This is a genomic window from Pseudomonas pergaminensis, assembly GCF_024112395.2.
GTDB lineage: Bacteria > Pseudomonadota > Gammaproteobacteria > Pseudomonadales > Pseudomonadaceae > Aquipseudomonas > Aquipseudomonas pergaminensis.
The window spans coordinates 4,005,626-4,063,296 of sequence record NZ_CP078013.2 but is presented as its reverse complement, the minus strand read 5'-3'; the positions used below and the strand labels follow the sequence as shown (position 1 = coordinate 4,063,296).

General features: G+C 63.4%; 45 protein-coding genes and 1 pseudogene (2 of these 46 running past the window's edge). 22 read left to right on the top strand and 24 right to left on the bottom strand.

The features are described from left to right. Window positions 1-402: the 3' end of a sugar phosphate isomerase/epimerase family protein gene (locus KUA23_RS18320; protein ID WP_100490375.1), read on the top strand. 423 nt of this gene lie to the left of the window's left edge; only the last 402 of its 825 coding nucleotides appear in the window; its start codon lies beyond the left edge, outside the window; it ends in the stop codon at window positions 400-402. A 39-nt stretch (window positions 403-441) separates the two neighbouring features. Here the strand turns inward: KUA23_RS18320 and KUA23_RS18315 are convergent, their stop codons facing one another. Continuing rightward, complete coding sequence (locus KUA23_RS18315) at window positions 442-1,314, bottom strand: undecaprenyl-diphosphate phosphatase (protein WP_252992578.1); 873 nt, start codon at window positions 1,312-1,314, stop codon at window positions 442-444. A 179-nt stretch (window positions 1,315-1,493) separates the two neighbouring features. On the opposite strand from KUA23_RS18315, the gene KUA23_RS18310 reads away from it, so the two are divergent. Further along, on the top strand, window positions 1,494-2,000 hold the full coding sequence (locus tag KUA23_RS18310; RefSeq protein ID WP_252992577.1) for a GNAT family N-acetyltransferase: 507 nt from the start codon (window positions 1,494-1,496) through the stop codon (window positions 1,998-2,000). On the opposite strand, the gene KUA23_RS18305 is transcribed toward KUA23_RS18310, so the two are convergent. Continuing rightward, the gene (locus KUA23_RS18305; protein WP_078049068.1) at window positions 1,978-2,922 is read right to left on the bottom strand and encodes a GlxA family transcriptional regulator; all 945 of its coding nucleotides are present in this window, start codon (window positions 2,920-2,922) and stop codon (window positions 1,978-1,980) included. The two genes, KUA23_RS18310 and KUA23_RS18305, sit on opposite strands and share 23 nt — an antisense overlap. A gap of 173 nt (window positions 2,923-3,095) precedes the next feature. On the opposite strand from KUA23_RS18305, the gene KUA23_RS18300 reads away from it, so the two are divergent. The 3 genes from KUA23_RS18300 to KUA23_RS18290 all read left to right on the top strand — a co-directional run bounded on the left by KUA23_RS18300 (window position 3,096) and on the right by KUA23_RS18290 (window position 5,602). Further along, window positions 3,096-3,725, top strand: coding sequence for a TetR/AcrR family transcriptional regulator (locus KUA23_RS18300; protein ID WP_252992576.1), 630 nt, complete (start codon window positions 3,096-3,098; stop codon window positions 3,723-3,725). Continuing rightward, complete coding sequence (locus KUA23_RS18295) at window positions 3,722-4,399, top strand: type 1 glutamine amidotransferase domain-containing protein (RefSeq protein ID WP_099491853.1); 678 nt, start codon at window positions 3,722-3,724, stop codon at window positions 4,397-4,399. Before KUA23_RS18300 ends, KUA23_RS18295 begins: the two co-directional genes overlap by 4 nt. A 78-nt stretch (window positions 4,400-4,477) precedes the next feature. Next, window positions 4,478-5,602, top strand: coding sequence for an alkene reductase (locus KUA23_RS18290; RefSeq protein WP_252992575.1), 1,125 nt, complete (start codon window positions 4,478-4,480; stop codon window positions 5,600-5,602). A 121-nt stretch (window positions 5,603-5,723) separates the two neighbouring features. Here KUA23_RS18290 and KUA23_RS18285 read toward each other — a convergent pair whose 3' ends face one another. Beyond that, on the bottom strand, window positions 5,724-6,722 hold the full coding sequence (locus KUA23_RS18285) for an NAD(P)H-quinone oxidoreductase (protein ID WP_078049064.1): 999 nt from the start codon (window positions 6,720-6,722) through the stop codon (window positions 5,724-5,726). Continuing rightward, window positions 6,719-7,951 (bottom strand): YbfB/YjiJ family MFS transporter, encoded by a 1,233-nt coding sequence (locus KUA23_RS18280; RefSeq protein WP_252992574.1) that lies wholly within the window; start codon window positions 7,949-7,951, stop codon window positions 6,719-6,721. Before KUA23_RS18280 ends, KUA23_RS18285 begins: the two co-directional genes overlap by 4 nt. Before the next feature lie 112 nt (window positions 7,952-8,063). On the opposite strand from KUA23_RS18280, the gene KUA23_RS18275 reads away from it, so the two are divergent. Beyond that, entirely contained in the window at window positions 8,064-8,939 is an 876-nt protein-coding gene (locus KUA23_RS18275; protein ID WP_078049062.1) for a LysR family transcriptional regulator, read from the top strand. A 77-nt stretch (window positions 8,940-9,016) separates the two neighbouring features. Then, on the top strand, window positions 9,017-9,403 hold the full coding sequence (locus KUA23_RS18270; RefSeq protein ID WP_078049061.1) for a DoxX family protein: 387 nt from the start codon (window positions 9,017-9,019) through the stop codon (window positions 9,401-9,403). Window positions 9,404-9,457: 54 nt separating this feature from the next. Here KUA23_RS18270 and KUA23_RS18265 read toward each other — a convergent pair whose 3' ends face one another. The 3 genes from KUA23_RS18265 to KUA23_RS18255 form a co-directional block, all read right to left on the bottom strand. Further along, window positions 9,458-10,276, bottom strand: a complete 819-nt coding sequence (locus KUA23_RS18265) for an alpha/beta fold hydrolase (protein ID WP_099491848.1) — start codon at window positions 10,274-10,276, stop codon at window positions 9,458-9,460. Window positions 10,277-10,364: 88 nt separating this feature from the next. Then, window positions 10,365-11,756, bottom strand: coding sequence for an alginate export family protein (locus KUA23_RS18260; RefSeq protein WP_248487805.1), 1,392 nt, complete (start codon window positions 11,754-11,756; stop codon window positions 10,365-10,367). Next, on the bottom strand, window positions 11,753-12,649 hold the full coding sequence (locus KUA23_RS18255; RefSeq protein WP_252992573.1) for a VOC family protein: 897 nt from the start codon (window positions 12,647-12,649) through the stop codon (window positions 11,753-11,755). The genes KUA23_RS18260 and KUA23_RS18255 overlap by 4 nt, the downstream gene beginning before the upstream one ends. A 104-nt stretch (window positions 12,650-12,753) precedes the next feature. Between KUA23_RS18255 and KUA23_RS18250 the strand changes: the two are divergent. Next, window positions 12,754-12,945 (top strand): annotated as a pseudogene (locus tag KUA23_RS18250) (NAD(P)-dependent alcohol dehydrogenase); the annotation flags it as partial. A 757-nt stretch (window positions 12,946-13,702) separates the two neighbouring features. Here the strand turns inward: KUA23_RS18250 and KUA23_RS18245 are convergent. Beyond that, window positions 13,703-14,014, bottom strand: a complete 312-nt coding sequence (locus tag KUA23_RS18245) for a hypothetical protein (RefSeq protein ID WP_252992572.1) — start codon at window positions 14,012-14,014, stop codon at window positions 13,703-13,705. A gap of 217 nt (window positions 14,015-14,231) precedes the next feature. Between KUA23_RS18245 and KUA23_RS18240 the strand changes: the two genes are divergently transcribed. From KUA23_RS18240 to KUA23_RS18230, 3 genes are read left to right on the top strand one after another with little or no spacing between them, the layout of a single operon-like run. Continuing rightward, window positions 14,232-14,876 carry a TonB family protein gene (locus tag KUA23_RS18240; protein ID WP_252992571.1) on the top strand — a complete coding sequence of 215 codons (645 nt, stop codon included), beginning with the start codon at window positions 14,232-14,234 and terminating at the stop codon, window positions 14,874-14,876. Then, window positions 14,873-15,418, top strand: a complete 546-nt coding sequence (locus KUA23_RS18235; protein WP_078049055.1) for an RNA polymerase sigma factor — start codon at window positions 14,873-14,875, stop codon at window positions 15,416-15,418. Before KUA23_RS18240 ends, KUA23_RS18235 begins: the two co-directional genes overlap by 4 nt. Window positions 15,419-15,455: 37 nt before the next feature. Then, a complete protein-coding gene (locus tag KUA23_RS18230; protein ID WP_252992570.1) occupies window positions 15,456-16,382 on the top strand; it encodes a FecR family protein in 927 nt (308 codons plus the stop codon). 160 nt (window positions 16,383-16,542) lie between these two features. Here KUA23_RS18230 and KUA23_RS18225 read toward each other — a convergent pair whose 3' ends face one another. Together KUA23_RS18225 and gspH are read right to left on the bottom strand one after the other, a co-directional pair. Continuing rightward, on the bottom strand, window positions 16,543-17,139 hold the full coding sequence (locus KUA23_RS18225; RefSeq protein ID WP_252992569.1) for a type II secretion system protein GspJ: 597 nt from the start codon (window positions 17,137-17,139) through the stop codon (window positions 16,543-16,545). Then, window positions 17,136-17,588 (bottom strand): type II secretion system minor pseudopilin GspH, encoded by a 453-nt coding sequence (gene gspH / locus KUA23_RS18220; RefSeq protein ID WP_252992568.1) that lies wholly within the window; start codon window positions 17,586-17,588, stop codon window positions 17,136-17,138. The genes KUA23_RS18225 and gspH overlap by 4 nt, the downstream gene beginning before the upstream one ends. 93 nt (window positions 17,589-17,681) lie before the next feature. Here gspH and KUA23_RS18215 point away from each other — a divergent pair, with 93 nt between their 5' ends. Then, on the top strand, window positions 17,682-18,113 hold the full coding sequence (locus tag KUA23_RS18215; protein WP_252992567.1) for a type II secretion system protein N: 432 nt from the start codon (window positions 17,682-17,684) through the stop codon (window positions 18,111-18,113). On the opposite strand, the gene gspI is transcribed toward KUA23_RS18215, so the two are convergent. Continuing rightward, window positions 18,100-18,465: a type II secretion system minor pseudopilin GspI gene (gene gspI / locus KUA23_RS18210; RefSeq protein WP_078049050.1), complete on the bottom strand. Its 366-nt coding sequence runs from the start codon at window positions 18,463-18,465 to the stop codon at window positions 18,100-18,102. The two genes, KUA23_RS18215 and gspI, sit on opposite strands and share 14 nt — an antisense overlap. Window positions 18,466-18,613: 148 nt before the next feature. Between gspI and gspG the strand changes: the two genes are divergently transcribed. The 9 genes from gspG (at window position 18,614) to KUA23_RS18165 (ending at window position 41,112) form a co-directional block, all read left to right on the top strand. After that, window positions 18,614-19,063, top strand: a complete 450-nt coding sequence (gene gspG / locus KUA23_RS18205) for a type II secretion system major pseudopilin GspG (RefSeq protein WP_078049049.1) — start codon at window positions 18,614-18,616, stop codon at window positions 19,061-19,063. Between the two features lie 8 nt (window positions 19,064-19,071). Beyond that, the gene (gspK, locus tag KUA23_RS18200) at window positions 19,072-19,941 is read left to right on the top strand and encodes a type II secretion system minor pseudopilin GspK (RefSeq protein WP_252992566.1); all 870 of its coding nucleotides are present in this window, start codon (window positions 19,072-19,074) and stop codon (window positions 19,939-19,941) included. Next, window positions 19,938-20,996 carry a type II secretion system protein GspL gene (gspL, locus tag KUA23_RS18195; RefSeq protein WP_252992565.1) on the top strand — a complete coding sequence of 353 codons (1,059 nt, stop codon included), beginning with the start codon at window positions 19,938-19,940 and terminating at the stop codon, window positions 20,994-20,996. The genes gspK and gspL overlap by 4 nt, the downstream gene beginning before the upstream one ends. Further along, window positions 20,989-21,501 (top strand): type II secretion system protein M, encoded by a 513-nt coding sequence (locus KUA23_RS18190; RefSeq protein ID WP_078049046.1) that lies wholly within the window; start codon window positions 20,989-20,991, stop codon window positions 21,499-21,501. The genes gspL and KUA23_RS18190 overlap by 8 nt, the downstream gene beginning before the upstream one ends. Next, on the top strand, window positions 21,498-23,774 hold the full coding sequence (gspD, locus tag KUA23_RS18185; protein ID WP_252992564.1) for a type II secretion system secretin GspD: 2,277 nt from the start codon (window positions 21,498-21,500) through the stop codon (window positions 23,772-23,774). Before KUA23_RS18190 ends, gspD begins: the two co-directional genes overlap by 4 nt. An 829-nt stretch (window positions 23,775-24,603) precedes the next feature. After that, entirely contained in the window at window positions 24,604-26,022 is a 1,419-nt protein-coding gene (gene gspE / locus KUA23_RS18180) for a type II secretion system ATPase GspE (protein ID WP_078049044.1), read from the top strand. Next, window positions 26,022-27,233: a type II secretion system inner membrane protein GspF gene (gene gspF / locus KUA23_RS18175; protein WP_078049043.1), complete on the top strand. Its 1,212-nt coding sequence runs from the start codon at window positions 26,022-26,024 to the stop codon at window positions 27,231-27,233. The genes gspE and gspF overlap by 1 nt, the downstream gene beginning before the upstream one ends. A gap of 446 nt (window positions 27,234-27,679) precedes the next feature. Beyond that, window positions 27,680-28,882 carry a substrate-binding domain-containing protein gene (locus KUA23_RS18170; protein WP_252992563.1) on the top strand — a complete coding sequence of 401 codons (1,203 nt, stop codon included), beginning with the start codon at window positions 27,680-27,682 and terminating at the stop codon, window positions 28,880-28,882. 185 nt (window positions 28,883-29,067) lie between these two features. Beyond that, window positions 29,068-41,112 (top strand): filamentous haemagglutinin family protein, encoded by a 12,045-nt coding sequence (locus tag KUA23_RS18165; RefSeq protein ID WP_346356346.1) that lies wholly within the window; start codon window positions 29,068-29,070, stop codon window positions 41,110-41,112. 196 nt (window positions 41,113-41,308) lie between these two features. Here the strand turns inward: KUA23_RS18165 and KUA23_RS18160 are convergent, their stop codons facing one another. Then, window positions 41,309-42,250: a SphA family protein gene (locus KUA23_RS18160; RefSeq protein WP_252992562.1), complete on the bottom strand. Its 942-nt coding sequence runs from the start codon at window positions 42,248-42,250 to the stop codon at window positions 41,309-41,311. 203 nt (window positions 42,251-42,453) lie between these two features. Here KUA23_RS18160 and KUA23_RS18155 point away from each other — a divergent pair, with 203 nt between their 5' ends. Beyond that, window positions 42,454-43,482, top strand: a complete 1,029-nt coding sequence (locus KUA23_RS18155; protein ID WP_252992561.1) for an AraC family transcriptional regulator — start codon at window positions 42,454-42,456, stop codon at window positions 43,480-43,482. 248 nt (window positions 43,483-43,730) lie between these two features. On the opposite strand, the gene nuoN is transcribed toward KUA23_RS18155, so the two are convergent. The 12 genes from nuoN to KUA23_RS18095 all read right to left on the bottom strand — a co-directional run. Beyond that, entirely contained in the window at window positions 43,731-45,194 is a 1,464-nt protein-coding gene (gene nuoN, locus KUA23_RS18150; protein ID WP_028616809.1) for an NADH-quinone oxidoreductase subunit NuoN, read from the bottom strand. A 7-nt stretch (window positions 45,195-45,201) separates the two neighbouring features. Beyond that, on the bottom strand, window positions 45,202-46,734 hold the full coding sequence (gene nuoM, locus KUA23_RS18145; protein WP_252992560.1) for an NADH-quinone oxidoreductase subunit M: 1,533 nt from the start codon (window positions 46,732-46,734) through the stop codon (window positions 45,202-45,204). Between the two features lie 39 nt (window positions 46,735-46,773). Next, window positions 46,774-48,627, bottom strand: coding sequence for an NADH-quinone oxidoreductase subunit L (gene nuoL / locus KUA23_RS18140; RefSeq protein WP_078049038.1), 1,854 nt, complete (start codon window positions 48,625-48,627; stop codon window positions 46,774-46,776). Further along, entirely contained in the window at window positions 48,624-48,932 is a 309-nt protein-coding gene (gene nuoK, locus KUA23_RS18135) for an NADH-quinone oxidoreductase subunit NuoK (RefSeq protein ID WP_003174727.1), read from the bottom strand. The genes nuoL and nuoK overlap by 4 nt, the downstream gene beginning before the upstream one ends. A 2-nt stretch (window positions 48,933-48,934) precedes the next feature. Beyond that, on the bottom strand, window positions 48,935-49,438 hold the full coding sequence (gene nuoJ / locus KUA23_RS18130) for an NADH-quinone oxidoreductase subunit J (RefSeq protein ID WP_017476146.1): 504 nt from the start codon (window positions 49,436-49,438) through the stop codon (window positions 48,935-48,937). A 9-nt stretch (window positions 49,439-49,447) separates the two neighbouring features. Beyond that, window positions 49,448-49,996, bottom strand: coding sequence for an NADH-quinone oxidoreductase subunit NuoI (nuoI, locus tag KUA23_RS18125; RefSeq protein ID WP_003174725.1), 549 nt, complete (start codon window positions 49,994-49,996; stop codon window positions 49,448-49,450). An 11-nt stretch (window positions 49,997-50,007) separates the two neighbouring features. Continuing rightward, the gene (gene nuoH, locus KUA23_RS18120) at window positions 50,008-51,015 is read right to left on the bottom strand and encodes an NADH-quinone oxidoreductase subunit NuoH (RefSeq protein WP_017137518.1); all 1,008 of its coding nucleotides are present in this window, start codon (window positions 51,013-51,015) and stop codon (window positions 50,008-50,010) included. Next, window positions 51,012-53,726, bottom strand: coding sequence for an NADH-quinone oxidoreductase subunit NuoG (gene nuoG / locus KUA23_RS18115; RefSeq protein WP_078049037.1), 2,715 nt, complete (start codon window positions 53,724-53,726; stop codon window positions 51,012-51,014). Before nuoG ends, nuoH begins: the two co-directional genes overlap by 4 nt. Window positions 53,727-53,861: 135 nt before the next feature. Beyond that, on the bottom strand, window positions 53,862-55,217 hold the full coding sequence (gene nuoF / locus KUA23_RS18110; protein ID WP_025858970.1) for an NADH-quinone oxidoreductase subunit NuoF: 1,356 nt from the start codon (window positions 55,215-55,217) through the stop codon (window positions 53,862-53,864). Then, on the bottom strand, window positions 55,214-55,711 hold the full coding sequence (gene nuoE / locus KUA23_RS18105; RefSeq protein ID WP_003174721.1) for an NADH-quinone oxidoreductase subunit NuoE: 498 nt from the start codon (window positions 55,709-55,711) through the stop codon (window positions 55,214-55,216). Before nuoE ends, nuoF begins: the two co-directional genes overlap by 4 nt. Before the next feature lie 2 nt (window positions 55,712-55,713). After that, window positions 55,714-57,498 carry an NADH-quinone oxidoreductase subunit C/D gene (gene nuoC, locus KUA23_RS18100; protein WP_025858969.1) on the bottom strand — a complete coding sequence of 595 codons (1,785 nt, stop codon included), beginning with the start codon at window positions 57,496-57,498 and terminating at the stop codon, window positions 55,714-55,716. A gap of 72 nt (window positions 57,499-57,570) precedes the next feature. Beyond that, window positions 57,571-57,671, bottom strand: partial view of a NuoB/complex I 20 kDa subunit family protein gene (locus KUA23_RS18095; RefSeq protein ID WP_012724951.1) — the 3' portion only. It continues 574 nt past the right edge of the window; only the last 101 of its 675 coding nucleotides appear in the window; its start codon lies off the right edge, out of view; it ends in the stop codon at window positions 57,571-57,573.

The following is a 57,671-nucleotide window of genomic DNA, read 5'->3' as shown; positions in this document are numbered from 1 at the left end:
CCCGACCTGAAACTGCTGGCCGACCTGTCCCACTACGTGGTCGGGCGTGAGCTGCCGGAGCCGGGCGCCGCTGAAGACGATCAACAGATCCAGACGATTTTGCGCCACAGCTGGGGTTTCCACGGTCGTGTCGCCAGCAGCGAGCAGGTGCAGGTCTCCCTGGACTTCCCCCAACACCAAGCCTGGGTACAGCGTTTTACCCAATGGTGGCGCTACGGGATCGAGGACTGGCTGGCCCGGCCCGACACACCGCAAAGCCTGTCCTTCACCTGTGAACTCGGCCCTCCGCCTTATGCGATCACCGGTGCCGACGGCCGCGAGATCAGCGATCGCTGGAGCGAAGCGCTCAAGCTCCAGACGCTGATTCGCCAAGTGTGGCAAGACTGCCAGGCCACCCGTTGACCCTGTAGGAGCCGGCTTGCCAATACCTACAGGACGGGGTCAGTTCAGCAGGCCGGTACTCACCGCCACGATCAGGAAAATCCCCAGCAGCGCGCGGTAGATCACGAACGGCCAGGTGGAGAACCGCTCCAGGAACTTCATCAGCCCCCAGATCGCAAAAAATGCCGAGACGCTCGCCACCACCAAACCGAACAGCAAATGCGGCCAGGCGTGCACCGGCAGGTCGGCATGCAGCAGCACCCACAGCTCCTTCAGGCCGGCGAGGGCGATGGCCGGCAGGCCCAGCAGGAAGGAGAACCGCGCGGCTTCCTCACGCTTGAAGTTCAGGAACAGCGCGGCGGTGAGGGTTGAACCGGAACGCGAGACGCCAGGAATCAGCGCGCCAATCTGCGCAACCCCCACAATCAACGCATCCCGCAGGCGCATTTCACCCATCTCCCGGGTGTGGCGTGCGCGCACTTCGGCCACGGCCAACAGCACCGCCATCACCACGCAGGAAATGCCGATCACCATCAGCCCCCGCAACGGCGAGTTGCAGGCATTCAAGGTCGACGACAGCGCCAGGCCGGCGATCCCGATCGGCACGGTCGCCAGCACAATCGCCACGGCCAGCTTGAACCACGGGTCGTTGTAGTCACTTCGACACACTGCGCCGATGCTGCCGGTGGTCACTTGGCGCACGTCGCGCCAGAAATAACTGACCACCGCCGCCAGCGCCGCCAACTGCATGGCCGCCGAAAACGCCGAGCCCGGATCTTGCCAGCCGAGCAGGGCGGGTACTACGCGCATATGGGCGGTGGACGACACCGGCAACAGTTCGGTAATGCCCTGGATCACGCCCAGGATGAAGATCTGCAGATAATCCAGGGAGGCAAAACCGACATCCAGGCCGGCGGAACAGACGTTGCTCACAATACGTGTCCTTGAAAAAGGGGAGGCAATTTCGCGGAGTTTATTCGAAATGTTTCAGGGTTTCGGGGGAGGCAACACCTATTTGCAATCGGTTCAGCAAGTAGAAAGGTTGGCGACGCTATTGGACTGTCCCCGCGTTTTGTGAACAATGTCGCCCTGCATTCCTGACCGAGAGCCCCATGCCTGAAACCACCGTCGAACTGATCCAGACCGGCCCGGAGCACGCCGAGCTGATCCGCAATCTCTACCAGTATTACGCTTATGAGTCGTCGGACTGGGAGCAGGAAGATGTCGAGGCGGACGGCCGCTTCTACATCCATGACGAACACCTGGCCCGTTACTGGCAGGACCCGCAATGGAGCGCCAACCTGCTGCTGGTCGATGGTTATATCGCCGGCTTCCTGCTGATCGAAGGCAGCGAACTGCCGGGCATCGACGCCTTGGAGCTGGCCGACCTGTTCATCCTCAAGCGCTACCGCCGCAAAGGCATCGGCCGCGCCATCGCCAGCCAGGTGCTGTGCAGTGGCGACGCCAATTGGCTGGTGCGCTTCTATGACCAGGACGAAGTGTCCCAAGCGTTCTGGCGCTCGGTGCTGGATAACCTGCCACGCCCGGTGCAGACAATTGAGCTGGACGATGAACCGCAGTTGGTGAGTTACCTGATTACGCGGGCAGCGTTGCATTAAAGGCTTGCTGCATCACCTGCGGCGGCTGCCCGAACGCCCTTAAAAACGCCTGGCGCATGCGCTCGCGATCACCAAACCCGGTTTCGCGGGCCACCACTTCAACCGGGTGACGACTGGTTTCCATCATCGCCCGGGCGGCTTCCACCCGCAGGGATTCGATGGCCTTGGCCGGCGTTTGCCCGGTCTCTTCACGGAACACCCGGCTGAACTGGCGCGGGCTGAGCCGGGCGACATCGGCCAGGGCTTCCACCGAAAGGTCGTGGGTCAGGTTCTCGCGGGCGTAGGCCAGGGCCAGTTGTACGCGGTCCGATTTTGGGTCCAGTTCCAACAACGCCGACAACTGCGATTGCTCACTGCCGCGCCGTTGGGCGATCACCAGTTTGCGCGCTATGCGCCGGGCCAGGTCGCTGCCCAGGTCGTTCTCCACCATGGCCAGGGCCAGGTCCACGCCGGCACTCATGCCGGCGCCTGTCCATACCTGGCCGTCGACGATAAACAGCTTGTCTTCCTCCAGGCGAATGTCTGGGTAGCGCTTGCGAAAGGCCGGGGCGTGAATCCAGTGGGTGGTGGTGCGCTTGCCTGCCAGCAGGCCGGCTTCGGCCAACACGAAGATGCCCATGCACAAGGAGGCCACGCGCCGCGACTGGGCGGAGGCGGCCTTGACCAGTTCGAGCAGGTTGGCTTCCGGCAGGCGGAATTCCAGGTAGCCACTGACGATGAGGGTGTCGTAGCCCTCCGGCCGGATCGGCGTGGTGTTCACCGAGAAGCCCTGTGACGTCATCACCGCGCCGCCACTCTCCGACACCAAGTGAAACTCATAGGCCGGCTCGCCGCGCAGCAGGTTCGCGCACTCGAACACCGACCCCAGGCTGAGGCTCAGGGACTGGAAGTTCGGGTAAACCATCAGCGCAACGCTGTGCATCGTCATTCTCCAAGGGGCGCGGGAGAGGGGATTGTCGGCGTGTGCCGGGTAAACGGCAACTGCCTTCGCGGCATGTCCGGAATCCTTGCGGATCTGACATTGTGCGCGATTGCCCCGACTCCTAACATTCCCTCAACGAACTAGACGACTGGTCTAATCGGACGGGATGAAGCATGAGCAACGAAACCAAAAGTGCAAGGCAGACCATTCTCGATACCGCGCAACGTATTGTCGGTCGCAAAGGATTTTCTGCGGTGGGCCTGAACGAAATACTGCAAGCCGCCGAAGTACCCAAAGGTTCGTTTTATCACTACTTCACCTCCAAAGATGCGTTCGGCGTTGTATTGCTCGACCACTATTTCGACAACTACGTGCACGGCATGCAACAACTGTTCGACCAGCCGGGCTTAACCCAGCACGCCAAGTTGATGCGTTATTGGGACTGCTGGATCGACAACCAGACCGGCTGCACCGACGCGGGCAAATGCCTTGCCGTCAAACTCGGCGCTGAGGTGTCAGACCTTTCAGAGCCGATGCGCCTGGCCCTGCAACGCGGCACCGCACGCACCATCGGCTTGCTCGCCGAGGCTTTGCAACAGGGCGTCGACGACGGTTCGGTCGTCATTGCGCAACACCCCGAAAGCCTGGCCCGGCGCCTGTATGCGTTGTGGCTGGGGACCAGCGTCATGAGCAAGATCACCCGTACTACGGCGCCTTTTGACGAGGCGCTGGGGTTGACCCGGCAGTTGTTGGGTTGGCCTGAACAGACTGACAACTCCACTTATCGAGGCACTGGAAAATGAAAGTATTAATGGTACTGACCTCTCACGACCAGCTCGGCGATACCGGGCGCAAGACCGGCTTTTGGCTCGAAGAGTTTGCCGCCCCCTATTACGCGTTCAAGGACGCCGGTGCCGAGGTGGTGCTGGCTTCTCCTGCCGGCGGCCAGCCGCCCCTGGACCCGGTGAGCGACCAGCCGGACTTCCAGACCGAACAGACCCACCGCTTCGCCGCCGACCCGGCTGCGCAGCAGGCCCTGGCGACCACGCTGAAGCTCGATTCGGTCAACGCCGATGACTTCGACACCGTGTTCTACCCAGGCGGCCACGGCCCGCTGTGGGACCTGGCGGAGTCGCCGGTGTCGATCGCCCTGATCGAGTCCTTCGAGCGCGCTGGCAAGCCGATCGGTTTCGTCTGCCACGCACCGGGCGCCTTGCGTCATGTCAAGGCGGTCAACGGCGACCCGTTGGTCAAGGGCCGTCGCGTCACCGGGTTCTCCAACTCGGAAGAAGCGGCAGTGGAACTGACCAATGTGGTGCCGTTCCTGGTGGAAGATGAGTTCAAGAAGTTGGGTGGCCTTTATGAGAAAGGCGCTGATTGGCAATCCTTTGTCATCACCGATGGCTTGCTGGTCACCGGGCAAAACCCTGGCAGTTCCAGTGATGTCGCCAAAGCCCTGCTGACACTCACCGCTTAATTAACTGACCGCTTGATGCATTGGTGACTTTTATAAGTCGCCAATGCTTTAGCGCGCCCGCTATTTGGAAATGATTCAATGAATGAGCCTATTTTAAGTACTCCGGTAAAACTGGGGCACCACACGCTGAACAACCGTATTGTGCTGCCGCCGTTGACACGCCAGCGCAGTGCGCAACCGGGCGATATCGCCACCGACTTGATGGCCGAGTACTACCGCCAGCGCGCGAGTGCCGGTTTCATGGTCAGCGAGGGCACACAGATTGAACCGCGTGGCCAGGGCTATGCCTGGACGCCAGGTATCTACTCCCCGGCGCAGATCGACGGCTGGCGCAAGGTCACCGAGGCGGTGCATGCCGAAGGCGGGGTGATCTTCGCCCAACTGTGGCACGTTGGCCGGGTGTCCCATAACGCCTTGCAGCCAGACGGCGCGGCACCTGTCGCACCCTCGGCACTCCAGGCGCTACAGGCCAAGGCCTTCATCGAAACCGCGCCGGGCGAGGGGGAGCTGAAGCAACCGCCAGTGCCGCGTGCCTTGACCATCCTGGAGATCGAGGAACTGGTCGGGCACTACGCCCAGGCCGCACGCAATGCACTGGATGCCGGGTTCGACGGGGTGGAGATCCATTCGGCGAATGGTTACCTGGTCAACCAGTTCATCTCGGCCCACGCCAACCAGCGTGATGACGAATACGGTGGCTCGCTGCACAACCGCCTGCGCTTTCTGCGCGAGATCGTCGAAGCCGTGAGCGCGGTGGTCGGGCCTGAGCGGCTGGGGGTGCGTTTCTCACCGCTGTTCAGCGGCACTGATCAGGACCGGGTGTATATCGGCCTGGTGGAAGACGATCCGCATCACACCTACGTCGAAGCGATCAAGGTGCTGGAAGAGTCGGGCATCGCCTATGTGTCCATTGCCGAAGCAGACTGGGACAACGCCCCAGTGTTGCCCGAATCGTTCCGCCGCGCGGTGCGCGACACGTTCAGCGGGCGCATCATCTACGCCGGTCGCTACACCGCTGAGCGCGGTGCCGGTCTGGTCGAAGCCGGGCTGGCGGACTTGATCGCGTTCGGGCGGCCGTTCATAGCCAACCCGGACTTGCCACAGCGGTTGTTCAACGGGTGGCCGTTGAATCCGCTGCGGGTGGAAGGGATGTACGGCGGTGGTGCAGAGGGCTATATCGACTACCCGGTGTACGCCCAATAGCCAGGCAACGCTGATCAAGGTGGGAGCTGGCTTGCCTGCGATGCTGGCACCTCGGTGTAGGAGTCAGACCGCGGCGATGCTATCGCAGGCAAGCCAGCTCCCACGCAAGCCAGCCCCTGTGTTACTCCACGCGCAGCACGATCTTGCCAATGTGATCACCGCCCTCCATCCGCGCATGGGCCTGGGCGGCGTCGGTGTATTCGTACACCTTGTCAATGATCGGCAGGCAACGCCCGGCGGCCAGCACCGGCCACACGTATTCGCGCAGTTGTTCGGCAATCGCGGCCTTTTCTTCCCGGGTGCGTGCACGCAACAGCGAGCCGGTAATCACCGCCCGTTTGCCAAGGATGCTCAGCAGGTCGACGTCGTTGGCCTTGCCGCCACCGAGGAAGCCCAGCATCACCAGGTGACCGTCCATGGCCAGGGACTTGATGTTGTTGTTCAAGTAGGAGGCGCCCATGATGTCGAGGATCACGTTCACGCCCTTGTCGCCGGTCCGCTTGGCGATGACCTCGGCAAAGTCCTGCTCGCGATAATTGATCGGCTCGGCGCCCAGCTTGGCAATCGCGGCACACTTGTCGGCACTGCCGGCGGTGGCGAAGGCCTGGATGCCAAATTCGCGGCACAGCATCAGGGCGGTGGTGCCGATGCCGCTCGTACCGCCGTGGATCAGCACGCGCTGGCCTTTGTGCGCACCGCCGAGGCCGAACAGGTTGGCCCACACGGTAAAGAAGGTCTCCGGCACGGCGGCGGCTTGAATCCAGTCCATGCCCTCCGGGATCGGCAGGGCCTGGCTGGCCGGTACGCTGCAGAACTGCGCGTAGCCGCCGCCATTGGTCAGGGCGCAGACCTTGTCGCCGACGACGTACTCGCTCACGCCATCGCCCAGGGCGACCACTTCGCCGGCCACTTCCAGGCCTGGGATCGGGCTCATGCCGGGTTTCATCGGGTACTTGCCGGCGCGCTGCAGGGCGTCTGGGCGGTTGACCCCGGCGGCATGCACGCGGATCAGGATTTCGCCAGGGCCTGCGACCGGCACATCGGCGCGGCGCGGTTGCAGCACTTCAGGTGCGCCGGGGGTGGTGATTTCAATCAGGGTCATTTCTTTAGGAAGCGTCATTTCAAAGTACCTGCAGCGATGAGCGTATGGGTTGGGACCGTGTCGAGCGGTCGACGGTTCAGCACAATCATGCCCAGTTCAAGGGCGAGTGCGACCACGATCGCGCCGGCGGCGATCAGGAACAGCAGCACATGTTGGCCGCCGCTGCTGTTGAACAGGGCTGAATAGGCAAACCCGGACAGCGCCTGGAACGTTGCAAAGGACACGGTGGCGCGGCTCCAGGCCACTTGTTGCTGGTGATGGTTGGGCAGCAGTTCATGCACCCGTGCCAGGGCCAGCGGCACGATGCCCGGTGGGAAGGAACCCAGGAGCACCGCCAGCACTGCCAGGGCGGTAAAGGAGCCGGCCACCGGCAACAGGCCCACCGCAATTGCCTGCACCACCAGCACCACGCGGATACTCAAGCGCGCGCCGAGTTTGTCGGCGAGGAACCCGTAGCTCACCGGGCCCACAATCGCGCCCAGGCCGTACATCACCCAGATCATCGCGCCAGTGTGTGCACCGGCACCCAGGCCACGGGCCACGTAGTCGACTAGGAACACCATTGCCGGCACCAGGCCCGCCGCCATAAAGGCGTACTGGGCGAACAGCAGGTACACGCCGGATGGCATCCGCGCTGAAGTGCCCGTGGGGGCCGGTGCTTCCTGCAGCGTACCGGTGGGCCAGGCGAACCAGCTGGCCGCCGTCAACACCAATGCCAACAGGCCCAGGCCAAACCAGGTCTGCTGCAAGCCCAGGCTCAACAGCGGCGGCACGAGCGTACCGGAGCCGGCAATGCCCAGGCCGATGCCCAGGAAAATCGCGCCACTGGCCAGGCCCCGACGGGCAGCCGGCACGTGGGGCAGCACGGTGGCGGCCACCAGCACCATGATCGCGCCGCCGGCAATCCCCGACAGCAGGCGCCAGGCGAAGAACCACACCACCGACAGCGCAAAGCCACAGGCGAAGAACGCCAGGGTCACCGCGACCATCATGATGCGCAGGGCAGTCTTGTTCGAGGTGCGCTGGGCGATGGGCCGGCCGATCAGCGCACCGATCAGGTAGCCCACCAGGTTAGCGGCGCCGAGATAGACCACGTCATTGGCGGAAAACCATTGGGCCTGGATCAGCGTTGGAATCAGTGGCGTATAGGCGAAGCGCGCCAGGCCAATGCTGACCAGGCTGGCACACAGGCCGGCGAAGATCGGCAGCCAGACCGCGCTGCGGGATGAAACAGGGGTGTCGAGCATGATGGCGGTCCTCAAGGTTTTTCTCTGGCGGCCAGCATAGCGAGGTTTTAAGATGCAATAATGCAGCGAATTAGCGTCATGGCGATGCAGATATGCATCACTGGAGGGCGGTATGAATTGGGATGATGCACGGGTGTTCCTGGCAGTGTGCCGTGAGTCCACACTGCGCGGTGCCGCGCGGGTGCTGGGGGTGGACCAGGCCACGGTAGGGCGGCGGATCAATGCCTTGGAAAAGTCCTTGAGCGCGACCTTGTTCCTGCGCACCTCCGAAGGCTATGCGCTCACGGCGGTAGGTGAAGCGGCGTTGCTCTCGGTGGAGAAAATGGAGCGTTCGGCCCTCGACCTGGAGCGGCAGATCCAGGGCCTGGATGACCGCCTGACCGGCACGGTGCGGGTCAGCACCACCGACTCCCTGGCCATCGACTTTCTGATTCCGTCCATCGCGCGCCTGCACGACAAGCACCCCGACGTGCGCGTGCAACTGGACGCCTCCACCCAGATCCTCAGCCTGGCCAAGCGTGAAGCCGATATCGCCGTGCGCAACACCCGCCCGGACAACCCCGACCTGATCGCCCGGCGCATTGCGCGCTGGCCGGTCGGGCTGTTTGCGTCCCAGGGCTATATCGACCGCCACGGCGTGCCCACGCCGGGCAGCCTGTTCGAAGGCCATGACCTGGTGGTCTACCAACCCTACCTGCAAAGCCAGAAGGACATGAGCCTGGTCTCTGAGCCCGTAGCGCGCGGGCGCATTGTCGCCGCCTTGAGTTCCAGCCTGCTGGTACGCCGCTCCATCGCCGCGGGTATCGGCATTGGTGAAATCCCGGTGTACACCGGTGAGCGCGACGGGCTGGTGCGCCTGTGGCCGCAGCGTACCCGGCCACTGCCGTATGACGTGTGGCTGGTGACCCATGCCGACCTGCGCCACACCGCCCGGGTGCGGGCGGTGATCGATGAAATCGTGGCGGCGTTTGCCGGCACCGGGGAGTGAGGTCAGCACAGGCTTGCAAGCGCTTAGGTGGCCCGGTCGCCACAATCAACGTTTGTGGCAATCAACCGAGAGCACCTATGAACGAATCGACGCGTCAGGACCTGGGACTATTGTTTCTGCGGATCAGCGGGGCGCTGTTCCTGCTGTGGGTGCATGGCTTGCCCAAGTTGCTCAACTACAACGAGCAATTGAAGCTGATCGAAGATCCGTTTCACCTGGGGGCGACTATCACGTTGCTGCTGGCGATTTTCGCTGAAGTGCTGTGCCCGCTGCTGATCATTGCCGGGGTGCTGGTACGCCTGGCGTGCCTGCCGATCCTGGCGGTGCTGTTGATCGCTTTGTGGGTGGTGCACCCGGAGTGGACGTTGTTCGAAGGGCAGTTCGGCTGGCTGCTGTTGATCATCTTCACCACCTTGCTGATCAGCGGGCCCGGTCGCCTGGTCCTGGGCCAGCGTTTCTCCTGAGCAAAAAAAGACCGGGCAAACCCGGCCAAATAAGGAGAGGGTGGTGCAGGCGTTTCAGCGTTGCAGGAACGCCAGCAGGTCTTCATTCAACTGCTGCGCGTGGGTCACGGCGAACCCGTGCGGCGCGTCCTTGTAGACTTTCAGTTCGGCGCCCTTGATCGAGGCGGCCGCCACTTTACCGGTGGTTTCGAACGGTACGATCTGGTCGCCGTCACCGTGGATCACCAGGGTCGGTACGTCGATCCTGGTCATGTCCGGGCGGAAGTCGGTTTCGGAGAACGCGGTCACGCAATCCACCGTCGACTTTAGGGATGCCAGCATCGCCACTTGCAGGGTCTGGGTCAGCACACCATCAGAGACCTTCTGGCCCTTGTTGAGGCCGAAGAACGGCGTGTTGAAGTCGCTGATAAATTGCGCACGGTCTTTCAACAGGCCGGCCTTGATGCCATCGAATACTTCAGTCGGCACACCCTGCGGGTAGTCCGGTTTCTGGCCGAACAGCGGTGTCACCGCGCCCAGCAGTACCAACCCGGCCACGCGTGCGCTGCCATGGCGTGCGATGTAGCGGGCGACGTCGCCACCGCCCATGGAGAAGCCCACCAGGGTCACGTCCTTGAGGTCCAGGTGTTCGATCAACTGGGCGATATCGTCGGCGAAGGTGTTGTAGTCGTTGCCGGTCCAGGGTTGATCCGAGCGGCCGAACCCACGGCGGTCAAACGCGATGGTGCGAAAGCCGCGGCTGCTCAGGTATTCCATCTGGTATTCCCACATGTCGGCGTCCAGCGGCCAGCCGTGGCTGAACAGCACGGGTTTACCGCTGCCCCAGTCTTTGAAATAGATCTGGGTACCGTCTTTGGCGACGAATGTGCTCATGAACATCTCCTTTCAAGGTGGTGTAAAACGCAGGATCACTATTGCCGTTAACCGGTTCAAGGGCTTGTACGGGTGTGCTTGCTTGGGGTTACCAACTGAACTTGAGCTCGACCCCCAGGTAATTGCTGTCGTCACCCCCAGCATCGTGCAGGGTCTGGCCCACGTCGTAGTGCACGGCCTCGACGGCGCCGGTGAGGTTGGGGCTGAACACATAATCGGTGCGCACTTGCGCATAGGCGCCGGTCCAGCGATTGCCCTGGCCTGCGGTGCCGGCCACCGGCAGGTTGGGCTGGGTATAGACCGCGTCGCTGGTGGTTTGGCGCCACAGCAGGCCGATGGCGGTTTGCACGCTGAGCTTGTCGATCGGCTTGACCGTGATCGACGGCTTGACGTGAATCAGGTTGCTGTAGCCGGTGTAGCCCGCCAGGGAAAAGTAGTAGCCGTTGGGGAACAGCGGGTTGAAGGTGCCGACGGTGCCATCCCCGGTTTTGCGGTCGCCCGAGGCGATGTCCAGTTGCAGACCGACGCGAGGTTTCCAGGCCAGGCTGTCGAAGGTGTAGCCGGTACGGCTGCCACCGGCCCAGGCGCGAATGTCCTTGTTGCCGACCGAGCCGCTTTGCAGCATCGCTTCGATGTCCCAGTCAAAGCCCATGGCCGCGCCGCCCAGGCGTGCGTCGAACAGGTGGCGGGTCTCGTCGCCGTCGGCGTCCAGGTAGTGAGCGGCGGTGCGCTCATATACGCCGTAGTAGGCGGACAACTCGTTATTGCCGCCCACCAGTCGCTCCACACGGACCATGTGGAAGCGCGCATCGCTGTTGGATTTGTCGTCGAAGTGACGCCCGTCCTGATATTGCACCGGCTGGCTGGCGATCCCGATAAAACGCCAGTTGGAGGTCTCCCAGTCGGCCCACAGCGCATCGAAGGACTGCCGCACATTCGGGCCGTCCCGCGATGAGATGAAGCGCTGCAGGTCGAAGGCGAAATCCTGGCGCCCGACACGGGCCTTAAGGGTCCCACTGCTGAAGGTATTCACATACTCGGCGAAGGCCAGGCGCAGGTCGACGCGATTCTGGTCGGCGCCGCCGATTGTCGTCTTGTCGTACGCCCGCGCATCTTCCAATTGGGTGAACACGCGCCAGTGCTCGTTCAGATGCAGGTCGGCGTGGACCTGGAAACGCTGGATCAGGTAGCGATCACGCTTCACATCCCGCACACCGAAGCCACTGGCATCGTTCATCTCGAAACGCTCGCGCAACGTCGCGCCCAGGGACAAGTAGGTATAGGGGTTCGCGCTGGATAGCGGGATGTACTTCAAGCTGTCCAGCGGCTGCGTGCGCAGCGCCGGGTCCTGCAGCACCGACCAGTCTTCCTGCCAGCGGTTGGCCTTGATGGCCGGGCGTGTCGCTTGCTCGTCGGCGTGGACACTGCTGACGAGCAGCGGCCACAGCACGGCCAGGCCCCAGCCTGTGCGGCGCATCATTTTGCGGCGTTGAGTTGATGGATCTCCGCGACGTAGCCGCCCGGAAACTCCACCAAAGCGCTGCGACGGCCTTTGCTGTCGAACGCAGGCACCAACACTTTGGCGCCGGAGCCGGTGGCCTTGCCCAGGGTGGCCGTCAGGTCAGCCACTTGATAGCCGGTGGTCTCATGGCCGAACGGGTAGGGCAGTTGGCCGTTGGTGACCAGCACGGCCATGCGCCCGAACGGCGATTCGATGTCGACGCGACGGTAGTTACCGTTGGCTTGGCCGATATCCACGCCAGGGGCGTGTTTGTCATCCGTCAGCACCTTGCCATGGGAGAAGCCGACAAACGATTTGATGAAGCTGTCGGCACGCTCGGCGCTGAGGTACACGCGGTTTTCCGGCACGGTCTGGAACGCGGCGTAATCCGGGGCCTTGGTGTGCCAGTAGAGTTGCATGTTCACACCGCCTGGCCACTGCACCACCGCGTCACGTCCGATCGGGTCGGGGAAGTCGCTGACGATCACCGCCGCGCCGTTTTCCCGGGCGGCCTTGAGGGCGAGATCCATGTCCTTGACCAGGTAACCGTTGCGCTCCTGGCCGAACGGGTGCGGGATCGGCGTGGTGAAACCGAACAGCGACACTGTGCCAACGGGTGTCTGCAACAGTTGCGAGGTGGTGCTGCTGGGCACCGGCAACACGTTCACCACCACTTGGGGCGTGCTTTTGCCGCCGAATGTGGCCAGGAAACTCTGGGTAAAACGGTCCACATCGGCCGGGGCGACGTAAACGTGGCTGGTGTCGTATTGCGGAGCCACGGCGACCGCCGCTGTCGCTGCAAAGGCGTTGCCCATCATGGCCTCGGCCAGCAACGTGACTGCTAGCGCAACCGTCCTTACTTTTCTGCTCATGCCCACTCTCCTGCGTCTTGAGAAAGTCTCGATCTTAGGAACGGGGCCGACCGGCGGATTGTACGGACGTGCTCGGTTGAACGATTCAGCGTCTATGCGGGTCATCGTTGAACGGCGGCATCCAGGAGCCCCAGGACATGCTCGACGTCTGCGCCAGATACGGGATTGCCTCGGACATTGAGATGATCGATATCCAGGGCATCAACGAGGTGTATGAGCGGATGCTCAAGGGCGATGTGAAGTATCGGTTCGTGATCGACATGGACCGCTTGAAAAAAGAAAGCCACGCCGCCTGATACCACCGACGATTCGGTGGTATCAGCTCTCTGTGGGAGCGGGCTTGCTCGCGAAGGCGGCCTGACAGTTGACCGCTATCTGACTGTAGCCCCGCGATCTAAATGTGGGAGCTGGCTTGCCTGCGAAAGCGGCCTGACAGCCGACCTCTCTCCAACTGTCTCCCCGGGATCCAAGTGTGGGAGCTGGCTTGCCTGCGAAGGCGGCCTGACAGCCGGCCTGGATGTTGGATCTGGCTGGGTACATATCCGTTGCTGCGGTAACGGCCGCTTATGGTTCCGCTCTTACAGCGGCTCACTTTTGGAAAGGCCCAAAAGTAAGCAAAAGGCCTTCGCCCCAACACTCGGTACCTCGCCTAGGCTCGGTATGCCCGTAATCCGACAGTGATTTGGGGGGCCGCCGCCACGCGCCATCCATGGCGCGGGGCGGCTAAACCGGCATCCCTGCCGGTTTACCCCCCAAATCCCTGTCGAATTCCGGCCAGCGTGTTTGACGGGGCGCCTAAGATCAAAAGCAAAGCGCGGCGGCCTTAGAGCCGACCGGGTTTTTGCTGTCGATCCCTGTCAAATGTAGGAGCGGGCTTGCTCGCGAAGGCAGCCTGACAGTTGACCGCTATCTGACTGTAGCCCCGCGATCTAAATGTGGGAGCTGGCTTGCCAGCGAAGGCGGCCTTAGAGCCGACCGGGTTTTTGCTGTCGATCCCGTTCCCATGTGGGAGCTGGCTTGCCTGCGATGGCATTGCCTGGGCGCTTTGATTTCTCAAGGCCGCTGCGGCTTCACCGACGTCCCGAAGGTATTGCCCATGCGTACGCTGGTCGCCGCCGGGGTGGCCAGGCCAAGTTTATTCGGTAGGCGCTTTTCCACGGGAAGGGCCTGCGCTTCGCGGTTCTTTTGCGCGGCTTTGGCCGCATTTGTGTCGTTGCCCATTTGTTGGCTCAGGCAGCCATAGTCCGGTGCCTTGTAGCCATCCACCGTGACTTCGGCGCAAGTGCCGGCGCTGTTGTCGGCATGGGCCAGCAAGGGCAGGGCGGCGCACAGCAACAGGCTGGCGAGGGTCGGTAACGATTTCATCGGGGCCTCCTGGCTGGCCCTGGGGAGGGGGCCGGTTAGGCTTGAAAGTCTAGTGCAGCGCGCCTCTCATCACCGTGATGTTTTTTTTGCTATCACCGTAACATCAGGTTCATAAACTGGCCTCAGGATGACGGTTTTCTAGGGCGCGTCGGCCGTGCAGCGATGCAGAGCAGGGGGTGAGCAGGGAGTCTGGAGGCGCGTCGCATGCGCCCTGGTCTTGCTGTTGCTGCTGGTCGGTGGTCGCGCAGCGCAGGCAGATTCACCCCTGTTGTCGTTGGACCTGCCGGCGCAAGACCTGGAACACGCACTGCAAGCCTACAGCCGCGCCACCGGGATGGCGGTGCTGGTTGACCGCGAGTTGACGCGGGGCCGGCGTGCCATCGGGGTGCGCGGGCGCTTTACGGCGCAAGAGGCACTGGCGATGTTGCTGACAGGGAGTGGCCTGATGGCCCGTTATGCACGCAGCGATGCGTTTACCTTGCAGGCCCCGCAGGTCAGTCAGCCGCCCCCCACCCGTGGTGCGGCGGCACGCAGTGCTGTGCGGATCAACAACAGCTACGCGACGGCGCTGCAGCAAGCCATCGAAGGCAGCCTGTGCCGTTCGCCGCTGACCCGGCCCGGCAGTTTTCGTGCGCTGGTGCAGGTGTGGGTCAACCCGGACGGGGTGATCGAACACAGCCGGCTGGTCAGTTCCACCGGCGATGAACAACGCGATGAAGCACTGGTGCGCAGCCTGGCAACGGCGCGGGTCGAACGCCCGGCACCAAGCTCGTTGCGCCAACCGGTGACTTTACTTTTGATGCCTGACACAACAGGAACACGCATGGAATGCACAGCAGCGAAAGGAGCCTCGGGGGGATGAAAAATTCCGGGCACAGCACAATGGTCAGCTTGTTCCTGGCCTCCTACGAAGACTTCAAGGTGCGTTTGCGCAAGCGCCTGGGCTCGGAGGACCTGGCCAACGACGTGCTGCACGAGACGTACCTGCGGGTCGACCGCATGGACGTGCCGCCGAACCTGCAGCAGCCCAATGCCTACCTGTACCGCATGGCCCTGAACATCGCCGCCGACCGCCGCCAGGCCGATGCGCGCCTGCTCACCGGCAGCGAGGTGGAAGAGTTGCTGCAAAGCGCCGACGAAGCCCAGGACCCGTCGCGGGTGGTGGGCGGCCAGAAAGACATCCAATCCCTGGTCAAGGCCCTCTACGAGCTGCCGGCACGCCGGCGCAAAATCCTCATTGCCGCCCGCCTGGAGGAGGCGCCGCACCTGGAAATCTCCCAGCGTTTCGGCATTTCCACGCGCATGGTCGAGAAAGAAATCAAGGCTGCCCTGGGCCACTGTGCCAAGCGCCTGGAAAGAAAAGTGATTCAGCGGTTCGGTCCCGGGGCCGGAAAACCGTCTTAGTGTCGAGTCCCTGATAAATCCGTGAGTACGTGCGCGCTTGAATATTTTTAGCCTCTCCACCGCCCGGCAATCCGCCGCCAGCCCCCTGCACGATGAAGCCCGCGATTGGCTGGTCCTGCTGACCTCGGGCCGCGCCACCGTGGCCGATGCCAAGGCCCTCAAGGCCTGGTGCGCACAAAGCCCGGAACATGCCCAGGCATTCGAGCAGGCCAAGACGCTGTGGCAGCACGTGGCGCCTGCGCTGGAGCACGTCTCGCAACCGCGCAGCTTTGGCCGGCGTGCCTTCCTGGGCGGTGCGATCGCCGCCTCTGCCGCTGTGGTAATGGTTCGCGTCGGCGTACCGGGTGGCTTTGCCGGGCTCACCGCCGATTACCGCACCGAGGTCGGCGAGCAACGCCAAGTCCTGCTGAGCGACGGCATCAGCCTGGAACTCAACACCCAGACCCGCATCAGCCGGGTGGGGCAGGGCATCGAGCTGCTCGAGGGCGAAGTCGAAGTGGTCGCCCACGTGGTACAACCGCTCAAGGTCCAGGCCGGCGAAGGCTGGGTAAGCGCGGCACAGGCGCGCTTCAACCTGCGCAATACCGACTACAACGTGTGCGTCACCTGCATCGAAGGTTCACTTCTGGTGGACATCGCCGGGCGCAGCGTGCGCCTGGACAGCGGCCGGCAGCTCACCTACGGCGCTGCCGGCGTCAGCGACGTGACGACGGTAGACACCCAAACGGTCGTGGCCTGGCGTGAGCAAGTGCTGGTCTTCAACAACGCCACCCTGGCGACGGTGGTGGATGAAATCAACCGATACCGCCCCGGCATGCTGGTGCTGTTGAATAAGCAACTGGGCCAACGCCGGGTGCAAGCGCGGTTCAGTTTGCAGCAACTGGCGGGTGTGGCGTTGTTGATTCGGGATGCGTACGGGGCCAAGTGTACGGAGTTGCCGGGTGGGGTGGTGTTGTTGAGTTGAAGGCCTTGATTGTTCATCCCGTGCCTCAACAATTGGTTTTCACGCGGGCTGCCGGTTGCGCGCATGGAAAAACTGGCGACAACCTTGAGTGTCAACAAAGCGTGGCTTGAGACAGGCCAGCGCGAACGTTGACGGCGGCGGGACGGCCAAGGGGCCGCCCCTACTTCAACGGCCCCACGACCTGCCGGTATTTTTCTACCCCCTGCGGCGTCTGTCGCACCAGGCTGATCTCCAGTCCCACCGGGTCTTCGCGTCGATTCCCGCTCAGCTGCCGCCAGCCTTTTTCTGCTTCCCACACCCGTACCTGCAAGTCACTGACGCCGGTCAGCACCACTACGCCGTCCTTCGCTGCCGGCAGGGGGTAGCGATCCCGCGCCGGGGCGGCGGCGCGATACAGTGCGTCGCCCTTGAGCCACCAACGTACCCGTTGCAGGCCATCGCCTGCCATGGGGGCGCTGCGGATCACGTCGAGGCGAAAGCCTTTGCTGTCGGAGCTGCGCACGGTCACGGCGGCCAGGCCTTCCGTTTGTGCCGTGTCCGTGGGCGTCAGTTCGACACGGGCGCGCAGGCTGATGTCCCGTTGCATCTGGTTCAGCGCACGCAGCAATACCTCGGTCTGCTCGGAGCTCGCCTGCAAATGCTGATCCGCCCGGGTCACGCTGTCGAGCCCACGCCAGGCGATCAGGCTGACCACCGCCATGAGCATGATCGCCACCATCACTTCGATCAGGGTGAAGCCTTGCTGGGACCTGTTCATGGTTGGCTGACCACGCGCATCAGGCCGGCGGCGTCGCGTTGCAGGCTGAGGCTGTGTTGGCCGTCGGACAGCACCACGCGCAGCGGCGGGTTGATCCATTCGGCGTTGAGCACCAGGGTTTGTCGGGGTTCGATGCTGATGTTCATCGGCGTGCTGTCCCAGAGGCGCGGGCGCAGTTGATCGTCGTTTGTAAACGTTTCGATGCCCTGGCCGTCGTCCCGTTGGCGGTTAAAGCGAAACCCTTTGGCATCCGCGCGCCAGGTGATGGGGCGGCCGTCGGCGTGGGCTTCGGCCTGGGCGACTTGCAGCAGTTGGCTCAAGCGCTCGGCGTCCTTGCGCAGCAGGTGCAACGGGTCGGGTTTGATCGTGAGGCTGATGGCGGCGCTGGCGATACCGATGATCACCAGCACCACCATCAGCTCGATCAGGGTGAAGCCTTGCTGTTTCATCGGTGACCACCTGGAGAACTGGGGAGTGTGTGAAATAAAAGCGTGCGAATTGACCTGTAGGCTGGTGCGACGGACAAACAGGAGGTCCTGCCCATGACATTCATCCCTCGCTTCACCCTGGCCCATGGAGTGCAGGCGCTGGGTATGTTGGCCGCGCTGACGGGCGTGGCGGTATGGACGCCGCTGCTGCTGACCACCGCCGAATCCCACACACCGCCAGCCGCGCCCCAGGCACTGGCGGCGCGCAGCGACAACCCGGCGCTGCAGTGGTTTTCCAATGCGCCGACGGCGCTGCAGGTGAAGGTCACGGGGGTGCTGGCAGGCGCGCGAGGGGCGGTGGCGATCCTCAGTCTGAATGGCGGCCCGCCGCGCAGTTTTCTACTGGGTGAACGGCTCAGCCCCGGCGTGCGGCTGACGGCCATCGAAGGCGACGGCGTGGAGATCGAGCGCGGTGGCGAGACGCTGCGCGTCAACCTCGACAAGTTGCCGCAAGGGCCGGCGTTGCCGCTGCTCACTCGGCCATGACCTGGGTTTCCAGGCGCGCCAGGGGCGGGGCTGCGCGACTGGCGTCGAGCACCTGCAGGTTGATCTGAAACACGCGGCCATCGGCGTTGATGGTCTGCTCGCAACGCAGTTTCAGGCGGCCCTGGTCGCATTCGAACGTCTTCTGGCCGCTGCGCAGGTGTCCCTCCAGGCGCAACTCCGCCAGTCGACTCTGGGCCGCCAGCAAGGCGATCGACTTGTCCCGCAGCAGCCCGTTGCTCTGGGTCATCAGCCCGGCCACGCGCACGGCGGCGGCCATGGCCACGGCGATGATCGCCAGCGCCACCAGCACTTCAATCAGGGTAAAACCTTGCTCCTTGCGACAGCCGTACATGGCGCTCTCAAAGCCTGGAAACAGGCCCGCAGACTAGCGCCGGCAGTTGACCGATTGGCGACCGAAACTCCCGAGGATTTTCAATACGACTGACATGTGTTCTTGCAACACTGCGCCACGAATTGCACTCAAGCCAAGGAATGTCGAGATGGATATCGCGTGCCTAACGTCCCCGTTGCCAGGCCCTCGCGGGCAGCGTGGCTTTACGTTGATCGAGATCATGGTGGTGGTGGTCATCCTCGGGATCCTGGCGGCCATGGTGGTGCCCAAGGTTCTCGACCGTCCGGACCAGGCGCGGGCCACGGCGGCCAAACAGGACATCGGCGGGTTGATGCAGGCGCTGAAACTCTACCGCCTCGACCACGGCACTTACCCGAGCATGAACCAGGGCTTGAAGGTGCTGGTGGAACGCCCGGCGGATGCGAAGAACAGCACCTGGCGCGCCTACCTGGAACGCTTGCCCAATGACCCGTGGGGCCACCCTTATCACTACCTCAACCCAGGCGCCAATGGCGAGGTGGATGTGTTCTCCCTCGGCGCCGACGGCCAGCCGGATGGCGATGGCGTGAATGCCGATATTGGCTCCTGGCAGCTGTAAGGCGCGCCATGAAAGGGTGTTCGCCCCCAGCGGCGAAGCAGCGCGGTATGGCGATTATCAGCGCCTTGCTGATCGCGGCGGTGGTGGCAGTACTGGCCGGCGCCATGCTCACGCGCCAGACCGTATTCACCCGCAGCCTGGAAGCCGAGCAGTTGCGTATCCAGGGCCAGTGGCTATTGGAGGGTGGCCTGGAGCGCAGCCGCCAGCTGCTCTGGGATGCGCGCCAGAAAGACGTGCTGACCCGTCTTGACCAGCCCTGGGCGCTGGTCCAGCGTGGCGCCTTCGAGGGGCGCATCGAGGATGAGCAGGGCAAGTTCAACCTGCGCAACCTGGTCAATCGCCAGCAGGTGGACACCGAACAGTTGCAGCGTTTCGAGCGGCTGTGCCGGCTGATCGGTGTTGATCCGGCGGTGAGTCGGCGCATCAGCCAGCGGGTGATCGCGTCTTATGTAGCGCCCGTCAAATACCCGATGCTGCGCAACCTGGATGACCTGGGCGGCATCGAAGGCCTCGACCCTGTCGTGTTGCAGCGTATGCAAGCCTATATCAGCGTGCTGCCCGGCCCGACCTGGGTCAACGGCAACACCGCGAGCGCCGAAGTGCTCAGCGCGGTGGTGCCTCAGCTGAGTCTGTCCCAGGCCCATGGGCTGGTGGCCGAGCGTGACAGTGGGCAGTGGTTTATCAACCGTGGGGATTTCGTCAACCGTCTGCACTTGCCCCAGGTGGCGGTGGAGTCGGTGCAGGTGGGCATTACCAGCGAGTGGTTTCGCGTGCAGGGCCAGGCGCGTCGCGAACAACGCCGGGTCGCCCTCGACGCCTTGTTGCACCGCCCTGAAGACCGTCAGCCACGGGTGATCTGGTCGCGGGTGGGTGTATGAAACGCTTGCGCATTGGCCTGCCGCCACTGGATCAATTGAGCGCCGAAAGCCTGGTCAGGTTTGCCTGGCTGGAGCGTGGCGTGGTCGTTGAAGAGGGCTCTCAGAGCCTGGCGCAACTGGGTAAATCGCGCCAGGCGGCAGACTGTTTCCTGCATCCCCGTGACAGCCTGCTCACCAGCCTGGAGCTGCCGCCATTGCCGGCGGCGAAGACAGCGGCCGCCGTGGCCTGTGCGGCGCAGGCGCTGATCCTCGGCCCGGTGGAGCAGATGCAGGTGGCCCACGGCCCGCGTGAGAGCGATGGCCGCGTGCAAGTGGCCTGGGTGCCCAAGGCCGGGCTGGAGCGGTTGGCGCAATTGCCACTCAAGTTGCGCGGCCTGTACCCGGCGCCCTATGCCTTGCCGGTGGGCGCAGCGGCGTTGGATGAAGGCTATCTGTTGACACGTGAGAGCCTGCAGCAAGGCGCGGTGCACCCGTTGGGCGTGCAGGCGTTGGAGGTGCCGCTGGTGGAGGCGGCCCAGCGGTGGAGTGGGCCGGTGCCTGCCTGGGGGTTGCACGGTCGCCTCAACCCGCCATCGACTGGCGGCTGGGGCAGGGCGCTGGCCTGTGTGGCGCTGGCCGTGGCCATCTGGACCCTGGGACTCAACCTGTACGCCGCACGCCAAGTGGAAGAAGGCCAGCGACTCAAGGCGTTGATGAGCCAGCAAGTGCGCCAGGCGTTCCCCGAATTGCCGGTGGTGCTCAACCCCTTGCAGCAGGTGCGTCAGCAATTGGCCGCACGCCAGAGCGGCGCGGCGGACGACCCCGGACAACGCTTCACCCGCTTGTTGCAACTGGCGGGCAGCCACCTGCCGTTCATGGTCGGCAGCGTCGACAACGTGAGTTATGAGCAGGGGCGCCTGCACGTCGAGCTATTGGCTGACAGTCGCAACCCGACGGCCGAAGGTGAATGGCAGGCGGCGTTGGCCCAGGCCGGCTTTGCCGCCAGCCGCGATGAGCACGGTTGGACCATCGCCCCGGCGCCGGCGGCGGAAAAGCCAGGGGCCGCTGATGAATAAAATCCAACGACTGCGCAGCCAGGCCCAGGTGTTCTGGCGTGGCCTGGCCCTGCGCGAGAAACGCATGCTCGGCGCTGCCGGCCTGGTTTTAGCGAGCCTGTTGACCTGGCTGGTGCTGGTGGCGCCCGCGCTAAAGAAGATCGATTACTGGCAGGCCGAAACCCCCAAGTTGCGTGCCCAGGCCGAAGCCTTGCAGGTGCTGTTGCAGGATGTCGCCGCGCCCCGGCCGGGTAACGAAACCGCACTGCGCCAGGCCCTCGATAGTGCCGGCCTGCGAGGCCACTACCACTTGCAGGCGCTGGCACCTGGTGGCTGGAGCCTGACGTTCGACAACGCCCCGGCCGACGCGGTGGTGGGCTGGCTGCTGGGCAATGCCCGCTCGTTTTCCCTGGAGGTGTCCGAGGCGCGTTTGCAGCGCGCCCTCGACACCGTCGACAACGCGGCCGGCACTGTGTCCGGGACCGTTCGCATGGATCAGGCGCTTGGCGCTAAGGAAGCTTCATGAAGTGGTCAGTCCCCCCGTTTCGTCTGGTCGCGCCGCTGCTGGTGCTAGCCCTGAGTGCGTGCAGCAGCCAGGAGCCGGCCAAGCCGTTGCTGGTGGACAGTGAACTCGGCCAACCCCTGGCGGAAACCCGCCGCAGCGGCGAAACCTTGCTCGATCGCCAGCGCGAACCGGCACCCAAGCCGCCCGTCCAGCATCGGGTCACCAACAGCGCACGCGGCCACGCCCCGGCGGCGGTCAAGGCGCGCAACCCGCTGGGCGACCAGCCGGTGCAGCTCAACTTTGTCGATGCCGATATCCAGGCGGTGGTGCGCGCGCTGTCCCGCGCCACGGGCCAGCAATTTTTGGTGGACCCGCGTGTGAAGGGCAACCTTACTTTGGTCAGCGAAGGCCAGGTGCCGGCGCATCAGGCCTACGACATGCTGCTGGCGGCGCTGCGCATGCAGGGCTTCAGCGTGGTCGATGTGGGTGGCGTGGCCCAGGTGGTGCCCGAAGCCGATGCCAAGTTGCTCGGCGGGCCGATCTACAGCGCTGGCAGCAGCGGCATGCAGACCCGCACCTTTCGCCTGCAATATGAAAACGCGGTCAACCTGATCCCGGTGCTGCGCCCCATCGTGTCGCCGAACAACCCGATCAATGCCTACCCCGGCAATAACAGCATCGTGATCACCGACTACGCGGAAAACCTCGCGCGGGTGGCGCAGATCATCAACGGCATCGACACCCCCAGCGCCATCGACACCGACGTAGTGATGGTGCAAAACGGCATTGCCGTGGACATCGCCGCCATGGTCTCCGAGCTGCTGGAAACCCAGGGCGCCGACCAGACCCAGAAGATCAATGTGATCGGCGACCCGCGTTCCAACTCGATCATCATCCGCTCCGGCAGCCCCGAGCGCACCGAGCTGGCCCGCAACCTGATCTACAAGCTCGACAATGCCCAGAGCAACCCCAGCAACATGCACGTGGTGTACCTGCGCAACGCCCAGGCGGGCAAGCTGGCCCAGTCACTGCGCGGCTTGCTCACCGGCGAAAGTGATTCTGGCGTGAGCGATGACGCACGCGGCAAACTCAGCGCCATGGGCGGCAATGGCAAGAACAGCCAAGGCACCAGCACTGCGCAAAACAGCAGCGGCACACCCACCGGCAGCGGTGTGCAGTCGGGCTATGGCCAGGCCCCTGGTTCGACGACCAGCCCCAATGGCGCCAACAACGAGAATCAGGACACCGCGTTCAGTGCCGGCGGCGTGACTATCCAGGCGGACGCCACCACCAACACCTTGCTGATCTCCGCACCGGACCCGCTGTACCGCAACCTGCGCGAAGTCATCGACATGCTCGACCAGCGCCGCGCCCAGGTGGTGATCGAGAGCCTGATCGTGGAAGTCGGGGAAGACGATGCCACTGAGTTTGGCGTGCAGTGGCAGGCCGGCAACCTGGGCGGCAAGGGCGGTTTCGGCGGGGTCAACCTGGGCGGCAGCGGGGTGAACAGCACGCCGACCAGCAAGACCAGCATCGACGTTTTGCCCAAGGGCCTGAACGTGGGGCTGGTCAACGGCACGGTGGACATTCCCGGTATTGGCAAGGTGCTCGACCTCAAGGTGTTGGCCCGTGCGTTGAAGAGCAAGGGTGGCACCAACGTATTGTCCACGCCTAACCTGCTGACCCTGGACAACGAGGCGGCGAGTATTTTTGTCGGCCAGACCATCCCGTTTGTCACCGGCAGCTACGTGACCGGTGGCGGGGGGACCAGCAATAACCCGTTCCAGACGGTGCAGCGTGAAGAGGTGGGGCTCAAGCTGAATGTGCGGCCGCAGATTTCCGAGGGTGGCACGGTGAAGCTGGATATTTACCAAGAGGTCAGCACCGTAGATGCGCGGGCCTCGGTGGAGGCGGGGACGGTGACCAACAAGCGGGCGATCGATACCAGTATTTTGCTCGATGACGGGCAAATCATGGTGCTTGGTGGGTTGCTGCAGGATGGCTATAGCCAGAGTAATGATGCGGTGCCGTGGTTGTCGGACATTCCGGGGTTGGGGGCGTTGTTTCGCAATGAGAAGCGCAGTGTGAACAAGACCAACCTGATGGTGTTTTTGCGGCCGTACATTATTCGGGACAGTGGGGCGGGGCGTAGTATTACGTTGAATCGGTATGAGTTTATGCGCAGGGCGCAAGGGGGGTTGCAGCCCGAGCATAGTTGGGCGATGCCGGATGTGCAGGCGCCGCAGTTGCCTTCGGTGGAGAAGGCGATTCCTGTTTCTGGGGGGCGGCCGTGATTGAGTACATATCCGTTGCTGCGGTCACGGCTACTTATGGTTCCGCTCTTACAGCGGGTCACTTTTGGAAAGGCCCAAAAGTAACCAAAAGGCCTTCGCCCCACCACTCGGCGCCTCGCCTAGGCTCGGTGTGCCCTCACTCCGGCTTTGGAGCGTGGGCCGCCGCGATGGGCCATCCTTGGCCCAGCGCGGCTAACCCGGCGTCCTGCCGGGTTACCCACGCTCCAAAGCCTGCGTTCGGCCAGCGTGGTTTTACGGGGCGCCTAAGATCAAAAGCAAAAGCCAGAGCCAAAGCAAAAGCAGAGCGCGTCGGCCTTAGAGCTGACCGGTATCTGACTGTCGAACTCGGTCAAATGTGGGAGCTGGCTTGCCTGCGAAAGTATCACCTGGGTGTAGCTGACTCACCGAGGTGCCTGCATCGCAGCGATGCGGCAATCCGACAAGCCAGATCCTACAAGACCGCGTATGCCTTTGCTCCACACCACTCAAGCCGGCTGTCAGGCCGCTGTGCTTTTGCTTTTGATCTTGATCTTGATTTTGATCTTAGGCGCCCCGTCAAACACGCTGGCCGGAATTCGGCAGGGATTTGGGGGGTAAACCGGCAGGGATGCCGGTTTAGCCGCCCCGCGCCATGGATGGCGCGTGGCGGCGGCCCCCCAAATCACTGTCGGATTACGGGCACACCGAGCCCAGGCGAGGTGCCGAGTGTTGGGGCAAGAGCGTTTTGCTTACTTTTGCGCTTTTCAAAAGTGAGCCGCTGTAAGAGCGGAACCAATAGCCGCCGTTACCCAAAAAACGGATATGTACACCTAAAAGCGGGTCCAACCCAATGAGCCTATTGCCGTACGCCTGGGCCAAATCCCAACGCATCCTCCTGCGCCCCACCGAAGCAGGCCACCTGCTAACCGTGTGCCCCTCAACCCCCGGCTGGTCCATCAGCGAAGTCCACCGCCAATTCGGCCAAACCCACCTCGAACAGGTCCGCGACGACGAACTCGACGGCCTGCTCACCAGCGCCTACGCCGACACCGGCAGCGCCGCCGCCGTAGTGGGCGCCGCCGAAAACGAAGTCGACCTCGACCGCCTCATGCAAGACATGCCCGAAGTCACCGACCTGCTCGACACCCAGGACGGCGCCCCGGTGATCCGCATGATCAACGCCTTGCTCACCCAGGCCGCCCGCGATGAAGCCAGTGACATCCACATCGAACCCTACGAAACCCACTCCGTCGTGCGCTACCGCGTCGACGGCACCCTGCGGGACGTGGTGTCGCCACGCAAGGCGTTGCATGGCGCACTGGTGTCGCGGATCAAGATCATGGCCCAACTCGATATCGCCGAAAAACGCCTGCCCCAGGACGGTCGCATCGCACTGCGCGTGGCCGGTCGTCCCATCGATATTCGGGTGTCCACCGTGCCCACCGGCCATGGTGAAAGAGTCGTCATGCGCCTGCTGGACAAACAAGCCGGGCGCCTGCAATTGGAGACCCTGGGCATGGAGCCGCAGTTGCTGGCGCGCCTGGACACGTTGATCCGCCAACCCCACGGCATCGTGCTGGTCACCGGGCCCACCGGCAGTGGCAAGACCACCAGCCTGTACGCCGCCTTGGCGCGGCTGGATGCGAGCACCAGCAATATCCTCACCGTCGAGGACCCGGTGGAATACGACCTGCCGGGCATCAGCCAGATCCAGGTCAACGCCAAGATCGACATGACGTTCGGCCTGGCGCTGCGTGCGATTCTGCGCCAGGACCCGGACATCATCATGATCGGTGAGATCCGCGACCTGGAGACCGCACAAATCGCCGTGCAGGCTTCGCTCACCGGGCACTTGGTGCTTGCGACCTTGCACACCAATGACGCGGTGTCGGCGGTCAACCGGCTGATCGACATGGGCGTCGAACCGTTTCTGTTGGCGTCGTCCTTGCTGGGTGTGTTGGCCCAGCGCCTGGTGCGCCGCCTGTGCCCGCACTGCAAGCAGGAGGACCCGGCGGCGCCCGGCACGTGGCGTCCGGTGGGGTGCGCGCAGTGCAACCAGATGGGCTACAGCGGCCGTACCGGGATCCATGAGTTGTTTTGCGTCGATGATGACGTGCGCAGCCTCATCCACCAGGGCGCCAACGAGCAGGACCTGCGCCTGGCCGCCCGGCGTGCCGGGATGTTCAGCATGCGTGAAGACGGCGAGCGCTGGGTGCGCAGCGGCGCCACCGCGCCCGAAGAAATCCTGCGCGTGACACGGGACGCCTGATGAATCGCTATCGCTATGAGGCCGCCGATGCCAGCGGCAAGGTTGAGGCCGGGCACGTGGAGGCCGACAGCCAGAGCGCGGCATTTGCCAGCCTGCGCAGCCGAGGCCTGACGGCGTTGCTGGTGCAAATTGAAGGCAATCAGCAAGCGGCCTCCGGCAGCAGCCTGTTCACCGCCAAGCTGTCGGACAACGACCTGGCCTGGGCCACGCGGCAACTGGCAAGCCTGCTGGGTGCGAGCCTGCCATTGGAAGCCGCCTTGAGCGCCACAGTGGAGCAGGCCGAGAAAAAGCATATCGCCCAGACCCTGGCCGCCGTGCGCGCCGATGTGCGCGGAGGCATGCGTTTGGCGGATGCGTTGGCAGCGCGGCCACGGGACTTTCCGTCGATCTACCGCGCGTTGATTGCGGCCGGGGAGGAGTCGGGTGATCTGGCCCAGGTCATGGAGCGGCTGGCCGACTACATCGAGGAGCGCAACAACCTGCGGGGCAAGATCCTCACCGCGTTCATCTACCCCGGCGTGGTGGGGCTGGTGTCCATCGGCATTGTGATTTTCTTGCTGAGCTACGTGGTGCCCCAGGTGGTCAGCGCGTTCTCCCAGGCGCGCCAGGATTTGCCGGGGCTGACCCTGGCAATGCTGAACGCCAGTGACTTTATCCGCGCCTGGGGTTGGCTGTGTTTTGCCGGGATCGTTGGCGGTTTCTGGAGTTGGCGCCTGTATTTGCGCAACCCGGTGGCGCGCTTGAATTGGCACAGCCGTGTATTGGGCCTGCCCCTGATCGGGCGTTTTGTATTGGGCCTGAACACCGCGCGCTTTGCCTCGACCCTGGCGATTCTCGGCGGTGCCGGCGTGCCGCTGTTGCGCGCCCTGGAAGCGGCGCGGCAAACCCTGTCCAACGACCGCCTGAGCCAATGCGTCAACGACGCCACCGCCAAAGTGCGCGAAGGCGTCAACCTCGCCCCGGCGCTGGCGGTGGAAAAAGTCTTCCCGCCGGTGCTGATCCACCTGATCGCCAGCGGCGAAAAAACCGGCTCGCTCCCGCCGATGCTGGAGCGCGCGGCGCAAACGCTGTCGCGGGATATCGAACGCCGCGCCATGGGCATGACCGCGTTGCTGGAGCCGTTGATGATCGTGGTGATGGGCGCCGTGGTGCTGGTAATCGTCATGGCGGTGCTGTTGCCGATCATCGAGATCAACCAACTGGTCACCTGAATACTCCCTTTCACCCCAAGAGCTGGTTTGCCAGCGATAGCGATAGGTCAGCCGACACAGATAGCACTGACCCACCGCTATCGCTGGCAAGCCGGCTCCTGCAAATCGATATTTTTTCGGCAGTGTTTTGTGCGTGGCCCCGAACCTCGGGTTCCTCATTCCGTCACATCCCGACGTCCCACGGCGCTTGCAGCCCATTGCGCTGAAACCTCGCTGTCACCTGTGCCCAAACCGCTCAAAACGATGACCAAAACACCCGAGAATCTTTTTAAAAATCAAGGTGTTCCTCCCGAGGTTTTTTCCTACAACCGTCATCGGAAACTGCGAATTTCACTCCCATGGTTTTCACCCCCGGCCACCCCCGGAAGACGGCTTGGGACCGAAGCCATGGCGTCATGCAAGAGCCATCTACCCCAACGTACAAACACGACGAAAGGAGATTCTTCATGTTTAAGCGCAACGTTCTCGCGGTATCCATGACCCTCGCTGCCCTGTGCTCGGCACAGGCTGCAATGGCTGACATCAACGGCGGCGGTGCAACCCTGCCACAACCGCTGTACCAGACTGCCGGCGTACTCACTGCCGGCTTCGCCCCTTACATCGGCGTGGGCAGCGGCAACGGCAAAGCGGCTTTCCTGACCAACGACTACACCAAGTTCGTGGCCGGCGTGACCAACAAGAACGTGCACTGGGCAGGCAGCGATTCCAAGCTGACCTCGGCTGAGCTGTCGACCTACGCTTCCACCAAACAAGCTGCCTGGGGCAAGCTGATCCAGGTGCCATCGGTTGCCACCTCGGTTGCCATCCCGTTCAACAAAAGCGGTACTGCAGCGGTTGACCTGAGCGTCAAAGAGCTGTGCGGTGTGTTCTCCGGCCGTATCACTAACTGGTCGGGCATCTCCGGCTCTGGCCGTACCGGCCCGATCACCGTGGTTTATCGCAGCGAAAGCAGCGGCACTACCGAGCTGTTCACCCGCTTCCTGAATGCCAAGTGCACCACTGAGCCTGGCACCTTCGCTGTCACCACAACCTTCGCCAACAGCTACAGCCTGGGCCTGACGCCGTTGGTTGGCGCCGTTGCCGCCACTGGCAGCCAAGGTGTGATGACCGCCCTGAACGCCGCTCAAGGCCGCATCACCTACATGAGCCCTGACTACGCCGCGACCACCCTGGAAGGTCTGGACGACGCCACCAAAGTCGCTCGCGTCGGTAAAGACGTGGCCAACGGCATCGAAGGTGTATCGCCAGCGCCAGGCAACGTGTCGGATGCCATCGCACTGGTTCCAGCCCCTAACGATCCTAGCGCTCCACTGGACATCACCCAACCGGACAACTGGGTGCCAGTGTTCGGTAAAGACGGTGTGGCCGGCGTTCAGCCTTACCCGACTTCGGGCTACCCGATCCTTGGTTTCACCAACCTGATCTTCAACCAGTGCTACGCCAACGCTGGCCAGACTACCCAGGTGCGTGACTTCTTCACCAAGCACTTCGGCGAAACCGCCAACAACGACGACGCCATTTCGGCCAACCGTTTCGTACCGCTGCCCGCTAACTGGAAAGCAGCCATCACCGACACGTTCGTAACGTCCACCAGCGCCCTGAGCATTGGCAAGACCAACGTCTGCAACGGCATCGGTCGTCCGCTGTAACCCAGGCTACCCAAGACCCGCACCACCTGATCAGCAACGGCCTGTGCCGTTGCTGATTTTTTTGCGTTACCAGCCGCATGTGAACTTTCCATGACAGAAGTTCAGTCGCGCCCCTTGCCAACCGCCTAACCCTCATACGTGAGCTTGTCTTGCCCCTGGGCTAACACCAAGAAGGAAGATTCCAGATGGTCCGCTGCAAATCACCGGTTAACCTCAAAGCCCCAGAGACAATCCTGCGCCTCAAACCACTGGCCCAGGCCATTGCGTTGTTGATGGTGGCGGGGAATGCCCAGGCGGCCACGGCGTTCAGTTCCGGCTGGTTTGCCGACAAGGGCGCGTCCCAGGCGGCCACGGCGGCGCGCACCGGTGCAGGCCAGGTGCCGGGGATTCCTTCGTTGAACCAACAGGCGCGCGTCAAGCAGCAGTTGTCGCGCTCCATCAGCACCTTGAACACCAGTGTCGCGGCGATTGCGGCCCAGCAGGCGGCGCAAGCAGCGGGGCGCCAGGCGGCGTTCGGCCAGGTCTCGAACGTTCCCGATGGCATGGGCAAGGGCGGCCTGCAGGTCGATAACAGCCTCACCCAGGGCTGGACCAACGCCAAGGGCCCGACCCAGAGCCAGTCCGGCGGCAAGACCACGGTGACCATCGAGCAGACCGCCGACAAGGCGATCCTCAACTGGGAGACCTTCAACGTCGGGCGCAACACCACCGTGGATTTCCAGCAGCAGTCCAGCTGGGCGGTGCTTAACCGCGTCAACGATCCGAATGCGCGGCCCAGCGAGATCCAGGGCCAGATCAACGGCGCCGGTACGGTGATGATCATGAACCGCAACGGCGTGGTGTTCAGCGGCACCAGCCAGGTGAATGTGCGTAACCTGGTGGCCGCAGCGGCGAACATCACCGACGAGCAGTTCACCCAGCGCGGTATCTACGTCGACGCCAACGGCACCCAGCCGACCTTTACCGATGCCGCCGGCAAGGTGCAGGTACAGCGTGGCGCCGTGATCCAGACCCACAACCCGGCCACGTCCACCGATGCCGGCGGTTACGCCTTGCTGTTGGGCGCCGAAGTGGACAACGCCGGCACCCTCATTACCGCCAAGGGCCAGACGACCTTGGCGGCGGGTGACAGCTTCTACATCCGCAAGGGCGTCGGCACCACCGGCAACGACCGCTCCACCACGCGCGGCAATGAAGTGGCGACCAGCCTCAACACCGGCAGCAGTGCCGGCAAGGTCACCAACAGCGGCCTGATCATGGCCTCCACCGGCGACATCACTCTGACCGGTCACCAAGTGCAGCAAAACGGCGTAGCCCTGGCCAGCACGTCGGTGGACACGCGCGGCACCCTTCATTTGCTCAACGCTGCCACCGACACCACCGGCAGCGTGACCCTGGGCGAGGGCAGCACCACCGCGATCCTGCTGGACGCCAGTGGCAGCACCGCCCTCAACGGCCAGAAAGACAACGGCCTGATCAAGCTCGATGGCACGCCGGCCAACCTGATCACCGGCCCGTTCAACAACCTCAGCACCGTGGCCGACCGTACCGACCAGTCGCGGATCGAGATCGTCAGCGGCGGCACCGTGGACTTCCAGAAAGGCTCGATCACCCTGGCCACCGGCGGCCAGGTGGCGGTCAGCGCGACGGGGCGCAGCCTGGTGCGCGATGGCGCGATGATCGACGTGTCAGGCGCGGTCGGCGTCAAGGTGTCGATGGAATCCAACAACATCAAGATCAACGTGCAGGGCAACGAGCAGCGCGATGCGCCGGTCAACCGGGACGGCGGGCAACTGATCAACAACGATGTGTGGGTAGACCTGCGCGAGCTGGTGTTTGTACCGGCGGGCACCAACGGCTATGCGACGGATCGCTGGTACACCGCCGGCGGCTTGCTGGAAGTTGGCGGTTACCTCGGCACCCAGGGGCACACGGTCGGTGAATGGATGGCCCAGGGCGGCACCGTGACCTTTACCGGCAACGATGTGGTGACCCAGAAGGGCGCGCAGATCAACCTGTCCGGCGGTACCGTGGACGTGCAAGCCGGCTACATCCAGCAAACCTGGCTCAAGGGTCCCAATGGCCGCTTGTATGAACTCTCCAAGGCGCCGGGCGACATCCTCTATTCGGGGTTCTACAAAGGCTATGAAGACAACAGCGCGCGCTGGGGCCAGACCGAGTACTACTACAACCCGCTGATTGCACCGCAGCGCCGGTATGAGGCCGGTTACACCGTGGGCCGCGATGCCGGCAAACTGGTAATCGGCACCACCAGCGCGGTGCTGGAAGGCCAGTTGATCAGCGATGTATTCCAGGGCGATCGCCAGACCCAGGCGCCAAGTATCAACCTCGACGGTTACCAGCAATCCAAGAAGGCCATGGCCCAGCGGGCGCAATTGATCATTGGTCAGTACATTCCGATCTACAACAAGACCACCGGCACCCTGCGCTACGCCCTGAGTGGCGCCACCGACCAAGTGCTGATCGACAGCAACACGCAGAACATTGCCGATGGCCTGGACCTCACCACAGCACTGCCGGCGGATCGCCAAGGCAAGATGGTGCTCGACAGTGACCCCCTCAATGGCTACCAACTGGGCGCGATCAAGGTGGGCGCCACACAGCAGATCACCGTCAATGGCGCGCTCAAGGTGGCGGACGGCGGTGATATCACCCTGTTCGGGCCTGGGGTCACTCTCAATGCGAACCTGACGGCCCACGGCGGCAGTATCAACGCCGGCAACCTGCTCAGCCAGGTCAACCCGCTTAAAGCCGGGGCCGTTGAGGATGCAATTGCAGCGGGGGCGGGCACGGTCAACGTCGCCAGCGGCGTCAAGCTGGATGCCAGCGGGCGTTGGAACAACCTGCCACTGAACCCTTCCGACACCAGCGGCCTGGCCTATGTCAACGGCGGCAAGGTATCGCTGCGCGGTACCGGCAATGTGAGCCTGGCGCAGGGCAGTGTGGTGGATGCATCTTCTGGGGCCACCCTCGGCGTGGACGGCAAGCTCGTCGGCGGCAAGGGCGGCGACGTGACCCTGGGGGCGCTCGGTGCGTTGGCGCTGGACGGTGAGATTCGTGGCTATGGCGTCACGGGCGGCGGCACCCTGGCATTGCAGGCGCGCAAGGTGCAGATCGGCGACAGCGGCACGGCGCCCACCGCCGATACCCTGAAACTGGCAGGGGATTTTTTCAACAAGGGCTTCTCGGCGTACGACATCAGCGGCAACGAAGGGCTGCTGGTCACGGATGGCACCCAGGTGGATGTCACCACGCCCGTCTACCGATTGGGCGAGCAGACGTCGGCCACGCCAACGGGCAGCGACCCGGCGACGGCCCTGGAGCGCTGGACCCCGGCGCTTTACCAGGAAGACGCTGCCAAGGGTGTGCTGACCCAGCGCCGTGGCGCCAGCCTGGCGCTGACTGCCGGCCATCGCGATTCGACGGCCGCCGAACTGGCCACCACGGCCCTGACAGTGGGCAAGGGCGCCGTGATCAACGTCGACCCCGGCCAGGGCATCAACCTGCGCAGCGTCGGCCAATTGACCCTGAACGGCACCCTCAATGCCTGGGGGGGCAGCGTCAGCCTTGGCGGCTTGACGGTCCAGGCGTCCGAGGCGGTCAACGCCATTGGCCATGGCCGCTCGATCTGGGTGGGCGAGAACGCGCTGATCGACGTCGCATCGCGGGCGGTCACGGCGGTGAACAATCGTGGCGGTGTCTACGGCCAGGTGCGTAACGGCGGCAAGATCAGCATCGGTGGCGACATCGACCTGGCGACCGGCATTGCCAAGGCCAGCGACCTGTTTGTAGTGGTGCGCGACGGCGCGCGCCTGGACGCGTCCGGTACCCAGGCGGCGTTGGATGTGCCAGGCCAGGGCCGGGTACAGGTGGCAAGCAATGGCGGCAGCATCAGTTTTGCCTCCAATAACGGCCTGTACCTGGATGGCAGCTTTGTCGCCCGCGCCGGTGGCGCCGGTGCGGCGGGCGGTAGTTTGTCCCTGGCCCTGGAAAGCCCGTACTACGCCAAGAACGCAGTCACCGACCGCGTGCTCAAGCTGCGCGAACTGGTGCTGAGCCAGACCCACCAGGGCAGTGCATCGCCGGACACCGCCGACGCGGCGGCCGCCGACCTGGAATATGGTCATGGTCGCCTTGGCGTCGACCAGGTCAACGCGGGCGGGTTCGATAACCTCGCCGTGTTGAGCAACGGCCTGTTGGGTTTTGACGGTGACGTGTCACTGCACCTGGGCCAAAGCCTGCGCCTGTACAGCGGCGCCATGGGCCTCACGGAACAGGCGGCGGACAATTCCCGTATCAACCTGTCGGCGCCGTACCTGCTGTTGGCGGGCATCCTTGAACCGCTGGAGGCCAAGGACCAGTACCTGCACCCGGTATTGACCACCGGCATGTCGCAACGCGCCAGCCAGGCGCTGTTTGCCGCCAGCGGTAACCTGATCGATGTGCGCGGCAACGTGCTGTTCGGCAACAACAGCAACCTGCCGCTGAGCGACACCAGCCTGGTGAATGTCGACCGTCGTGGTTTCGATGATGTGCAACTGACCAGCCAGGGCGACCTGCGCTTCCTGGCCGGCGCCGGGGCGGACGTGATCGCCGAAGGCATCAGCACCCAACTGATGACGCGCGGTGACATGACCCTGCGCGCGGCGCAGCTGTACCCGGCTACCGAAGTCGGGGCACGGGTGCTGGCAGGCTTCCTGGATAATCAAGACGTCGACACCGGCTTCACCTACGACCCGACGCGCACCCTGACCATTGCTCGCACCGGTAACAGCAATGCGGCCATGCCGTACTCGGTGTTTGGCCGCCTTCAATTAGGCGGCCCCACCATCAAGCAGGGCGGTGTGGTCCGCGCACCGCTGGGGCTGATTGAAATCGGCAGGCTGGGTTCCACCCGCGTGGAATTGCTGCCCGGCAGCCTCACCTCGGTGAGCGGCAAGGGCCTGGTGCTGCCGTACGGCGGGACCGTGGACGGCCAGATCTACAAATACAACGGCAAGACCGTGACGTTCATTGGCCAGGGCGGTGCGAACAACGCCGGCAACCTGTTGGTTGGCGTGACGTTGGGCGGGCAGTCCGTGGCGGTGCTGCCGGACGCGACCCTGGATCTGTCGGGCGGTGGGGAATTGCTGGGGGCCGGCTTTATTTCCGGGCGCGGCGGTTCCACGGATGCGCGTTACAACCCATTGGTGCAATTCGGTGCGAACGGCGGTTTTGTCCTGCCGGGGCTGGGTACCAACCCGGTCTACGCAATTGTGCCGGGCGTGCAACCGGGCTATGCCCCGGTGGCGCCGGAGGGGGGCGCGGTCGACCCGCTGATCGGCCAGCAAATCACCATCGGCGCCGGTGTGCCGGGGCTGGCGGCAGGCACCTATACCCTGATGCCCTCCACGTATGCCCTGACGCCGGGGGCGTTCCGGGTGGAAATCAACGGGCTCGCCGCAGGGGCAAGCGACGGTTCGGCGCAGGCGATGCGCAATGGCTCCTGGTCCACGGCGGGGCGGTTGTCGATTGCCAACACAGGTATCGCCAACAGCCTCAACAGCCAAGTGATCCTGACCTCCGCCGATACGTTGCGCCGTTACTCGCAGTACAACGAGACCGGCTACGCGCAATTTGCTGTAGCGGATGCCGCCCGGCTCGGCGTACCTCGGGCATTGCTGCCGGTGGACGCCAAGACCTTGCAATTGGTGCTGCGTTCGGGCGCGGGTGAGGACGCCTTCTCGTTCCAGGGCATCGGGCGCTTTGAGGCGGCTGCCGGCGGTTACGGCGGCAGCGTTTCCGTGAGGAACTCAAGCAGCGTCGACACCGACATTGAAATCGTCGGGGCAGGGCGCGGTGTCACCGGTGGTTTCAATGGTGTCACCCTGAATGCGGACAGCCTCAATGCGCTGGGCGCTTCGCGCTTGCTGGTCGGTGGGATGACGGTGGTCAACTATGGCCAGGGCGGTAACTACATCAACCTGGCGGCTGGCACCACGGGTGCGCTGATTCTTCGCGATGGCGCAACCCTGGCGGCGCCGGAAGTGTTCCTGGTTGCTTCCACCGGCAGTATCGTGGTGGAGCAAGGCGCTTCGATCAACACCATCGGGCGCGGCAAGGTCGGTTATGACGCACGTGACGGTTTTGTCTACAACATGGCCAACGTGTTGGCGGTGTCCAACGGCCTGCTCAACGTCGTCGCCGCCAAGCAATCGGAAGTGGGCCAAGGCATCCAGATAGGTGTGTGCAACAGCGCGCCGTGCAGTGGGCCAACAGCCTTGTATTCGGAAGGCACCATCGCCGTCTTGACCGACAGCACCCTGCAAATGGGCGACCAGGTGCGCTACGGCACCCGCCATCTCAACCTGGGTCTGAGCAGCATCAACGTCGGCAGCCCCGAGGCGCTCGCTGCCGCCGCCGCGGCCAACCGTCTGCCTGCGGGCCTGACCCTGACTCAAGCCGTACTCGACCGCCTGCTGCGCGGCGACACTCAATTCGGCGCTCCTGGCCTGGAAACCCTGCAATTGTCGGCGCGGGACAGCTTCAACTTCTACGGCACCACCACCCTGGACACTTATGACGTGGTGACCGGCAAGTCCCTGCTCAATAACCTGATGCTCTCCACGCCAGCCGTCTACGGCGCTGGCGGTGCCAATGACGTGGCGACCATTCATACCGCCAACCTGATCTGGCAGGGCGCCGAAGCAGCGCCTGGCACCGTGGTGGCGGGGGGGGCGGGCACCGGTAGCGGGCGCCTGGATATCAACGCCGAGCGCATTGAATTCGGGTATGGCGAGTTCGCCCAGGCGAGCACCACCGCCAGCCTCAACCGCTTGGCCCTGGGGTTTGCCAACGTCAACCTGAAGGCCAGCGACCGCATCACCGCGAACCATAAGGGCAGCCTTTCGGTGTACCAGAGCCAGGGCGCCTACGACGCCATCAAGGGCTTTGCCTACAGTGGCGGGAACCTGAGTATCCTGACGCCGCTGATGACCGGCGCAGCGGGTTCGGTGAATAAAATCACCGCCGGGAGCGCCATCGATATCAGCGCGTCGGGCGGCCCGGTGGGCAAGGTCGACGGCCTTGGCGGCGAGTTGTCGCTGCAGGGCGACAGCCTGCGCTTGGCGAGTGCGGTGGTCCTGCCCAGCGGCAAGGTCACCCTCGGTGCCCGTGGTGATGTGGTGTTGACCGACGCCGCGTTGGTTGATGTGTCCGGCCACGCGATCGCGTTCAACGACCTGACCCAATACAGCGCAGGCGGTGAGGTGCTGCTGGAAAGTCGCGAAGGGGATGTGCGGCAGAGTGCGGGCTCCACCATCGACCTGTCGGCACAGTACAACCAGGCCGGCAAACTGCGCGCCGTCGCGGTGGGCGGTGCGGCGGGTAGCGTCGACCTGGCGGGCAAGGTCCTTGCCGGCAGCAGCGGAGACTACGACGCCGGTGGCACGCGGGTGCCGTACCTGGCCGGTGCGGTGGAAATACAGGCCCAGCACCTGGGCGGCAGCGGTAGCCTCAGCGACCAGTTCGCGGCGCTCAACCAGCGCCTCAACCAGGGGCAGGTCTTTGGTGCGCGCAGCTTCCAGCTCAAGCAGGGCGACCTGATCATCGGCAGCGACGTCAAGGCCAACACCGTCAACGTCTCGGTCGACAACGGCAGTCTGCGCGTGACGGGCCGGGTGGATGCCAGCGGCGAGCGCGTCGGCAGCATCAACCTGGCAGGCAAGAACGGCCTGACCCTGGACGGCAGCGCCGTACTCGACGCCCACGGCACGCAGTTGCGCGTGGACAGCTACGGCAAGATCATCGACTCGCCCAACCGCGCTATCGTGATGCTCGGGTCCGGCACCGGCCAACTGACCCTGGCCGATGGCGTGCACATCGACCTGCGCCATGGCACCGACGCCACCGGCAACGATGGGCGCAACCGTGGCACGCTGGAGCTGAATGCGCCGCGACTGGGCAGCAATGACATTGCCATCGACGCCAGTGGGCGCCTGACAATCGAGGGCGCGCGCTCCATCGCCCTTAACGGCATGGTCACGTATGACGATGCCCCGGCCAAGACCGATGCGACAGCCAGTGGCAGGCCGTACCAGGAAATCACCCAGGCCTACCTGGATCAGAAACACGCGCTGAGCACGGCGTTCATCAATGCGGCACTGCTCAACAATGACCTGGTGCAAAACAAATTGGCCGGCCTGAACAACGCCACCTACGGCGACACGTTCCACCTGCGTCCGGGCGTCGAGATCATCAGCAAAACCCCTGACGGCGACCTGGTCGTCCAGGGTGATCTGGACCTGTCCGGCTATCGCTACGCCAGTCTCAAGTCGCCGACTCACGCAGTGACCGAAGCCGGCAGCCTGACCCTGCGCGCCGGTGGCGACCTGAACATCTACGGCAGTATCAACGACGGCTTCGCCGCGCCCGCGGCCTCCAATGATGACAATGGCTGGGTACTGCGCGCCGGTATCGATTTCACCGGCGGTACCGTGGTGGTGCCAGGCAACGGCGTGACGCTGGCGGACGGCACGACATTCCCCGCTGGCGTGACGCTGAATTTCGACGTGACGATCAAGGCTCGCAGCTTGCCTGCCGGTACTCGGTTACCGACGGCGGTGACCCTCAATGCGGCGTTGACACTGCCTGCCGGCACGGTCTTGGCGGGTGCGGTACGTGATGCCGCAGGCAACGTAATACACCCGGCCGGCACACGCCTGACCGAACCTCTGGACTTGGCGAACGGCAGCATCCTGGACGCGGGCAACGTGCTGGTGAGTCTCACCAGTGTGCGGATCATGACCTGGCCTGCGGGCGTGCCATTGCCCGGCAAGCTGGGCACTACTGGCACGGTCATTCTCAGTGGCACCAAACTGCTGCCCCGTGGCGCGTTGTTGCCGGTGGGCACCAACGTCAAGTTGCCGGGCAACGCCACTTCGGTGCGATTGCGCGTGCCGGGGGCGAATGGGCAAGGCAAGTCGTGGGCGGCGGCGCCGATGCTGCCCGACGGTTCCCAAGCCTGGTCGATGCGCCTGCTGGCGGGTGCCGACACCCGGGCGGCCGACAGCCGTGCGCTGCAGTCGCAACCGCAGGCCGGTAATCTGCGCCTGGCCGACAGCCATTACGGCGTCTACGGCCCGAGCAAGATCGTTGGCGGCAGCACGCGCTTCAGCGTGATCCGTACCGGCGCGGCGGACTTGGAACTGCTGGCCGCAGGCAACTTGAGCATGGAGTCGCTGTTCGGTGTCTACACCGCCGGCACTTCTGCCGCCGCTACACCGGGTAGCCCTACCGGCGCCTGGTACCCAGAGAACGGCGGCAATTTGCTGGTGAAGGCGGGTGGCAATCTCACCGGCAACGTCACCAGCAAGGCGGGGAGCGGTGCCGGGCGCCCGGTAACCTTGGACATTGGCCAGGATTCGACCAACGTCGGCAATTGGCTGTGGCGCCAGGGCAACGGCTTGAGCGGCAGCCAGGCACAAGGCACTGCCTGGTGGATCAACTTCGGCTCATTCGCGCCTGTACCAGGCGCCGCCGACCAGATGGTGGGCTTTACCGGGTTCGGAACATTGGGCGGTGGCAACCTGAATGTCGACGTCGGGGGGGACGCGGGCATTATCGCGCCGCTGGCTGCCGGCTACGTGGCACGCAATGTCAGCCCCCGCAGCACAGGCTTGGTGCTGGCGGTCGGCAGCACCGGCCGGGTCGCGGCGGATGGCAGCCTGCAACTTACCGGCGGCGGCGATATGAACGTTCGGGTCGGTGGGGCGGTAAACCCTGGCAGCCAGATCGTTCTGGGGCAGCTTAACGGTGCGGTGGTGGACCTGCGCGGGCACGTTCAACTGACCGGCGGCAGCCTCGGTAGCCTGGCGTTGCGTTACGGCTCGCGAGCGGTGGATCACAGCCCCAGCGAGGTCCGCGCCTATGATGCGATGCGCTCGACGTCTGCGAGCGCGGCGGGTGGTTGGAGCCTGTTGCCGGGCGACGCGACTTTCAGCGTCTCCACCCGTGGAGACCTGGTGCTGCAGGAAGTGGCCGACCCTGGTCGCGCACCGCAGATGAACCTGTGGGCCTACCAGAAAGACGGGGTCACGGGTGTCGGGCAGACCTGGTTCAGCCTGTGGACCGATCGCACGGCCATCGACCTCTTTTCAGCCGGTGGCAACCTCACGCCGTTGACCCAGGCGGTGGAAACCGACATGGCGGCGGTCTATCCCGCGACTTTGCGTGCCGTGACCGCCAGCGGCAGCTTGTATTACGGCAGTGCCTCCACCAACAACCCGGAGACGCCGCAGCCACTCAAGTCGATGGTCTTGGCGCCATCGGCCAAGGGGCAACTGCAATTGCTGGCGGCGGACTCGATCTACGGCGGCGACCTGATCATCAGCCGCTCCAGCGCAGCGCCGGACAGCCTGGCGACTGTCTTCAAGCCAGCCGTCCAAGGGTTTATCGGTGGGGTTCGGGTGGAGGGCAGCGGCACTGTTTCTGCCGATGGCAACCTGGCCCGCCTGGGCAATGCCCTCCCGTTGTTTGCTTTTGGTCCCAACACCGCCAGCACGGCGTGGGGCAATAGCCTGGAACCCGCACGCTTCTATGCCCTGACGGGCGATCTGCTGGGGGTCAGCAGTGGGCGCACTATCACCTTGACCGGCGCCGATGACCCACGTCTGGGCCAGACCTACTACGAAGGCGCGGGCGCGGTGTGGATGCGTGCGGGCCGAGACATCGTCAGCAGTGGTACAGGCTTGAGCGGTGCCAGCGGCGGTGACTTCGCGACGGGGCAATACACCCTCGCCGGCAACCTGTTCGTGCACAACGGCGCCACCGATGTCTCCATCGTCAGTGCCGGTCGCGACATCCTCTACAGCAGCTTCAACGTCGCCGGTCCCGGCAACCTGGAAGTCACCGCCGGCCACAATATCCTGATGGACGACAGGGTCGGCATTACCAGCCTGGGTGCCGTGGCGGCGGGCGACACGCGCCCCGGCGCCAGTATTGTGATGCAAGCCGGCGTCGGCCCCAATGGCCCGGATTACCTGCGTTTTGTCCAGGCCTACCTCAACCCGGTCAACCTGGCGCAACCCGGCGAGTCGATCCAGGGCGGCAAGGTCGCCAAGACCTACGAAAACGAGCTGGTCGGCTGGCTCGCCGAGCGCTTCGGTTTCATCGGCAGCCCCGAGCAGGCCCGCACCTACTACGCGGCGTTGCCCGCCGAGCAACAACGGGTGTTCGCCCGTGACGTGTACTTCGCCGAGCTCAAGGCCGCTGGCCGCGAGTACAACAGGGACGGCGGCGTGCGTGAGGGCAGTTATGTGCGGGGGCGTGCGGCCATCGCGGCGCTGTTCCCGGACAAGGACGTGGCCGGCAACCCGATCACCTACAAAGGCGATATCACCCTGTTCGGCGGCGCCGGGGTGCACACCAACTTCGGTGGCTCGATCCAGATGCTCACCCCAGGCGGCAGCCAGACCTTCGGTATCGAAGGCGCGGCGCCACCGTCGACGGCGGGCGTGATCACCCAGGGCGCGGGGGATATCCAACTGTATTCCCTGGGCAGCATTTTGCTCGGCCAGAGCCGCATCATGACCACCTTTGGCGGCTCGATCATGGGCTGGACCAGCGAAGGCGACATCAACGCCGGCCGTGGCTCCAAGACCACCGTGGTGTACACGCCGCCCAAGCGTGTCTATGACAACTGGGGCAACGTCGGCCTGTCGCCGTCGGTGCCAAGCACTGGCGCGGGGATCGCCACGCTCAACCCGATCCCGGAAGTGCCGGCCGGGGACATCGATCTCATCGCGCCGCTAGGTACCATCGACGCGGGCGAGGCGGGCATTCGTGTGTCGGGCAACGTCAACATCGCAGCCTTGCGCGTGGTGAACGCAGCGAACATCCAGACCCAGGGCAAGTCGTCCGGGGTGCCGGTCTCCGCCACCGTCAACACCGGCGCCATGAGTTCGGCCAGCGCGGCCGGGGCGGCGGCGTCCCAGGCGGCGGAAGACGCAGCGCGCAGTCAGCAGGCGGCGGCCAAGCAAGGTCGGCCTTCGATCATGACGGTCGAGGTGTTGAGCCTGGGCAGCGAGCCATTGCCACGGGAGCCGGAACCGGCGCAGAAAACCTCTGGCTACAACCCTGACAGCCCGGTGCAAGTGCTGGGCGCGGGGCCGCTGAGCGAGCAGGCGCGGGCGCGGTTGACGGAGGAGGAGCGTAAGCAGATCAGCTTGTAAGGCTTGGGAAAGGACCTCTCGATGTACCGTTCGGGGCGATCAATGATCGCCCCTTTTTTTGGGGCATTGCTCGATCCGATGTGAGAGCTGGCTTGCCGGCATTCCCGCTCTTTTCCATCGTGACCCGCTGTAAATGCGGAACCCATACCAGCCGTTACCGAAGAAACGGATATGTACACCAACAGAACCCCAAACCTCACAAAGCAAAAGGAATCGTCAACTTAGCCCACAACATATTCCCCTCCGGCCGATTCTCCACATCAAACTCCTTGGCCCACCGCACCTCCGCACTCGCGTACTTCAAAAAGGTGAAATACACCGCCGGTCCAATCGCAAACACCTGCCCCCGCACACCATCATTCACCTCTTCACCCAAGATATTCACCACCGTATGCCCGTACTGCTTATCGTCGGTCGTCTGCTTGAGGTAATAGCCATTCACACCCAGGCTCAGGTTATCGGTGACCTTGTAGCTGGCCGAATAATCGAAGTGAAAAATCTGCCCGGACCGGTAGTCGGTATCGTGGTTTTCCTTGTTGAAACTGTAAGTGGTCTTGATCGACAACTCAGTACGCGCAGTAGGCATCCAGGTCGCCGACACCAACGGCTTGTAGGTGTAGAAATTGTTGCTGGTATTGGCCAGCCGCGAAGCGTCGTACTCGCCGGTGGGCAGGGTGATTTCCACTGCGGCGCCCAACGTCAGGCTGGGTCCCAGGTCCCACAGGATGATCGGCGCCACCGTGGTGTCGCCCATGCTTTCTCGCGTGTCGGACATTCCGAACAGCGCCACCTGCTGCTTGAGGTACGGCTGCGCGACATAGCCACCTAGGCGCCCGCCGAAAATACGCACGGGGCTCAGGTAGTCCAGGCGCGGGATGATCGCGTCCGACTTGATGCGCACCTCGGAGACCTTGCCGCCCAGGGAGCTGATGTCCAACTTCCTGGCCTCGTAGTGGTTGTAGTAGAGGTTGAAGGCGAACATATGGTCCGGCAGGTTGTTCACATCCAGGGGCAGGATGTAGAACCCATCGGTGCCGGGACCGATGTTGTCGACGCCGCCTTCGGTGGCCAGGGTGGGCAGGCTGATCAGGCTCAACAGGGCGAATTGCAGCGGGTGAAGCGCACGGGTGGGGTTCATGTCTGGCCTCATTATTATTGTTAGGGCACCGCAGGCCATAGAAATAAGCCCTGTACGCCCCGCAGGGCAGGGTTTTGGCGGCCAGATAGGGGGACTTTGCCGGACAGGTTTCACTCAGGGTGCAGCGAATCTTGCAAGCGCCTATGATTGTCAGAATGTTTCTAAAACAAGAACTGAAGTACTCAGTCGGGAACCCGTGATCCATGCAAAGGAAAGCCGTAGACCCGCAATTCGAGCTGGCGCTTGTGTCGCCGTTCCTGTTGCAGACCCTCGGGCAGGTGGTGGCGCAAAAGGGCGCCAGTGCCGACGCCCTGCGCCGTGGCCTGGGGTTTACCCTGGGCGACCTGGACGACCCGGCCCAACGCATCTCCTATCGCCAGGCTGTGGCGATGATCCAGCGTGCGCTCAAGGTTCTGCCTGATCAGGGACTGGGCCTGTGGGTGGGCAACCAGAATGTGCTCGGCACCCTGGGGTTGCTCGGTCATGTGATTTCCCTGTGCAAGACCTTGCGCGATGCCTTCGCGATCGGCGAGCGCCACCAGCACACCTCGGGCGGCATCGCCACCACCCGCACCCTTGAGGGCGCCGATGAGGTGTTTGTCGACGTCGAGTGCCTGTTGCCCTATGCCGAGGTGCAGGTGTTTGCCGCAGAAGAATTCTTCGCCAGCCTCATGGTGTATGGCCGTACGCTGGTGGGGCCGGCATTCATGCCGCTGCGCATGGAGTTCGTGCATGCGCCACCGCCTTATGCCGCCGAGTACCGGCGCCTGTTTGGTGACGACGTGCGCTTTGGCTGCCTGCACAACCGCATGGTGCTGGCGCCGCACTGGATGGATGCGCGCTTGCCCAACCATCACGCCCTCGCATTGCGCCAGGCCTTGGAATTGCTGGAGCTGGAAAGCGCCCAGCTGCACCAGAAGATGGACCTTATCCAGGCGGTCGAACGCGCGATTTCCCGCGACCTGCAGGGCAGTCAACTGGAGAAGGTCGCCAGCGACTTGAACATGAGTGGCCGCACCCTGCGCCGGCGCTTGACCGAGCATGGCCTGACCTTCGAAGCCTTGCTGGAGCAAGTGCGACGCGCGCGGACCATGGGCCTGCTGGGCAACCCGGGGTTGTCTATCGAACGGATCACGGAAGAGGTGGGTTACAGCGATGTGCGCAGTTTTCGGCGGGCGTTCAAACGGTGGACGGGGGTGAGCCCCAGCGCATTTCGCGGGGGGGCGTTATAGGCCGACACTGTGGTGAGCGGGCTTGCCCCGCGCTGGGCTGCGAAGCAGCCCCAGTAAGATCACAGGGTACGTTGAGGTATAACGCTATAGCCGGTTTTTGGGGCCGCTCCGCGCCCCAGCGCGGGGCAAGCCCGCTCACCACAGAACCCCGCTCACCACGAGGCATGTCCTCTGGACATGTATTCAGTCCCAGAAACGCAAAACGGCGCCCGAAGGCGCCGTTCTGTTTACCGCATCCCGCTAAGCGATCAAACGCCCAGCACCGCGTGCTGCACCAGGGTGAGCAACGGTTGTGGGTACACGCCCAGGAAGAACGCGAGCAGGGCGATGGCCAGCAGCATCACGCCGCCTGCCTTCTGTTCCCAGTGCAGCTCGGCATCCACGCGGCGCAGGTTTGGCTCGATCAGGTACAGGGTGACCATCACGCGCAGGTAGTAGAACACGCCGATAGCGCTGCCCAACACCAGGGACGCCACCAACCACCACTCGTGCGCTTCGACGCCGGTGGCGACGATGTAGAACTTGCCGATAAAGCCGGCAGTCAGCGGGATACCGGCCAGGGACAGCATCATCACGGTCAGTACGGCGGTCAGGTACGGACGGCGCCAGAACAGGCCACGGTATTCGTACAGGGCGTCGGCGTCACGGCCTTTGAACGGCGATGACATCAGCGTGATCACGCCGAACGCGCCGAGGCTGGTGATCACGTAGGTGACCAGGTACACGCCCATGGCTTCCACGGCCAGGCCTTTGCTCGCCACCAGGGCTATCAGCAGGTAGCCGAAGTGAGCGATGGACGAGTAACCCAGCAGACGCTTGAGGTTGTTCTGGGTCAGGGCCAGCAGGTTACCGAACAGGATCGACGCGATGGCGATCACGGTCAGTACGGTGCTCAGCACACCGGTGTTGGCGGCAGGGGAGATCTGGAACAGACGCACCATTACCGCGAACACTGCCACTTTCGACGCGGTGGCCAGGAACGCAGCCACTGGCGCCGGGGCGCCTTCGTACACGTCCGGGGTCCACAGGTGGAAGGGCACCAGCGACAGCTTGAACGCCAGGCCGATCAGCATCATGGCCAGGCCCAGTTGGGCGATTGGCGCAGGCATGTTGGTGGTGGCCAGGGCGTGACCGATACCGGTGAAGCTCAGGCTGCCGGCTTCGGCGTAGAGCAGGGCCATACCGAACAACAGGAACGCGGAACCGGCGGCCGACAGCACCATGTACTTGATGCCGGCTTCCAGGGAGCGCTTGTTGAAGAAGGCGTAGGCCACTAAGCCGTAGGTCGGGATCGACAGCAGTTCCAGGCCGATGAACAGGCCCGCCAGGTGCTGTGCGCTGACCAGCACGATGCCACCGGCCGCGGCCAGCAGGATCAGCAGGTACAGCTCTTCCTTGTTGCCTGGGTAACCGGTGCCGCCTTCGCCCATATAGGCGTGGGCGAGGGTGACGCAGGCCAGGGTCGCGACCAGGATCAGCGCGATATACAGCAACGCGAAGTCATCCACCATCATCAATGGCGTGACCGCCAGTGGCGCGACCTTGAGGGCCGGGATGATCGACAGCAGGGCCAGGTTCAGACCGGCACAGGACAGCAGGAACGTTTGCGAGTGATTGCGGCGCCAGGCGATTGCCAGCATCACCACCACGATGGTGAGGCTGGTAATCAGCAGCGGCGCAAGCGCGATAAAGTGTTGGATCGTGAATTCCATAGCGCTCTTACCGGGCCGAAGCGAGTTGAGAGAAGGCGGTGCCGAACCACTGCTGCACGCCATGCATCGTCGCGGCAGAAGTGTCCAGGAACGGTTGCGGGTACACGCCGATGTAGATCAGCAGCACCGCAAGGCCGAGCACCATGATCAGTTCGCGAGCATCCATCCCTTGCAGGACGGTGTCGGACTTGGCCGGGCCGAAGTAGGCGCGGTGGATCATGATCAGCGAGTAAACCGAACCAAACACCAGGCCGGAGGTAGCAATCGCACTGATCCACGGTGTTTGCACGAATGCACCCATCAGGATCAAGAACTCGCCGATGAAGTTGCCGGTGCCTGGCAAGCCCAGGGACGCGGCGGCGAAGAACAGGCTGATCGCCGGCAGGTACGCGATGCGCGACCACACGCCACCCATTTCACGCATGTCACGGGTGTGCAGGCGCTCGTACAACTGGCCACTCAGGATAAAGAGGGCAGCGGCCGAGACACCGTGGGCCAGCATCTGGATGACTGCACCCTGCAACGCCAGTTGGCTGCCGGAGTAGATGCCGATCAGTACGAAACCCATGTGGGAAACGGACGAGAAGGCAATCAGACGCTTGATATCGGTTTGCGCGAACGCCAGGAACGCACCGTAGAAGATCCCGATCAGACCCAGGGTCATGGCGATCGGCGCGAACTCCGCCGAGGCATTCGGGAACAGCGGCAGGGCGAAACGCAGCAGGCCGTAGGCCGCAGTCTTCAACAGGATACCGGCCAGGTCCACAGAACCTGCGGTCGGCGCCTGGGCGTGAGCGTCAGGCAGCCAGGAGTGGAACGGCACCACCGGCAGCTTCACCGCGAAGGCGATGAAGAAGCCCAGCATCAGCACGTACTCGGTGGTCAGCGACATCTTGGTCTTCAACAGGTCGGCGTAGTTGAAGGTAATCACGCCGGTGTTGTTGAAGTTGACCAGTACCAGGCCCAGGATCGCCACCAACATGATCAGGCCGGAAGCCTGGGTGAAGATGAAGAACTTGGTCGCCGCGTAGATCCGGGTTTTCTTGCCGTCCGAAGAACTGTGACCCCAGAGCGCGATGAGGAAGTACATCGGCACCAGCATCATTTCCCAGAAGAAGAAGAACATGAACAGGTCGAGGGCGAGGAACACGCCGACGACACCGCCCAGGATCCACATCAGGTTCAGGTGGAAGAAGCCCACGTGACGCTGGATCTCTTTCCAGGAGCAGAGTACCGAAAGGATACCCAGCAGGCCGGTCAGCAGGATCATCAACAGCGACAGGCCGTCCAGGGCCAGGTGCACGTTGATGCCGAAGCGTTGGATCCACACGTGCTTGAATTCAAGCGCGAAGGTCGGATCGACACCCGGTGCCGGAGCAAATGAATAGTCGCCACGGGCCCACAGCCAGAGGCCGAGTGCGAGTTCCAGGGACATGGTCAGCAACGCAATCCAGCGGGGGAGGGTGGCGCCGAAGCGTTCACCCATCCAGCAGAGCAGGCCGCCGATAAAGGGGATCAGGATTAGCCAGGGCAGAATCATGACGGGCTCGTTTCCTTTCGCAAGTTCGCAAAGTTCATATCAGACCGCTACCACTACGATGGCGCCGATCACCAGCACGGCACCAGCAGCCATGGAAGCTGCATACCAACGCAATTGGCCCGTCTCGCTGCGGCTCAGGGCGGTGTGACCGGCCTTGGCAGCACGCGGGATCAAACCGATGGTCTGGTCGAGCGGGTCTTTACGCAGAATGTGGCTGATGGCCAGGTAAGGCTTGACGAACAGTTTGTCGTAGAGCCAATCGAAGCCCCAGGCAGCGAACCACCAGGCCGAGAGGAAGCGGCCAATGCCACTGTTGGCAACAGCCGTCACGAAACGGCGCTTGCCGAGGAACAGCAGGGCCGCCAGGAGGATACCGGCAATGGCGATGGCGCCCGAGGCGATTTCCAGGCTGTGCTGGGCTTCGCCGCCGGCATGGCCGACGCTTTGCGGCAGTACACCGTGCAGAGGCGGGGTGATCATGGCGCCGACGAAGGTCGACAGCACGATCAGCACCGACAATGGCAACCAGTGCGAAATGCCGTGGCCTGCGTGTGCTTCGGTCTTGGCTTCACCGTGGAAGGTGATGAAGATCAGGCGGAAGGTGTACAGCGAGGTCATGAACGCACCCACCAGGCCTGCGTACAGCAGGTTCTGGTTACCGCTGGCAAAGGCTTCCCAGAGGATTTCGTCTTTCGAGTAGAAACCGGCGGTCACCAGTGGCAGGGCGGCCAAGGCGGCACCACCGACGATGAAGCTGGCGTAGGCCAGTGGCAGTTTCTTCCACAGGCCGCCCATCTTGAAGATGTTCTGCTCGTGGTGGCAGGCAACGATTACCGCACCGGAAGCAAGGAACAGCAGGGCCTTGAAGAACGCGTGGGTCATCAGGTGGAAGATCGCCGCGTCCCAGGCACCCACGCCCAGGGCCAGGAACATGTAGCCGATCTGGCTCATGGTCGAGTAGGCGAGGATGCGCTTGATGTCGGTCTGCACCAGCGCGGCGAAGCCGGCCAGGACCAGGGTCACGCCGCCAACGATGCCCACCAGGTGCAGGATATCCGGCGCCAGGGTGAACAGGCCGTGGGTACGGGCGATCAGGTAGACACCGGCGGTGACCATGGTTGCCGCGTGGATCAGTGCAGAAACCGGGGTAGGGCCAGCCATTGCATCCGCCAGCCAGGTTTGCAGCGGCAGTTGCGCGGATTTACCCACGGCGCCGCCCAGCAGCATCAGGGTGGCCAGGGTGATCCAGAAGTCACCGACCTGGAATTTCTGCGGTGCCAGCACCAGCAGTTCCTGAATGTTCAGCGTGCCCACTTGTTGGAACAGGATGAACAGGCCGATGGCCATGAACACGTCGCCGATGCGGGTGACGATAAAGGCCTTGAGTGCCGCGTTACCGTTGTTGCGGTTGCTGTAGTAGAAACCGATCAACAGGTACGAGCACAGGCCCACGCCTTCCCAGCCGAAGTACAGGAACAACAGGTTATCGCCGAGCACCAGGAACAGCATGCTGGCGATAAACAGGTTGGTGTACGAGAAGAAGCGCGAGTAACCGGCTTCACCGCGCATGTACCAGGACGCGAACAGGTGGATCAGGAAGCCCACGCCCACCACCACGCCGAGCATGGTGATCGAGAGGCCGTCGACGTAGAGGGCGAAGTTGGGCTTGAAGCCCTCCACCGACATCCACTGCCACAGCACCAGGGTGTAGTGACCGCCTTCTGGCGGCGCCACGTTGAATTGCCAGATGACGTAGGCGGCAACGATCGCCGACAGGCCAATGGAACCCACACCCACCAGGGCCGAGAGGTTTTCCGACCAGCGTCCACGGGAGAACGACAGCAGCAGGAAACCGATCAGGGGGAATACGAAAGTCAGAAAGATCATGTTCATCCGCGCATCTCACTGGCAGCGTCGATATCAAGCGTGTGGAAGCGACGATACAGTTGCAGCAGGATCGCCAGGCCAATACTGGCCTCGGCGGCTGCCAGGCTGATCACCAGGATGAACATGACTTGTCCATCCGGCTGGCCCCAACGTGCACCCGCTACGATGAACGCCAGTGCCGCGGCGTTCATCATGATTTCCAGGCTCATCAACACGAACAGAATATTACGGCGGACCATCAGGCCGACCAGGCCAAGGCAGAACAGGATGCCGGCGACCGCCAGACCATGCTCCAAAGGGATAGCAGGCATCGTCATTGCTCCTTGGCTTCGTTGCGGCCCAAGTGGAAGGCAGTGATGGCTGCGGCGAGCAGCAGCATCGAAGCCAGTTCGACCACCAGCAGGTACGGGCCGAACAGGCTGATGCCCACGGCTTTTGCGTCTACGGTGGTGTGGCCGATGGCCTGGCCGCTCTGGTGAGCGAACAGTACATACAGCAGTTCAGCCAGCAGCAGCGCTGCCAGGATCACCGGGCCGAGCCAGATGCCGGGCTTGAGCCAGACGCGTTCCTGGGCGACCGAAGCCGGCCCCAGGTTGAGCATCATCACCACAAACACGAACAGCACCATGATGGCGCCGGCGTAGGCGATCACTTCCAGCACACCGGCGAACGGTGCGCCGAGGCTGAAGAAGGTCATGGCCACGGCGATCAGCGAAATGATCAGGTAGAGCAGGGCGTGCACGGGGTTGGTGTTGGTGATCACGCGAAGCGTGGACACAACCGCGATACCCGATGCGAAATAGAAAGCGAATTCCATCTTTCTTCCTTAAGGCAGCAAGCTCTTCACGTTGATCGGCTCGGCTTCGTTTTGTGCGGCGCCTTTCGGCTTACCGGCAACGGCCATACCTGCAACACGATAGAAGTTGTAATCAGGGTTTTTACCGGGACCAGAGATCAGCAGATCTTCTTTCTCGTACACCAGGTCCTGACGTTTGAACTCGGCCATCTCGAAATCCGGTGTGAGCTGGATCGCGGTGGTCGGGCAAGCTTCCTCGCAGAGGCCGCAGAAAATGCAGCGCGAGAAGTTGATGCGGAAGAAGTCCGGGTACCAGCGACCGTCTTCGGTTTCAGCTTTCTGCAGGGAGATGCAACCCACCGGGCACGCCACGGCGCACAGGTTGCAGGCTACGCAACGCTCTTCGCCATCGGGGTCGCGGGTCAGCACGATGCGGCCGCGATAGCGCGGCGGCAGGTACACCGCTTCTTCCGGGTATTGCAGGGTGTCGCGTTTGCGGAAGCCGTGACCGAACACCATCACCAGGCTTCGCAACTGGGTACCGGTACCCTTAACGATGTCGCCAATATATTTGAACATGGGTCAAATCCTCACTGAACCGCGCCCGCTGGCGTGTTCAACAACACAACGGCAGCAGTCACCAGCAAATTGATCAGGGTCAGCGGCAGGCAGAAGCGCCAGCTGAAATCCATCACCTGGTCGTATCGTGGACGCGGAATGGAAGCGCGCAGCAGGATAAACAACATGATGAAGAACGCGGTCTTCAGGAAGAACCAGAAGAACGCCAACTGCGGCAGGATGCCGAATGGACCGTGCCAGCCGCCGAAGAACAGCGTGACCAGCAGGGCCGAGATCAAGATGATGCCGATGTATTCACCGACGAAGAACATGCCCCATTTCATGCCGGCGTATTCGATGTGGTAACCGTCGGCCAGTTCTTGTTCCGCTTCCGGCTGGTCGAACGGGTGACGGTGAGTCACGGCGACGCCAGCTATGAAGAAAGTACAGAAGCCGAAGAACTGCGGAATGATGAACCACAGGTTCTGCGCCTGGTACTCGACGATGTCGCGCATGTTGAACGAGCCCACCTGCACCACGATGCCCATCAGCGCGAGGCCCATGAACACTTCGTAGGACACGGTCTGGGCCGAGGCCCGCAAGCTGCCCAGCAGGGCGAACTTGTTGTTGCTCGACCAACCGGCGAACAGCACCGCGTAGACCGACAAGCCGGCCATGGCGAAGAAGAACAGCAAGCCGATGTTCAGGTCCGCCACGCCCCAGGTCGGGGTGATCGGGATGATCGCGAAGGCGATCAGCAAGGCGCTCATGGCCACGACCGGTGCCAGGGTGAAGATCACCTTGTCGGCAAACGGCGGGGTCCAGTCTTCCTTGAAGAACATTTTCAGCATGTCGGCGGCGATCTGGAACATACCAAACGGGCCAACGCGGTTCGGACCGTAACGGTCCTGCCACCAGCCCAGCAGGCGACGTTCGACGAAGCTGAGCAGGGCGCCCGCGACGACCACGGCCAACAGGATCACGATGGCCTTGACGACCGAGATGATCACGTCGATCACTTCAGGAGTGAACCAAGTCATTGCGCTGCCTCCTGCAGACCGTCAACGGTTTTGCCAAAGATCGCCGCTGGAATGCCGGCGATGCCTTTAGGCAGTGCAACCAGGCCAGCGCCCAACTCGTCGTTGATGCGCAGCGGCAGACGCAGGGTCTGACCAGCCACGTTCAGGCTGAGCAGGGCACCGTCGTTGACGCCCAGGCGGTCGGCTTCGGACTTGGCCACGGACACGTAGGCGGCTGGGATGCGCTCTTGAACCGGTGCGGCTTTCGAAGAGTTCTCTTCGCTGCCGAACAGGTGGAAGAACGGCACAACCTGCCAGGTGCCCTGGGCCGGGTTGAACGGACGCGGTACGGCAGAGAACCAGTTCAGCGAATCACCGGTGCTTTCGATCAGGCGGGTGCCCGGGTCGCCAGCACGGATGTGACCACCGACTTCGTCCTGGAACTTGTTCCAGGCCTGCGGCGAGTTCCAGCCCGGCGACCAGGCGAACGGCACCTGTTGGCGCGGTTCGGCGGAGCCCGAGTAACCTTCCATGGAGAAGGCGAACGCGGTGTCGTTGTCTTGCGGGGTACGCGGTTCGTGCACGCTGATATCAGCGCGCATGGCGGTACGACCGGAGTAGCGCAGCGGCTCACGGGCCAGTTTCATACCCTTGATGCGGAACGCGGCGGACGGTGCAGCGTCGACGATACGGGCCAGCTGCGGCGCGCTCGCGGCGGTAGCGGCGGTCACGTGGTCGAGCTGGGTCCAGTCGATCGGCTGGTTCAGCAAGGTAGCGCGCAGGGCATGCAGCCAGCGCCAGCCTTCGTGAACCAGGATGCTGGCATCCATGTACTTCGGATCGAACACCTGGAAGAAGCGCTGGGCGCGGCCTTCCTGGCTGACCAGGGTGCCGTCGCCTTCGGCGAAGGTGGCGGCTGGCAGCACCAGGTGGGCGCGATCGCTGGTAGCGGTCTTCTGGTGATCGGCGACGATCAGGACCTTGGCGGCGTTCAGTGCAGCGTCAACCTTGGCGGCATCGGTGCGAGTGTACAGGTCGTTTTCCAGCACCACGATGGCGTCGGCGTTGCCGTCGGTCACGGCCTGCAAGGCCGCGTCCAGGGACTCGCCACCGAGCATGGCCAGGCCGAGGCTGTTGGCCTCTGGCACGACCAGGCTGATGGAACCGTTCTTGTCGCGCAGCTTCAGGGCCTTGGCGATGTTGGCGGCGGCTTCGATCAGCGCCTTGGAACCCAAGGAGGTGCCGGCAATGATCAACGGACGCTTGGCGGCCAGCAGGGCGTCAGCGATGCGCTGGGCCAGTTCGGCGGCTTCAGTGTCCAGGCCTTCGACGGCCGGTGCGCTGGCATCGAGGGCGTGGGCCACGGCGAAACCGATGCGCGCCAGGTCATCCGGTGCCGCGTGCACACATTCTTCGGCGATGTCATCGAGCTTGGTTTCAGCCAGGCTGGCGATAAACAGCGGGTTCAGCGCGTGCTGGCCGATGTTTTTCACGGCGGCGTCGAGCCAAGGCTGGACGCGCATGGCGTCGGCCATGTCTTCGGCCTTGCCTTTGACCGACTGGCGCAGCGACAGGGCGATACGCGCGGCGGTCTGGGTCAGGTCTTCACCGAGCACGAAGATGGCGTCGTGGTCTTCGATGTCGCGCATGTTCGGAACCGGCAGCGGGCTGTCGTTCAGCACTTGCAGGACCAGGCGGATGCGCTCCAGCTCACCGGCTTCGATGCCGGAGTAGAAGTGCTCGGCGCCGACCAGCTCGCGCAACGCGTAGTTGCTTTCGAGGCTGGCACGCGGCGAACCGATACCGACGATGTTGCGCCCGCGCAGCAGGTCGGCGGCTTTATCCAGCGCGGCGTCCAGGCTCAGCTTGGCGCCATCGGCCAACAGTGGCTGGCGAGGGCGGTCTTCGCGGTTGACGTAGCCATAGCCGAAACGGCCACGGTCGCACAGGAAGTACTGGTTGACCGAACCGTTGAAGCGGTTTTCGATCCGACGCAGTTCACCGTAGCGCTCACCCGGGGAGATGTTGCAACCGCTGGAGCAACCATGGCAGATGCTCGGGGCGAATTGCATGTCCCACTTACGGTTGTAGCGCTCGGAGTGAGTCTTGTCGGTGAATACACCGGTCGGGCAGACCTCGGTGAGGTTGCCGGAGAACTCGCTTTCGAGCACGCCGTCTTCAACGCGACCGAAGTACACGTTGTCGTGGGCGCCGAATACGCCGAGGTCGGTGCCGCCGGCGTAGTCTTTATAGAAGCGCACGCAACGGTAGCAGGCGATGCAGCGGTTCATTTCGTGAGAAATGAACGGGCCGAGGTCCTGGTTCTGGTGGGTACGCTTGGTGAAGCGATAACGGCGCTCGTTGTGGCCGGTCATCACCGTCATGTCTTGCAGGTGGCAGTGACCGCCTTCCTCACAGACCGGGCAGTCGTGAGGGTGGTTGGTCATCAGCCATTCGACAACGCTGGCGCGGAACGCCTTGGATTCATCATCGTCGATGGAGATCCAGGTGTTGTCGGTGGCTGGGGTCATGCAGGACATGACGATACGACCACGGGTGTCGTTCTCGTCGGTGTATTGCTTGACCGCACACTGGCGACAGGCACCGACGCTACCAAGCGCGGGGTGCCAGCAGAAATACGGGATGTCGAGGCCTAGTGAGAGACATGCCTGTAACAGGTTGTCTGCCCCATCGACTTCGAGCGCTTTGCCGTCTACGTGGATAGTGGCCATGGTTCAAAGTTCTTCGTTGGCCCGTTGTCAGCGGGCGTGGCTAATGGAATCTTGTTATTCATGGGCGTCAACACAGCCTGTACGGCGTCAGCCCATGAGCAGGTGAAGGGCACGGACCCTTCACCTGTTAAAGCGTTACGCGCCGACTACGATCGGCCTCGCCAGAGGCGGGACGGCGGCGCTGGTAGGCGCGATGCCGGCTTCGAACTCCGAGCGGAAGTATTTGATTGCGCTGCCCAATGGCTCCACGGCGCCCGGTGCGTGAGCACAGAAGGTCTTGCCTGGGCCGAGGAAACCGACCAGACCCAGCAGGGTCTCGATGTCACCCTCGCGGCCTTCGCCGTTTTCCAGGGCCATCAGCAGCTTGACGCTCCACGGCAGACCGTCGCGGCATGGGGTGCAGAAACCGCACGATTCACGGGCAAAGAACTGCTCCATATTGCGCAGCAACGAGACCATGTTCACGGTGTTGTCGACCGCCATTGCCAGGCCGGTACCCATCCGAGTGCCCACCTTGCCGATGCCGCCGGCATACATTTGTGCGTCGAGGTGCTCGGGCAACAGGAAACCGGTGCCGGCGCCGCCTGGCTGCCAGGCTTTCAAGGTGTAGCCGTCGCGCATGCCGCCGGCGTAGTCCTCGAACAGCTCGCGGGCGGTCACGCCGAACGGCAGTTCCCACAGGCCAGGGTTCTTGACCTTGCCGGAGAAGCCCATGAGCTTGGTGCCCATGTCTTCGCTGCCTTCGCGGGCCAACGATTTGTACCAGTCCACGCCGTCGGCAATGATTGCCGGCACGTTGCACAGGGTCTCGACGTTGTTCACGCACGTCGGCTTGCCCCACACGCCCACGGCGGCAGGGAAGGGCGGCTTGGAGCGCGGGTTGGCGCGGCGGCCTTCGAGGGAGTTGATCAGTGCGGTTTCTTCACCGCAGATATAACGCCCGGCGCCGGTGTGCACGAACAGTTCGAAGTCAAAACCCGAACCGAGGATGTTCTTGCCCAGCAGGCCCGCTGCCTTGGCTTCTTCCACGGCACGGTTGAGGTGCTTGGCGGCGGTGGTGTATTCGCCACGCAGGAAGATGTAGCCACGGTAGGTTTTCAGCGCGCGGGCGCTGATCAGCATGCCTTCGATCAGCAGATGGGGCAGTTGCTCCATCAGCATGCGGTCTTTCCAGGTGTTCGGCTCCATTTCATCCGCGTTGCACAGCAGGTAGCGGATGTTGATGGATTCGTCCTTGGGCATCAGGCCCCACTTCACGCCCGTGGGGAAGCCTGCACCGCCGCGGCCTTTGAGGCCGGCGTCTTTCACGGTCTGGACGATGTCGTCCTGGGCCATGTCGGCAAAGGCTTTGCGTGCAGCGGCGTAACCGTTCTTGGCCTGGTACTCGTCGAACCATACAGGCTCGGCATCGTCACGCAGGCGCCAGGTCAGGGGATGGGTCTCGGGCGAACGCTTGATCAGGTTGGCCGGGCCGAAAGAAGTCAGGGTCATGGGTAGCCCTCGAGCAATTGGGTCACGCCAGCAGGCTGCACGTCACCGAATGTGTCGTCGTCGATCATCAACGCCGGCGCCTTGTCGCAGTTGCCCAGGCAGCACACCGGCAGCAGCGTGAAGCGGCCGTCCGGGGTGGTCTGGCCGAGGCCGATGCCCAGCTTGTTCTGGATTTCGCTGACCACGGATTCGTGGCCGCCGATGTAGCAGACCATGCTGTCGCACACGCGAATGATGTGGCGACCCACTGGCTGACGGAAGATCTGGCTGTAGAACGTGGCCACGCCTTCAACGTCGCTGGCAGGGATGCCGAGGATCTCGCCGATGGCGTAGAGCGCGCCGTCCGGCACCCAGCCACGTTCCTTCTGGACGATCTTCAGGGCTTCGATCGACGCCGCGCGCGGGTCTTCGTAGTGATGCAGCTCGTGCTCGATGGCCGAGCGCTCGGTTTCACTGAGGGTGAAACGGTCTGTCTGGATAAGCGTGCTATTCATGCTTAGCGGTCCACGTCGGCCATAACGAAATCGATACTACCCAGGTACGCAATCAAGTCCGCGACCATCTCGCCTTTGATCACCGAAGGGATCTGCTGCAAGTGGGCAAAGCTTGGGGTACGAATCCGGGTGCGGTAGCTCATGGTGCCGCCATCGCTCGTCAGGTAATAACTGTTGATACCCTTGGTCGCTTCGATCATCTGGAAGGACTCGTTGGCCGGCATGACCGGGCCCCACGAAACCTGCAGGAAGTGCGTGATCAGGGTTTCGATGTGCTGCAGCGTGCGCTCTTTGGGCGGCGGCGTGGTCAGCGGGTGATCCGCCTTGTACGGGCCGGCCGGCATGTTGCGCATGCACTGCTCGATGATCTTCAGGCTCTGGCGCATTTCTTCGACGCGCACGATGCAACGGTCGTAGGCATCGCCATTGGCGGCCAGCGGGACTTCGAATTCGAAGTTTTCGTAGCCCGAGTACGGACGCGCTTTACGCAGGTCGAAGTCGCAACCGGTGGAACGCAGGCCAGCACCGGTGACGCCCCATTCCAGGGCTTCTTTGGTGTTGTACTGGGCGACGCCAATGGTACGACCCTTGAGGATGCTGTTATCCAGCGCAGCCTTTTGGTACTCGTCCAGACGCTTGGGCATCCAGTCGATGAATTCCTTGACCAGACGTTCCCAGCCATTGGGCAGGTCGTGGGCAACACCGCCGATGCGGTACCAGGCCGGGTGCAGGCGGAAGCCGGTGATGGCTTCGATGACCTTGTAGGCGCGCTGACGGTCGGTGAAGGTGAAGAACACCGGGGTCATGGCGCCGACGTCCTGGATATAGGTACCCAGGAACAGCAGGTGGCTGGTGATCCGGAAGAACTCGGCCATCATGATGCGGATGGTGTCGACGCGGTCGGGCACCTTGATGCCGGCCAGCTTCTCGACCGAGAGCACGTACGGCAGGTTGTTCATCACGCCGCCGAGGTAGTCGATACGGTCGGTGTACGGGATGAAGCTGTGCCACGACTGGCGCTCGGCCATTTTCTCGGCACCACGGTGGTGGTAGCCGATGTCCGGGACACAGTCGACGATTTCTTCGCCGTCCAGTTGCAGGATGATACGGAAGGCACCGTGAGCCGAAGGGTGGTTCGGCCCCAGGTTGAGGAACATGTAGTCCTCGTTGGTGCCGGAGCGCTTCATGCCCCAGTCTTCCGGACGGAAGCGTGCAGCCTCTTCTTCAAGCTGCTGCTTGGCGAGGTTGAGGCTGAACGGATCGAATTCGGTGGCGCGCGCAGGGAAGTCCTTGCGCAGTGGGTGACCTTCCCAGGTCGGCGGCATCATGATACGCGTCAGGTGCGGGTGGCCCGGGAAGTCGATCCCGAACATGTCCCAGACTTCGCGTTCGTACCAACTGGCGTTCGGCCAGATACCGGTCACGGTCGGCACGCTCAGGTCGCTCTCGGACAGGGCGACCTTGATCATCACGTCGCTGTTACGTTCGATCGACAGCAGATGGTAGAACACGGTGAAATCGGCGCCGCTCGGCAGCCCCTGGCGCTTGGTGCGCAGACGCTCGTCCACGCCATGCAGGTCATAGAGCATGACGTACGGCTTGGGCAGGTTGCGCAGGAAGGTCAGGACTTCGACAAGCTTGGCACGCGCCACCCACAGCACCGGCATACCGGTGCGTGTGGCCTGGGCGGTGAAGGCGTCAGGGCCAAAACGGTTATTGAGTTCGACGACCACATCCTGGTCGTCTGCCTTATAAGGCGGGATGTACAGAGCACTGCCTGTAGTCATGGTTTTTTATCGCTTTCGGTCAACGTAAAGAATGAAGCCAGGTTTTCGTTCTATAAAAGAAGCGGTGCTGGATCAGACTTCGTCGGGGCTGCGCAGGTTGGTGACTGCGATTCGCTGTTCGCGGCGCTGTTCCTTTTGCGAAGGCATCTCGGCGCGGTACACGCCTTGATCAC

What these genes read in the sequence shown, in the direction of transcription:
- KUA23_RS18310 (WP_252992577.1), top strand. Translation starts at nt 1,494, where the DNA reads ATGCCTGAAACCACCGTCGAACTGATCCAGACCGGCCCGGAGCACGCC.
- KUA23_RS18305 (WP_078049068.1), bottom strand. Translation starts at nt 2,922, where the DNA reads ATGCACAGCGTTGCGCTGATGGTTTACCCGAACTTCCAGTCCCTGAGC.
- KUA23_RS18300 (WP_252992576.1), top strand. Translation starts at nt 3,096, where the DNA reads ATGAGCAACGAAACCAAAAGTGCAAGGCAGACCATTCTCGATACCGCG.
- KUA23_RS18295 (WP_099491853.1), top strand. Translation starts at nt 3,722, where the DNA reads ATGAAAGTATTAATGGTACTGACCTCTCACGACCAGCTCGGCGATACC.
- KUA23_RS18290 (WP_252992575.1), top strand. Translation starts at nt 4,478, where the DNA reads ATGAATGAGCCTATTTTAAGTACTCCGGTAAAACTGGGGCACCACACG.
- KUA23_RS18285 (WP_078049064.1), bottom strand. Translation starts at nt 6,722, where the DNA reads ATGACGCTTCCTAAAGAAATGACCCTGATTGAAATCACCACCCCCGGC.
- KUA23_RS18280 (WP_252992574.1), bottom strand. Translation starts at nt 7,951, where the DNA reads ATGCTCGACACCCCTGTTTCATCCCGCAGCGCGGTCTGGCTGCCGATC.
- KUA23_RS18275 (WP_078049062.1), top strand. Translation starts at nt 8,064, where the DNA reads ATGAATTGGGATGATGCACGGGTGTTCCTGGCAGTGTGCCGTGAGTCC.
- KUA23_RS18270 (WP_078049061.1), top strand. Translation starts at nt 9,017, where the DNA reads ATGAACGAATCGACGCGTCAGGACCTGGGACTATTGTTTCTGCGGATC.
- KUA23_RS18265 (WP_099491848.1), bottom strand. Translation starts at nt 10,276, where the DNA reads ATGAGCACATTCGTCGCCAAAGACGGTACCCAGATCTATTTCAAAGAC.
- KUA23_RS18260 (WP_248487805.1), bottom strand. Translation starts at nt 11,756, where the DNA reads ATGATGCGCCGCACAGGCTGGGGCCTGGCCGTGCTGTGGCCGCTGCTC.
- KUA23_RS18255 (WP_252992573.1), bottom strand. Translation starts at nt 12,649, where the DNA reads ATGAGCAGAAAAGTAAGGACGGTTGCGCTAGCAGTCACGTTGCTGGCC.
- KUA23_RS18245 (WP_252992572.1), bottom strand. Translation starts at nt 14,014, where the DNA reads ATGAAATCGTTACCGACCCTCGCCAGCCTGTTGCTGTGCGCCGCCCTG.
- KUA23_RS18235 (WP_078049055.1), top strand. Translation starts at nt 14,873, where the DNA reads ATGAAAAATTCCGGGCACAGCACAATGGTCAGCTTGTTCCTGGCCTCC.
- KUA23_RS18225 (WP_252992569.1), bottom strand. Translation starts at nt 17,139, where the DNA reads ATGAACAGGTCCCAGCAAGGCTTCACCCTGATCGAAGTGATGGTGGCG.
- gspH (WP_252992568.1), bottom strand. Translation starts at nt 17,588, where the DNA reads ATGAAACAGCAAGGCTTCACCCTGATCGAGCTGATGGTGGTGCTGGTG.
- KUA23_RS18215 (WP_252992567.1), top strand. Translation starts at nt 17,682, where the DNA reads ATGACATTCATCCCTCGCTTCACCCTGGCCCATGGAGTGCAGGCGCTG.
- gspI (WP_078049050.1), bottom strand. Translation starts at nt 18,465, where the DNA reads ATGTACGGCTGTCGCAAGGAGCAAGGTTTTACCCTGATTGAAGTGCTG.
- gspG (WP_078049049.1), top strand. Translation starts at nt 18,614, where the DNA reads ATGGATATCGCGTGCCTAACGTCCCCGTTGCCAGGCCCTCGCGGGCAG.
- gspK (WP_252992566.1), top strand. Translation starts at nt 19,072, where the DNA reads ATGAAAGGGTGTTCGCCCCCAGCGGCGAAGCAGCGCGGTATGGCGATT.
- gspL (WP_252992565.1), top strand. Translation starts at nt 19,938, where the DNA reads ATGAAACGCTTGCGCATTGGCCTGCCGCCACTGGATCAATTGAGCGCC.
- KUA23_RS18190 (WP_078049046.1), top strand. Translation starts at nt 20,989, where the DNA reads ATGAATAAAATCCAACGACTGCGCAGCCAGGCCCAGGTGTTCTGGCGT.
- gspD (WP_252992564.1), top strand. Translation starts at nt 21,498, where the DNA reads ATGAAGTGGTCAGTCCCCCCGTTTCGTCTGGTCGCGCCGCTGCTGGTG.
- gspE (WP_078049044.1), top strand. Translation starts at nt 24,604, where the DNA reads ATGAGCCTATTGCCGTACGCCTGGGCCAAATCCCAACGCATCCTCCTG.
- gspF (WP_078049043.1), top strand. Translation starts at nt 26,022, where the DNA reads ATGAATCGCTATCGCTATGAGGCCGCCGATGCCAGCGGCAAGGTTGAG.
- KUA23_RS18170 (WP_252992563.1), top strand. Translation starts at nt 27,680, where the DNA reads ATGTTTAAGCGCAACGTTCTCGCGGTATCCATGACCCTCGCTGCCCTG.
- KUA23_RS18165 (WP_346356346.1), top strand. Translation starts at nt 29,068, where the DNA reads ATGGTCCGCTGCAAATCACCGGTTAACCTCAAAGCCCCAGAGACAATC.
- KUA23_RS18160 (WP_252992562.1), bottom strand. Translation starts at nt 42,250, where the DNA reads ATGAACCCCACCCGTGCGCTTCACCCGCTGCAATTCGCCCTGTTGAGC.
- KUA23_RS18155 (WP_252992561.1), top strand. Translation starts at nt 42,454, where the DNA reads ATGCAAAGGAAAGCCGTAGACCCGCAATTCGAGCTGGCGCTTGTGTCG.
- nuoN (WP_028616809.1), bottom strand. Translation starts at nt 45,194, where the DNA reads ATGGAATTCACGATCCAACACTTTATCGCGCTTGCGCCGCTGCTGATT.
- nuoM (WP_252992560.1), bottom strand. Translation starts at nt 46,734, where the DNA reads ATGATTCTGCCCTGGCTAATCCTGATCCCCTTTATCGGCGGCCTGCTC.
- nuoL (WP_078049038.1), bottom strand. Translation starts at nt 48,627, where the DNA reads ATGAACATGATCTTTCTGACTTTCGTATTCCCCCTGATCGGTTTCCTG.
- nuoK (WP_003174727.1), bottom strand. Translation starts at nt 48,932, where the DNA reads ATGCCTGCTATCCCTTTGGAGCATGGTCTGGCGGTCGCCGGCATCCTG.
- nuoJ (WP_017476146.1), bottom strand. Translation starts at nt 49,438, where the DNA reads ATGGAATTCGCTTTCTATTTCGCATCGGGTATCGCGGTTGTGTCCACG.
- nuoI (WP_003174725.1), bottom strand. Translation starts at nt 49,996, where the DNA reads ATGTTCAAATATATTGGCGACATCGTTAAGGGTACCGGTACCCAGTTG.
- nuoH (WP_017137518.1), bottom strand. Translation starts at nt 51,015, where the DNA reads ATGACTTGGTTCACTCCTGAAGTGATCGACGTGATCATCTCGGTCGTC.
- nuoG (WP_078049037.1), bottom strand. Translation starts at nt 53,726, where the DNA reads ATGGCCACTATCCACGTAGACGGCAAAGCGCTCGAAGTCGATGGGGCA.
- nuoF (WP_025858970.1), bottom strand. Translation starts at nt 55,217, where the DNA reads ATGACCCTGACTTCTTTCGGCCCGGCCAACCTGATCAAGCGTTCGCCC.
- nuoE (WP_003174721.1), bottom strand. Translation starts at nt 55,711, where the DNA reads ATGAATAGCACGCTTATCCAGACAGACCGTTTCACCCTCAGTGAAACC.
- nuoC (WP_025858969.1), bottom strand. Translation starts at nt 57,498, where the DNA reads ATGACTACAGGCAGTGCTCTGTACATCCCGCCTTATAAGGCAGACGAC.